We start from the raw sequence: 41,098 nt of genomic DNA, 5'->3' as shown, positions 1-41,098 counted from the left end.
CTGCGCCAAATCCTCGTCCAGCTCATCCGCCGACTTCAGCTCCTCCCAAGCTGAAATCCGGGTTCTTCACGGTCGACTGGTTACACTCAGCAATCTGGGCCAAGCACCGTGATGGAGCGCGCCTTCATCAGAGTCAAACTTTCGCCGCGAACAGGAGCGCCTGCCGAGATCATCGCTGCTGTTAGCAATGCCTGAGATATGGGCCGCCTCTAGGGTGGCCACGACCAGTTGAAACTGAGGTTAGTCGAGCAAGTGGCTTCGTCGTAAATCTCAAAGCGTTCGCGACCGTAGGTGATGGAGCCCCGCCGCAAGCCAGTGACGAATACCGGAAAAATATCAATAGGGGAGCCCGATCGCCAACGACTGGTTACGAGTTGCGATGCGAGGCCGAGGTCTTCATCGACGTTGCGGTGTTGCGAAGCGCGCGGTTCCGCCCACAGATCAGCACCGAACTGAGCAGACTGCGTGCTCATCGTCTCACGCGTTAGCTCCGCCGCGATGCTTATCCAGTGCGGTATGTAGGCACCTGATCAGGTGCTGTCCTGCGAATGGCTTGGCCAGCAAGCAAATCGCTCCCGCGCTCAGCGCCCGGGCGCGAACGCGATCATCGGGAAAGGCAGTGATGAAAATGAATGGAGCATCGCAACCTTCGGCCCGCATATGTGTCAGCAGGTCCAAGCCGCTCATAGCGGACATCTGCACGTCCGCAATCACACACGATGTTTCATTCAGGTGTGGCGAGCGCAAGAACTCCTCAGCGGATGCAAATGTATGGACTATGTAGCCGCGGGATTTCAAAAGATTATTTATGGCAGCACGGACGGAGCCGTCGTCATCGACCACGGAAATGAGCGAAGGCGTGAACAAAACGACCCCTCCTAACGCAGAAAAGGCGATTGCCGAAGCATAGTCGGCTGGGTCAAGGGTGGGCTTGAGAGATGAAATTGTATAGTCATACTTAGGCTTGTTCCGGCCGGTTGGGACGAATTCCCAGGGGCTCAGCCATTCTGATTAAATCGGCCAGCGACCGTGCGCCCATTTTCTTCATTACCTGTCCGCGGTAGATCTTGATGGTAATTTCGGCCAGCCCGAGCTCTGCGGCTATCTGTTTGTTCATCAGCCCAGCAGTGACCAGTTTCATCACGGCCTGTTCGCGTGTGCTTAAGGCCTCAAACGAGGACTGCAGGTTGGCAACCGTCTTCTCAACCTCCCGCCTTTTGCGATCCCGTTCGGTCGCGGCGACCACGGCGTCAAGCAGCTCCTGATCGCGAAACGGCTTGGTGAGAAAATCGACCGCTCCGCCCTTCATGGCCTTGACGGTCATGGGAATGTCGCCATGACCAGTGATGAAAATGATCGGAATGCGAAGGTTCAACTTGGCGAGCTCAGTCTGCAGCTCGAGGCCACTCAATCCCGGTAGCCTGACGTCAAGGACCAGGCAGCTGGCAACATCCGGAAGCTTGGCTTGCAGCATTTCTCGCGCCGATCCGAACGCAACAACGTCCAAGCCTACCGATCGAAAAAGATTCGCGAGCGAACGACGCATCGAGACGTCGTCGTCGATCACGAAGACGATCGCTCTTCCGCTCGGCTTCTCCGCTTGCGCGCCTCCGCGCGGCGAGTCACAGCGCCCGGTCACGACACGACCTCTTCATGCAACGGCAGGACCAATTGAAACGTCGCGCCCGACTCCTGCTTGCAGGCAATCGACAGGCTCCCTCCGTGAGCCTCCACGATCGAACGGCAGATCGAAAGGCCCATTCCAAGGCCGGTTGATTTGGTGGTGAAAAAGGGGTTGAACACCTGGTCAGCGTGTTCCTCGGTGATCCCAACGCCGCAATCTGTCACGGCGAGGTGCACGCCTCCCAGATCGTGTTGGGATGACCGGATCACCAGTTCGCGCGGTCGGTCTCTGACTGTTTGCATGGCCTCAATCCCGTTCATCACCAGATTCATGATCACCTGTTGCAGTTGAACCCGGTCACCCAGGATCATGGGGAGGGCCGCCGCCAACTCGGTCCGCAACGACACCTGGTGGCTGACCAGCTCGCGAGTCACCAGCGCGACAACCTCCTTGACGATCTCATTGATATTGAGCGGCACCATCTCGATCTCGCTTTTCTTGGCTAGCGTGCGAATGCGGCGAATCACCTCGCTCGCCCGGATGGCGTCCTCGATGATCCATTCCACTGAGCAGCGCGCGGCGGAAAGATCAGGAGTTTCGCGATCGAGCCAACCCAGACAAGCCTCGCCATTGGCGACAATGGCGGCCAGCGGCTGGTTTATCTCGTGCGCAATGGAGGTGGTCATCTCGCCCAGCGTCGTTACGCGTGTCACGTGCGCGAGCTCCGCCTGCGCCTTCCGCAGTTCTCGTTCAGCCTGATCTGCGCGGATGGTTGCGGTGATGTCAGTGCTGACGCCGCGATAGCCGAGGAAATTGCCGTCAGCATCAAAGAATGGCTTGCCGCTGGTCCGGACGTAAATTGGAGATCCGGTCCGGGTGACGGTGCGATAGATGAAATCGCGAAATGGAAGTCGCGCGTCGACTGTCGCCTGATGCTGCCGCCACTTCTCAGATTCCGCTTCGACATCGCCCGCAATTTCGCAGCGAAGCAGCCCGACGACTCCCGTGGCCAAAATGCTTGCTGCGCTGGTGTGCCCCGAAAAGCGGGTGACCCGGTGGTCCGGCCCGGTCTCCCAGAGCCAGTCGGAGGCCGTTTCGGCGTAGTCGCGAAAGCGCTGCTCACTTTCGCGCAAGTCAGCAAGAGCCTTTTCCAGCCGTTCCCTAGCTGCGTATTGCTCGGTGACATCCATATGCGTTCCGATGAGCTCGCTGACGTTGCCATCGCTACCGACCACAGCGTGCGCAACGGAATGTATGCGCCTTATCGCGCCTTTTGGAAGAAGGATTCGGAAATCATATTCGAAGTGCCCTCCCTTGTCTTCGATAGCCTGGCGCGGCACTTCCCGAAGCTGCGGCAAGTCGTCTGGATGGATACGCGACCGGATGGTTTCTATCGATACAGTCTCTTCCGGATCGAAGCCAAACAGACGATCGACTTCGGCGGAGCGATACACAAATTCGAGACGGTGGACGTCCCAGGACCAGCTGCCCGTGTGACTGAGACGCTGTGCTTCGGCCAGATAGGCCTCGCTACGGCGAAGCTGTTGTTCCGCCTGCTTTGCAGCCGTAATGTCCGTCACTGCCCCGACAAACTCGATATCGCCAGATGCGGTTCTAATGGCTCGTGCCAGCGCGTGGAGGTGCTTCACCGAGCCGTCCGGCAACAGCAGTCGGTATTCGTGCTCGAAATCCTCTAGGTTTCGGAGCGCTCGATCAATGGTCTGTCGCACGGCAGCCCGATCTTCTGGATGGGCTCGATCAATGACGAGTTGCGGGTTCAGTTTTGTCGCCGGATCGTGTTGGAAAATGCGAAAGGTCTCCTTTGACCAGATGACCTCGCCGGTGGCGACGTTCCAGCCGAAGCTGCCGGTGCGGCTCAATTCCTGCGCCTGGGCCAAATGGGCTTCACTCCGCCGCAGGGCAGTTTCCGTCCGCTTTCGCTCGGTGATATCTTCGCAGGCGATGAGGATGATGAGCTGGTCGTCTGCCCAATGCATGGCTTTGGCGTTTTCCCGCACCCACAGCACCGCGCCATCCTTCCTGACCTTCTGGATGTCCCAAGTGTGGGATTGGCCGACGGTTTCAACGCATAGCCCAAGGCATTTGCGAACAAGGGTAAGATCTTCTTCCAGAAAGACCTTCAGAACGGAATGCCCGACGAGCTCCGAGGGCGAATAGCCGAGCTGTGTTGCGCCCAACGTGTTCACGTTCAGGACCGTTCCGGCGGCATCGACCATGAAGTACATGACCGGGTTATGCTCGAAGACTTCGCGCCACCATTTCTCTCGATCTCGCAACTCAACCTCGCTGCGCCGGAGCTTGGCTGCGGCCTCAAGCGTGGCCGCCCTTTCCCGGCGGACTTTTCGGATGAGGTGGGTTCCGACAAGCAAGGCAACAAAGAGAATCACAACCACCGGAAGATCTTGCGGAGCATCGAACGCAAGATTGGAAGTAGGGGGCGTAAAGAAGTAGGCCAAAACAGCGATGGACAAGATGGAAAGCATGGCAGATACAATGAGGCTGCCCATAGCGAAAACCGCAAGACCACTACCAACAAGAGAACGCCATCGCGGCGAAATGGGTATGAAAGTACAAGGAAGTTGTCACCAGCGCCAGGACAATGCCACCAAAAACACGCTGCGCGACTAAGCGTCCGAGCTTCGTGAGGGTCCGAACTTGGTAAGGGGTCCAAACTTGGTAAGGCGCCCGAACTTGGTAAATCAGCCTGGCCTAAATAAATAACCTATCCCAAGGATCTGGAAAACTATACTAACGTTTTGACTCGGCTTTGCTTCCGCTCGTCCTGAGGTCCGCCGCTGCCGGTTGCGCGATGAGACCGCATTTTAAGCTAATTGAGCGATAGATTTCGATGGTACGCCTAGCCACTTCCGCGCTTCCAGACTTTCCAGACTTTTATGACGCCGAAGAACGGTGTCCCTGAGAAGCTAGCCGATCGAGGCGGCCCATCAAACCCTTTTTAGAACCCATACGGCCAGTGCGCATAGGACCCCAACAGAGCGCAACGGCCAGGCCGGCAGTTCGACTGAAAGGGGGCCGTTAGGGCCGTGCCGAATGTTAGCGAGCATCCTAAGCCTCTGCCGCCGCATGGGCGCGAGCGGGCCCTTTCGCGTTGCGGCGTGGGATCCGCACGGTAGGTTCCCCAGCGCGTGGACTCAATTGATAGCCAGATTCGCCCGGCGGCGAGGGTGATGAAAGCAATTTCGGTGTAGCTCGTACCGCAAGCGCCTCTTTGCGCTGCAAGAACGATCTCGGCCCTCAGCAACCAAGTTCTCGATCTTACCTTGATCCAGAGGTACGGACGTTGTGAGCGCGGCCACTTGGGGTGGGGCGGTGTCGCCCAGGTGCTCGGTAGTCGCCCCCAGGCAAGGAAAGCCGAGCTCGCATCGAGATGAAGTTGCCACGGGCAGTTTGGGGTTGAAGCCTTGAGGATGTGCGGTCCTGCCAAATGCGTCAGAGCGCGCCCAAGTCAACTACCAACTTCAGCAATTGATGGAATTGACTGACACATGGCAATCAGCCTCGACGGCCGCCACCGCAATGAACTGCGGATGCAATATGTGAAAAGCTTTGATGCGGTGCTGTGTCGGGAGTGCGCGTCAATGGCGATGGAGTGAAGCGTGGTGAAAGCAAACGCGACGACAAAGTACCTGCAAAGCCGACGCTTTCCGCTCCAGACGATGATCCCTATCTGTGGTTGGAACAGATCGAAGGCGCGCGGGCGCTGAAATTTGTTGAGCGGCAGAATGGCAAGACGCTGCAGGTGTTTGGCGAGCGGGATCGCGACGCGCTGACCTGGATTTACGATCGGATCGGCCGGACAATATTCCCTACGTCCGGCGGCGCGGCAGCTATCTCTACAATCTCTGGAAGGACGCCAACAATCCGCGCGGCCTCTTGCGACGAACCACTCTGGAAGAATTTCGCACGCCAAAGCCGTCATGGGAAGCTCTGCTCGAGATCGATCAGCTCGCGGTTAGCGAAGGCGAAGACCGGCTTCTGAGGGCGACGGTCTGGCCGCAGGGGAGTCATAGACGAACGATTTTGAGCCTATCGCGCGGCGGCAGTGATGCCGTCGCCCTGCGTGAGTTCGATACCGACACGTAGACGTTTGTCGGTGATAGCTTCATCTTGCCGGAAGCCAAGAGCGCGGTTGAATGGCTCGATCCCGATACGCTGGTGCTGTCGAGCTCTCATAGGCAGGGCATGGCGACGACCTCCGGCTATGCGCGTACAGTGAGGATATGGCGGCGCGGTACGCAGGCGGATCAAGCGCAAGTGATCTTTGAGGTCGTAGCTGATCATGTTGAAGCCGGCTGCAATGTCGAGCGCACCGTCGTGCCGCCACGGCTGTGGTTCGTCGATCAGGTGGACGCCTTCAATTCTGCCACCCATCGCGACTGGCTCGCCATCAGACCGCGCGAGCCCTGATCTGTGGCAGGGCAGACCTATGCCGCGGATACGGTGCTCGTCATCTCTTTGGCCGCTTTCCTTCAAGGCAACCGTCAGTTCGAGGTTCTTTTCGAACCAAGCCCACGCCGGGCGCTGCAGGGGCTCTTTTGGAGTGCCGGTAGGCTTGTGCTTTCCATCCTCAACGAACTGCGGCCGTTCTTCGAGATCTGCTCGCCATCCGATAAAGGGTGGAGCCGCGCGCGACTGCGCGGGATTCCCGACATAGGGATAGTCCAGGTCTGGCCTCTTGATAGCGACCCATCCGAACGCAATGGCGACCTGCTCGTCGATAGCCAGGATCCGCTCACGCCAGCTTCGCTTATGCTGATCGAGAATAATGTCGGCAGTCCGACCGTGCTCAAGCAGGCGCCGAAGACCTTCACCGCGGATGGGCTGGTGGTCACCCAACATGAGGCCATTTCGATTGATGGCGAGCACATCCCCTACGTACGGACCGGTCCGGCCGGCGAGACGGGCGATGCGCCCGTCCATATGAGCGGCTACGGCGGCTTTGGAATCTCGATGAGGCCGTCCTACAATTCAGCGCTTGGCAAGCTTTGGCTCGAGCGCGGCGGCACCACGGTCCAGGCGTATCTACGCGGCCGTGGCGAGTTCGGCACGCGCTGGCACGATGCCGGCCGTCTCAGTGGCAAGAAATTGTCGCACGACGACTTCGCTGCCGTTGCCGCCGATCTCGTGCGTCGTGGCGTCACGGAGCCGAAGCGGATCGCAGCCCAGGGCGGATCGAACAGCGGCATCCTCATCACCAATATGCTGACGCGCTATCCGGAACGCTTCGGCGCGCTGGTCTACACGATCCCGCTGATCGACATGCGCCGCTACACCAAGCTTCTGGCAGGGGCAAGCTGGATTGCGATATGGGGACCCCGATAAGCTCGACCACTGGGAGTGGCTCAAGACCTATTCCGCGTATCATGCCGCCAAACGCGGCCAAACATACCCGCCGATCCTGATCGCCACCGCGGGCGGGACGATCGTGTTCATCCCGGACACGCGCGCAAGATGGCCGCGAAGCTCCAGGCGATGGGCTACGAGGCCTATTTCTACGAGCCTGCGGCGGGCGGTCATGGTTACGGTCGGGACAATAGGGAGCGGGCCGGGTTCGAGATTGCTGGGCTTTCGATTCCTGAAGAGCAAGATCGGCTGGCTTGACGGCGAGGCTTAGGCGGACCGGCGCTTGTGATCACACAAGCTCCAGCGCGATGGTTGCATGACATTTCAGCGGTAGGGGATTGGAAAGAAGCTTGGTTTGACCAGCCCTTTATGAGCCCTACGCCATCCAGCGGCATGGGGGGCAGCTTTTCCATTTCTAGCGTTTCAACGTTCGCGTGCAGAATACGATTGCGCAGCCGCCAATTTCGGGGCCGCAACCTCAACAACGATCATGGCGAGCTGGCTTGCCTGAGCTAGGCGCCGGTTCGCCCCACACGAAGGAGAAACGAGATGAATCAGCGGGATGTGGCCGAAGTCAACCTTCACGACCTACAGGTCTCAGATCCGCTGATTGGGAAATGCCAGCACTTGGTGAGGGAAGTGGCGATTCCCTACCAATGGAACGCGCTCACGACCGCAATCCGCAAGCGACACCGAGCCACGCGGTAGAAAACTTCCGTATTGCCGCCGGACGCGCGAAGGGGGAGTTCTACGGCACGGTTTTTCAGGACAGTGATGTCGGAAAATGGCTAGAGGCGGCTGCTTGGTCGCTGTGCCAGACACCCAATCCGGACCTGGACAAAGCCGCCGATGAGCTGATTGAATTGATTGCGGCCGCCCAATGCGGCGACGACTATCTCAACACCTATTTCATGCTAAAGGCGCCTCAGGAGCGCTGGAGCAACCTAGCCGAATGCCATGAGCTTTACTGTGCCGGCCACTTGATTGAAGCGGGCATCGCTTTCTTTCTGGCTACTGGCAAACGACGCCTGCTGGACGTCGTTTGCAGACTTGCTGACCACCTCGCCACAGTTTTCGGCCCGGAGCGCGATCAGCTACACGGCTATGATGGCCATCCAGAAATTGAACTTGCATTGACGCGCCTCTACGAAGTGACGCAGGAGCAGCGATATCTGACGCTAGCCAATTATTTCGTGGAGCAACGGGGCACCGAGCCGCACTTCTATGACATTGAACACGAGAAACGCCGGCAATCCTGCGACGTCAAATCACATGGCATGCCCTGGACGGTGAAAAACAAGGCCTATAGCCAGGCGCACCTGCCAATTTCGGAACAGCGGACTGCAACCGGTCATGCGGTGCGTTTTGTATACCTCATGACTGCGGTCGCTCATCTCGCGCGTCTGCGTCAGAACGAGCAGCAACGCCAGGCTTGCCTGCGGCTATGGCAAAACATAGTGCAGCGCCAGATCTATATCACTGGGGGTATCGGCTCGCAAAGCTTCGGCGAAGCGTTCAGCAGCGATTACGATCTGCCGAACGTATCGCGTACGCGGAAAGTTGCGCGTCGATTGGGCTGATGATGTTGGCGCGCCGTATGCTGGAGATGGAAGTGGACAGTCGCTATGCCGACGTGATGGAGCGCGCGCTCTATAATACGGTTCTGGGCAGTATCGCTTTCGATGGGCGTCACTATTTCTATGTTAACCCGCTCGAAGTTCATCCCAAAACGCTGCGGTCCAATGGCATCTACAATCATGTCAGGCCGGTGCGGCAACGCTGGTTTGGCTGCGCGTGCTGTCCGCCGAACATCGCACGCCTTTTCACATCGATTGGTCATTTACATCTATACGCCATGCTCCGACGCGCTCTACATCAATCTCTACATTGGCAATAGCGTGGCATTATCGGTTGGCGGGCATACGCCTGCGGTTGCTCATGAGCGGCAACTATCCTTGGAGGGACGAGGTGGAAATCGCCGTGGAATCTGCACAGCCGATCGCCCACACGCTCGCCCTGCGCCTGCCGGAATGGTGCAGCGCGCCGGCGGTGAGCCTGAACGGCGAACCTGTCCATTGCGAGTCGCGTAAGGGCTATTTGCACATTCACCGCACGTGGCGGCAGGGAGATCGCGTCAAACTATCGCTGCCGATGCAAGTACGCCGCGTATACGGTCATCCGCAACTTCGCAATTTGGCCGGCAAGGTGGCTATCCAGCGCGGCCCTTTGATGTATTGTGTGGAAGAAGCCGACAACGGGCCCGAGTTACACAACCTTTGGCTTCCTGCAGAAAGCCGGTTTTCGCTTGTCGAAGGTACTGGTCTCTTCGACAAGATTTTGCTGCAGGCTGATGGGTCCCGGTTGCAACACACGCATTCTGAAGAAACGGCACTTTGTCAGTACGACAAAGTGCCTGGACAGCTACAACCGCAGCGGCTGACATTCATTCCATGGTTCAGCTGGGCTAACCGCGGCGAAGGCGAAATGCGGATTTGGATTAAGGAGCGCTGACGCCGATGGCTGAGTGGCGCGTCCGTGAAGTTAATGCGTCGCCCGTGAAGTGCCCTTTAGGCCTTGATCGCGGATTCAATTTCCTAGCAACAACGGTTTTGAGATTGCAAGCTTTTGCGGCTTGAGGCCTCGGAAGCTTGCAAATTTGATCTTGAAGATAGAACCAAGCCGCTGGCGCGCATTGAATTTTTGCTGGAGTGGGAGTGGTGCTAACAACCAACAATCTTCTTGCCATCGGCAGGCGGCGCTTGGAATGAATAGAACCGTGCAGTCGGATGAACAATGAGAACCACCAACGACATCGCTTCATCCAAGGGACGTGCCGCGGCGCCGCTCTGCAATTCCCTCGTTGAAGGCCGTTACCGGGCTTCTCGCGCCAGGGTTGTCACGGATGGCCTTTCCGCCACGCCTAACCCATTGACAGCACATACCCTCGACAACCTACCCCAACTAGCAACATCCCTGCCGCGTCGCGCCGTTGTGCATGCGTTTGAGCCTGGCGATCGTCTAAGATCATCGGTTTTCAATTTCGCCGGCTCGGGCGTGGCAGCGGCTCGTTCAATCCGGCTTCTATGAGCACGCGCCACCGCGCCCGGCTCCCGCCTGCCACGCGACCTCACAGAACCCTCAAGATCCCGAATCGATTTTTCGACGATTGAGAGGAAGTCGGCTTTTGGAGGGCCGACCATGGGGAACGCGACGCCGGATTGCGAAGACGAGCTCGAGCCTTGGCTGAAGCCATTCCTGGATCGCTTGGGTCATAAGGCGCGGCGACAGATGTGTCCGCGTTACATTGCCGGGTTGATCGGCCCTGGTGAGCGCAAAAACATTCAACCGATGGCGTAACGCTCTGCAGCGCGCGAATACGATCAGCTGCACCATTTCATCGCTGATGGCGTCTGGGATGCGAAGCCGTTAGAGACAGAGCTGCTCAATCAGGCCGACCGGCTCGTCGGCGGCGATGATGCGGTGCCGGTTATCGACGACACCGCGCTGACGAAGAGGGGCGAACACTCGGTCAGTGTCGCGGCTCAATATGCCTCGGGCGTTGGCAAAATGGCAATTGCCCAACGTTGGCCTCGCTGACGCTTGTGCGCGGTGAAGTACCAGCGATGATCGCATTGCGTCTCTTCCTACCCGAGAGTTGGACCAGCGATACCGCAAGTTTGAAGCGCGGCGGCGTACCAGTCGAATACCGAACCCCACGATCCAAGCTTTTGGCCGAGATTGATCGCGCGATGGTAGCCGGCGTGCGGTTCGGTTCCGCTGGCCGATACAGGATACAGCCTCAGTGCGCCGTTTCGGCAAGGGGGCACGACGCGGGCTGGCCTGGGCCGTTGGCATCCCTCGTCACCTGAAGGTGGACCCGGTCGGCGTCAAGCTGATCTGGCCGCTCGCAATGCGAGGGCGTCCCCGCAAGCGGTCCATTCCGGACATCCTGTCGCGCCCGCCGAAGACATGCTCGCGTGATCAAGCCCGAGCTCCTCTTTCAACTGCTGATGCGCCTGGATCGGACGCGCACGCGTTCGGCACGCTCGACTTCCAGATAACTGAAAGCAGGCGCGCCACCCCGGCCGATTCGACCACAGGCGATAGCTCGTCAGGACTGCGAAGATTGATGGCTGGAATCCGAGGGGCAAAGAGTTCGAGAGTCCGCCATCATCTCGGGCGTATCGGAGCTGACCCTTGCTTTCTTGATGCGCGGACCATCTTGCGGTGCGTCAGCCGTGTTCGGATTATCTACGATGGCTGTCCGATAGTCAGCTAGATTGCCGCCCAGAAACAAGACCTCGGTCTCCTCGGTCGGTATTCCCCTCACCCAATCTCGCAGCTCCTCATCTCCGGGAGCATGCCCACGCTCTAAAATATCGTTGATTTTTTTGATCGGCCAAGCGGTGACGCTTGGTACCGTGTAGGTGTGCAGCTTCTTAGCATTCTTTGCAATCGCCTTCGCGCCATTCTCACTGTCGTCCTTTGAAAGGAGCAGTCGTGAGGGGTCCTGGCACAATGACACAAAAGCACTCTCTCTAAGGCCTTTGGTATGCCATGCAGCGAGGCGCGCCATATCAATTTCGTCCTCTCTTTCGTCGTCCGAGCAGATAGCAGCCTTTGAAACATGCGGGGTCGCGTGAGCACGCAAATCCGCTAAGGAACGCACATGCGCGATGGCACTCACCTCCTCCTCTAGGAGGGGCTCGCAATCGATGTCCTCGTTCTGAAAACGGTGCAGCGGCAGATACGATGATGCCACCACGTCGTCGAAGATGCGGTCGCCGTCAACACTGCCGGCACAAGATCCGGTGGTTCGTGGCCACTGTACTGCTCGCTGCGCAGCGAGTTTGATCTCGTTCTTTAGCGCCTTAACGTTCGCTCCGGTTAGCGATCCGGCAAGTTCGGCGCGCCCCCTGACAAAGGAAGCGGCCGGGCACCGCTCGCTTTCCTGGATAGCGCACGCTCTCAGAGTGCCCTTCGTCATGGTCGAGGGTGATCCAATCCCGGAATCCATCAAAGCGACAGCTGAATCCGATGTTCGGTGGATTGGCCGCAACTCACTCAGCCGCTGCTCAAAGTTCGCTTGATCCGGGGACGGGTGTGCTGGTGAGCTGGTTTGTGCGCTCAGGTCGCCCGGCTGTTGCTGCGCCCGCTGCCGCTGCCGCAGGAGATCGTCAGCTTCAATGGAGTCTTTTGCGGTGTTTGGTGGATCGATATTCATCTGTTCCCCTCCAGCATGGGTCATTTCAGGCTTTATTTTCGTAGGGGCGGCTTTCGAGAAGCTGACGAGTCAGGAAGGAATGCGACCGACGCCCAACTTTTCGGGCGCTTCCCCGCTCGGCTGCCGTCGCTGCGGAGGAGATCCGTGCGTCGGATCCCTTGGTCGCTCTCCTCTGACGAAGCGTGCGGCAATTCCTCGAGCAGCTGCTCAAAGCTCGCTTGCGAGCTCGCGTCGTCCGACTCTTGACCCGGCGGAATCTCGGCATTCTGCGGAGCCGATCCTGATAGTGATGGGTTCACCTGCCGAGGATTGAAGTGCGAGCCGTCCATACCGTTCTCCATTCGAAATCAAGCTGCAGATCTATGCAGCCCAGCTCAGATCTGGCGCAAGCAGCACAGAGGCCCGCAAGTTTGAGACACGAATCATGTGAACCTCGGAAAGAGCAACTTGCGCCCTAGTAAACAGGCGACAATCGCGTCCCGATCTCCGGGCTCAATGTAGGAGATCTAGCTTTCGGCAAGCTGACGAAACCATGCACCCTAAAGGCCCGTTCTTGGGGGCCGTCGCTACGGTGACGCTCCTGCGGCTGCTTCTTTTTTCCAGGTGTCGCTTTCGCGAGAGATTCGGTCTGCGCGGCGGTTTCTGATCCAGCGGGTTTGCGCCGGGCCGCCATAATCCTATCGCTGCTCGAATCCAGCCAATGTAAGCCGCCTACAGTGAGGGGGTGGGCGGCTTCGTCGTGAGGTTGATAGCTTGCGACAGAGGCTCGCGGCGCCCGTCGCGGAGACCGTCGAAGTTACCTCCGTGGCGGCGACAAGCGAGACATACGTCCCGCCTAGAGCGGGGACGTCATGTTCTTTGCGGTTTGCTATCGAGCTCTGAACATGACCGAAATCGAGATTAGGAAGAATCGGCGGAACGCGGCCAGAGCTATTGACCTTCAGCAGCTTCGACTGGCCGTTGCTGCTTGCGACTACGGAAGCTTTCGACGCGCCGCCGAAGTGCTTTCGATCAAGCACACGGTGCTGAGCCGTTCCGTCGGTCAGCTTGAGCATCTGGTTGGGACTTCGCTGTTCGACCGCTCGAGCGGGGGGATCAAGCCCACTCTCGCTGGCCGAGCAGTTCTGCGAATTGCCCGTTTGATTTTGGAACAAGTCGATGCGCTCGTCGACACGGGAGTATCCAATGGACGCGGCGAATCCGGTCTCCTTACCATTGGCTTCTGCACATCCATTTCGACCGGGAATTTGCGGGCGACGATAGGTGAGCTCAAGAAGCTGCTACCACGGCTCGAATTGGCAACGATGGAACGCTCTCGCTTCGGTCTGATGACTGCCCTCCGTAACGGAACGGTCGACGTTGTCGTTAGCCCTGGACGTCTACCTTCAAAAGACACCAGATCACTACTGCTCTGGAGCGAACGCATTCTGATCTCGCTGCCGCAGGATCACTGCTTGGCGGCACGCGAGATCATCTATTGGACCGATTTGCGTAAACGAAAAGATCCTTCTAAGTGAGTATGATCCCGGACGAGAGCTCGAGGATCTCTTGATTTCGAAGCTCGTTCTACCTGACGATCGCCCCGCCGTAGAGCGCCATGACGTAAGCCTTGGCATCATCAAGAGTCTGACGAGTATGGGCATGGGGCTCAGTCTAGCGATGGAATCGGATATTGGTGCAAGTTTCGCTGGCCTTGTGTACCGGGAGTTGCAGGACGGAGCGGGGCCAAGCCGGGTGGACTTCTACGCGCATTGGCGCGACGACAATGAGAACCCGGCTCTGAAGCGTTTCCTCAATCTGTTGGCAGAACGCTAGGGCTGCGGGAAGCTGCCGCAGATAGGAGGTCGGCGCCCGGCGTTGTTCTCAAGCGTCCCGTTGGCTCAAGCGGTCCGTTCAAAGAGCACGCCGAACTGCCCACGGATATCACCGACGATGACGGTTCGAAGAAGGCGAGCCGCCCTAAGCTCGCCGGCCACGAGCCGCGGAAGCAGCATGCAAAGCGGAGCAATGATCCGGCAGCCGACCGGAAGGCCGCACTCGCTTTTGAGAAGGAACAGAAGCGACGCGAGCGCGAGGATGCAAAGGAAGAGGCGGCTCGGCAGAAGAAGCGCGAGCGACGGCAGCACGCCATCGACAAAGCGCAAGCCGCCTTGGACGCAGCTCGTCAGAAGCACGAAAAGAATGCTGCCGACATTCGAGCTGAGGTCGAGGTTCTCGAGGCGCGAGCGCAAGCCGAAGAGGCGCGTTGGGATAAGGAGAAGGCGCGGCTGGAAGCTTCGTTGCGACGCGCGCGAGGGTACCAGCATACGCGGTTTGCGAGCCAGCATCTGTTCGAGCCACGAACCCTTCGGCGCGCCCGGTTTGCTTGCCTGCTGACAACGGCGCTACTGCCGATGATGAGTAGGCGCCTGAGCGTGCGTTCGCCCATCTTGGATGTCACGCCGAGCTTCTGCTTGCCGTCCGTCGATCTTTGAAGGGGCGTGAGACCGAGCCAGGCCGCGAAGTCACGACCTTTGGCAAAAGTCTCGGCCGGCGGTGCTAGAGCGGCGATCGCGGTGGCGGAGATCGGGCCGATGCCAGGAACGGTCATCAGCCTGCGCGATACTTCGTCCTCGCGAGCGCGTCGCGCGATCTCCTTGTCGAGATCCGCGATCTTGCCGTTGAGGCCGGCGAACAGGTCCAACATCACTCGGAACATGGTGCGGGCCGCTTCGGGAAGCGAGCTGGCCATCGCTTCCTCCTCGATCAGATCGGCAAGCGTCGCCACATGCGACGGCCCCTTGGGTGCAATCCAACCATATTCAGTGAGGTGACCCCGGATCGCGTTGATGAGCTGGGTTCGCTGCCGCACTAACAGATCACGGGTCCGAAACACCAGACCCGCCGCCTGTTGCTGTTCGCTCTTCACGGCCACGAACCGTATGCTCGGCCGCTGCGCCGCTTCGCAGATCGCCTCGGCATCGATCGCGTCGTTCTTTTGCCGCTTCACGAACGGTTTTACATAGGCGGGCGGGATCAGCCGAACTTCATGGCCAAGCTGGGTGAGCTGACGCGCCCAGTGATGGGCTCCGCCACATGCCTCTAAAGCTACCGTGCAACGCGGCTGGGCTGCGAAGAAATCCAAGAGCTTTCCTCGGCTGATCCGTTTGCTGAATACAGCCCGTCCTTTCCCGTCCGCTCCATGAACGTGGAAAACATGCTTAGCGATATCCAGACCGATTGTGCTAACCTGCAACACGGACGCCTCCCTTAAGTGGTGCTAAACACCTCCACTTTGGCACATCGATGCCGTCGGCGGGGCGTCCACCCCATCATAAATCTTCGTCGATGTCCGCTTCGCCCGATACCGACCGCTTATCGGCCACACGGCTCCGAGGGCTTTAGCCACTTCAGCACGTCCTCAGTGTCGAACTCGAACTGCTTGCCCCGACCACCATGAGATTTGACCGGCATTCCGTTCTCGACCCATGCGGAAATCGTCGGCAGCGAATAGCCGAAGATGTCCGCAAGCTCTTGCCGGTTGACGACCTTGCCCATTATTCGTCGATCTCGACGCCCATAGCGGTCAGTTCGGTGTCGATGGCCGCGATGCGCCGATTAAGCTCGGCGACAACGGCGGCCTTGACCGCTGCGACCATCTCGGCGTCCTGATACGTGCCCCTGATCGTCACGCCGAGACCATCGCCGTGATCTGCAATGCGGCGCGCTCCGCACAGCTCGTCGCGTCGCTTCAGAAGGCGCTCGAAGTCGCATGCCTGGGACAGCTTCATGCGAGCCCCCGATCCGCCCGAGCAGCGAGATCAGCGACGACGATGTCCATCTGGCGGAAGGTGGACGCCATGTCGCCTTGGTAGTTGAGGACCGACCGATGCGCCTTGACTTCAAGCTCGGCCTTCTCGGTGAAATGATCCTGCGGGATAAGGCCGGGGCGGACGATCTCGATGACCCATCCACCCATGCGGTCGATGGCTTCGCCCTCATTGGCGTGCCTCACATCCTCGAAGACGACGCGCTTCGGGGTCTCGATGTAGAGTTTGTCGGTCTCGGTGCCGATCCAGAAGTCCGAACCCATATGGTCGCGGCCCCAAAGACCACCGAGCCCTTCCATCGCGTGTCGGGGCGACCGGCCACCCAGCCAGGGCGTCGGCTTCTCTTTCAGATCGCCCTCGATCATGCGCTCGATGGTGGCTTCGTCGCCGTGCCGATACTCGAGTGTTCGCGAACCTCCTGCTCGCCTCGGCCAATATTTCCTCATCATGATAGCGACCGGAAATGTGTGTCAGAATGAGCAGCCTGACGCCCGTCGTTGCCGCGAGCGTGGCGGCTTCGGCCGCGGTAAGATGCCCGTAATCGCGGGCGATGGACGCATCGCGTTGGAGAAAAGTCGCCTCGATCACCAGCACGTCGGCATCGCCAACGTGCTCAGCCAGGCCATCGACAGTCTCGGTATCGCCAACGATGACAAGCTTCTTGCGTCCCTCCGGCGGCCCGAGGACGTCTTCGGGATCGATCGTCTTGCCATCCGCGAGTGTAACGGGCCTTCCTTCCGCCAGCTCCTTGCGCACGGGACCGTCCGGCACCCCGAGGGCCGAAAGGCGGTCTGGCCGAAGATGGCGACGGACCTTACTTTCGAAGGAAAACCCGAAGCTGTCTGTGTCGCGGTGGGGGATCGGAAAGCACCCGATCGTGAAGGCGCCGGCGTCGAGGACCTGGCCGGTCGCCAGCGGAACGAGATCTAGCGGAACGGGCGCACGCCCTTCTCCCCACAAGCCCGCGAGCATCTGGACGACGACGTCGAGGGTAGCGAAGGTAGGCGCGCAGCATGTCCTTCAGCGCGCCAGCGAACCGGCCGCGCACAAACCCGTGGCGCTCGATGAGATGGCGGGCCACGGTGGTCTTGCCGGACCCGATAAAGCCCTTGAGGCCGATAACGATCATGAAAGGAAGGCTCCGATTGGATCTATACGGTCTCAATCGGTATTGTTTCTTTCGAGCGCGTTTCGGTATCCCCTCAGTCCGCCGGACGACGCCGGACCAAAATATCAATTTCGCCCGTCAAAAATCGCCAGTTCGATGTTTTCCGGGTCCGCCTGGGGCCTCGCAGGACCCAAAGTGTTACAACTCTGCGAGATGCTCGAAGCCGGCAAGAGGTGCGAAGAGCTAGATCATGGATGCTGATCCCGAGCGATGTCGGTTCCGAGGTTGGCGGGTGCGAACGCTGCGTGACCATGGCCACGTCAGGTTCTCGACAGCTTCCCACAGTAGGAGACCTGCTCAGGTAATCTTGAACGTGAGGCTAACGTGGACCCGCAAGACTTTGATCCATTTAATGTGGCAGCTTCGTCGCAGGTGCAGCACGCCGCTTCGGAAGAGCCGCAGACGGGCCAGGCCCGCCAATTTGAGCAGCACTTGGCCCAGGCAAGCCAGGCCGCTCCCGTTGCCAGCAGGCCCTCCAGCTATCCACATCTGTCTACAAAAGACCGGAACTTTATCGATAGCGTGATCACTCAATATGCGGCTCAGAAAAAGCCAAAACCTGAAACGGTTAGAGGCTATACTCAGGCACTTCGTCGACTTGGGAATGATCTCCGCGCTCGCGGCCAGACGACCGATCTAGCAAACCACAAGTCCCTGCTCGAGCACGCAACTACTTTCTTTCCGAAAGACAACAAAATGAAGAAAGCGGTGGCCGTCCTTCGTGCGTATCATGGCACCAGTCATTTAGTTTCTCGCGAGGAACCGCGCGCGCTCTCCTCAGGGAAAGACGCATCTAACGATGTCCAACAATCCCTTGGCGAAAGGACGGATGCACGCGCCAGGAGCAATCTCCTGCCAAGCGAAGGGGTCCTTATCAATCATGAGCATGACGCGGCTCAATCGAGAGCAGCGAAGAGACAGAGGGCGCTGCCCGATCTTGAAGAGGTTGTGATATACCGACAGTCAAGCGCGAACGCCGCTTCAGCAGAAAGTAGCGGTGCACCGCGGGTTGCAGCAACAGGCGTCATAGTCCGAGGGCATCCGGATAAGCGGCCTCTTTATTCCGAGGATGCTGCTGTCGTCCTGAAGCTTGAGCACGCCCTCATAGAGGGCGGCATGAGCAGCCAAGGGGCGCATGAGCATGGAAGCCGCCTCATTAACTATAGCCGTTGGCTGTTCAAAGATAACCGACCGGGCATTGTTGCTCGGCTGGACAGCAAGTCGCTGATCGACGATGGTGCCATACACAAATACCCCGGAGGGAATACTGCGAAACTCCTTAGATCCTTAGAGTATTTCCGCACCTTGCGGGCGACGGGAGTGGTCGTGCCCAAGAAACCCGGCGGCCCTCGCGCTGAGCTTAATCCTTCCCCCCAGAACGTCGCCCTCATCAATCCCGAAACCGCGGCGCTGACGGAACCGCGGCGCATCGACGACGCCGCTGTGCAGCACAGCGTGCCGCACCAAGCGGGTACTGGGCTAGAGGAGCTTCAGGAAGAACAGGACGGTCACCCCGCCGTATCGGCTTTCATGCAGGCGCAAGCCGCATTCCGTTTAGAGCAGCTCCCGCAGGGAGAGCTTCAGCGACTGGAAAAACAATTGCATGACGAGCGTCACGGACTAGGAGACAATCATTCTGCTCTGTCGTTTTCCATCGATTCGGAAGACCTTACTTTGGATCCCGAGCTGTTCTCTCTAGAGGACCTTCTGCGACCGCTTGATGACGAGCCAGCAGAGGAGCTTCAGGAAAGGCGAGATGAACACTCCGCCCCGTCGGCTTTCATTCAAGCGCAAGCCGCATTCCATTCAGAGCAGCTCCCTCAGGGAGAGCTTCGGCGAGTGCTGGATCATCTGGATGATGAAGCCATGCCGTCAGCAGTCTCCGACCCTTCAGAGGAGCTTCAGCGACTGGAAAAAGAGTTGCATGACGAGCTTCACGGACTAGGAGACAATCATCCTGCTCTGTCGTTCTCCATCGATCCGGAAGAGTTTACTTTTGATCCCGAGCAGTTCTCTTCAGGGGAGCTTCGGCGACTGCTTGATGCCGAATCCGCAGAGGAGCTTCACGAAAGGCGAGATGATCACCCCGCCCCGTCGGCTTTCATTCAGGCGCAAGCCGCATTCCATTCAGAGCAGCTCCCTCAGGGAGAGCTTCGGCGAGTGCTGGATCATCTGGATGATGAAGCCATGCCGTCAGCAGTCTCCGACCCTTCAGAGGAGCTTCAGCGACTGGAAAAACAGTTGCATGACGAGCTTCACGGGCGACGGGACAATCATGCACTCGATGCGCCATCCACGCATGTAGCGAATGATCGGCGCGACACTGCCTGACACGATCCCGTCGATGACGTCCGCCCCAGCACAGTAATGCGGCGCGCTGATCCTTAGCAGGCCCGAGGTCTTGGTCGAAGGGGCTGACATCGCTGGTATGGCCGTAGTCCGAGTTGTTTGCATTTTCTGCAAAGAGATATCTTGGTCGCTGTGCAGTTCATCGGCCAGAGCCATGGGGACCGTCGGGCTCAAGATGCCGAGATCGCGAGCGCGAGTAGAACCGTGCGTCGTCTATTACGAGGGGGAGTCATTTCGCTCATGAACCTTCCCGACCAAAGGGGCGGTGGAGTCGATTCGCTCATGGACCCTCTATCGCGTCGCTGCAGACCACCGCGCGATAGAAGTGCTGCGGGAAGCGCGCCTGGACGACGCCCGACACGGTCCCGAGAAAATCCCAATGCTCATTGATCGTCGCACTGCCCTGAAGCACCCGCGAGCGTTTGCAGCGGCAGCCGCTTCTTCGTGCGACGACGCACGATCAGCACCTTGCCGTTGCTCACGATCTGGAACGGCTTCCGCTTCTGACCGTCCATGCGCTTCAACTGGCGGCGCACAACGGTATGCACCGGCGCACTGCCAATCGATCCGTAGGGCTTGATCAGGATGCCGCCAGAAGCGAGACGGCCACGGCTATCTCGCTTCGCGCGGACCGACAGAGCGTTGTCGGGATACTTCTCCTTGCCCGCACCGATGACGTGGCGCTCCATGTACTTGTCGATGCTGCCCACCGTCGCCATGAGCGTGCTGCCGTTGGCAGGGCGGATGCGGATGCCGCCGACAACCCATGGCCGCCCGGCATCGTGCATCGAATGACTCGCCTTGCGCTCGTGCGCATCCGTTTCAAGTTGACTGTCCATGCCCGCAAAGAACGCGTGCTATTGGCGGAGGAAGAGGAATAGCGCGGCGTTGCCTATCTGGTAGTCCGCAATGCGCTTGTCCCTAATCCTATCCACCAGCTCATTGGCCGCCGCGAAATATTCTTCGGCAAGGGAAGCAGTGTTGGCCTGCATCATGCCGCCGATGGCAAATCCGTGCGGCCCAGACCATTCATCCTCACGCGCGTGATCCCCGGTTAGCTCCTCGAAGTGTCATTCGGCGCGCTGTTTGACCCCTTATCGGCGCCGAAGGTTGACCCCCGGCCAGTAATGACGAAACCCTTGGACCGTCGGCAAAAAATCCATCACGTATGGGGTCAACGTTGGAAGCCGATGGGGGTCAGAGTTCGGCGCTTATTCACACGGTCGCCATAGCGGGTCGATGGAGATCAGCCGGTGGAAATGCAGGCTGCCGATGGTCGCAGGCGCATGTCCTACACCCACAAATCGCCTGGTCGCGAAGGTCCGGAGGCAGCGCGCCGATGGGCAGTTGGTCGCGCAGATAGGTCTCCATGCGCCCCAGATCGAGCAGGCGGGCGCTCGCATAAAGCGGATCATCGAATCGAATGTCTGCGGCCCATACGCGCGCCAGGACTGCAAGCACGGCCCGCGCCATGCCGGGCCTGGTCTTGACTGCCTCAAGCTCTTCGAACGCGAGCTCCGCGAGCGCTCGACCGACGATGGGGACAAGGGTGGCGTGATCGGCGGGTCGGCTGAAGCCACCCGCGAGGCGGGCCGCGAGCAGCGGTAGTGTGGCGACATCGCGGCCGTGGTCTCCCGCACGCGCCGCTGCGACACGTTGCATGCGAAAGGAGAGAGTGCCCTCGACGATGACGGTGTTACGCTTCATGTTGCCGAGGACCCTGGTTGCCCGTTCTCGCTAGCGCGGCAGCGCGGTCTGCGCCGCTCGCCGGTGCGACCAGTTGTCGAGCATGACGAATTCGTGGAAGTCGCAGCCGGGATGCCTGCAAATCACGCTCGGCTGAATCTGGCCCCTGGCGCTGATGGAATGCCCCTTGAGTGTAAGTCGGTGACCATGCGAACACGTGACCTCGGCCTTGAAGATGTGCTCGGTGGAGGGGTGACAGGCGGTCCAATGGCCTGCTGGTGCTGAACCGGTCCCCCGCCAATGCGCAAGGCGGGTCCGCGGTTCCGGCGTGTGTCGTTGCGTGGGCGAGCGACGCGGCGTGAATGGTCGGCGTGACCAGATCGCGCGCCAAACGGCCTTTGCCCAGGACAGCGCCATTTCGATTCTACGCTGCAAGAACCTCCTCCTTTCCCGCGAGAATCTCGGGTTGCAGGACAGTACCTTCCTCGTCGAAGGCGTAGAGCCTGTCGATGCGAACGCCGTTCCATTCAAAGCGATAGTGCGTTGTCTGAATCGATCGGCCGAGCGCCTGTCCCTTGAGGACGGCAATCGCCGTGGCCGTGGGGCGCTCGGCCGGCCGAAACAGGACACCGTCGATGTCGGCTGGGACCGCGTTGCCCAATGACCAGCGTTGCTATCGCGGAAGTTCGGCCGACACGGTGCGCAGGTCGATGAACTTCCCCTCGACGGGGGTCTTCAACATCCGCATGTCGAGGCCGGCTGCCGCTTCCTTTGTGCGCGACAGGAATCGCGAACGGCGCGCGATCGAGACCGCCAGGGCCGTTTGGGGCGTGTCGGCGAGCTCCAGGCAGGATCGCTCGGGGGCAAAGAATGTTGTGCCCTCGGGATTCTCATAGGTGAATGGGGCCAGATTCCAGTTCTGGAGCATCGCTGAATCGAGCTTTGGCCCCATGATCAATCTCGCTGGTCCAGCGTGGCGATGGGCAGAGATGCCCCTCGGCTTCGATTAACTGGTGGCACATCGATCTTTGGCATCACGCATGCTCCAACCTGCGCAGACGAGCCTTGACCCCATTATTGATGCTATCAGCGACTTCGGCAGGAAATGCCTTCGGGAGCGCCGCGGTGACCTGTTCGACCGCCGCCGGCGCCTGTGCGCGCAGCTCATCGAAGATCGCGGTCACGAGTCCCGCGCCAATCCCTGCCTTGGCAGCGGTCTGGACAAAATGGCGCGGCATGACGCTGTCGACGACGTAGTGACGGCTATCACCGACGGCCATGGCCAGCTTTATCTTGTTACGCTTGATCTGGCCTGCGTCGAGGCTGGGCTGCGCTGAGATCACATCGTAGAGCGGGGTCATGCGGAAGCGACCGCCGGGAGAGAGAAAGACGCTGAAATTTTTGGCGTGCCCATCCGTGGCACCGAGAAGCCAGAAGGCAATCACGGCTTTCAGAAACGTCGTTTGATCTGCCTCTGGCTGATCGCTCCCTTTCAGCAGATTGAGGATAGCTGGAATACCGGGCCCGCCCTCGGATTCGTATTTCAAGGATGGCGGCACGGACAAAGCCTGGCAGCAATCCTCTTGGGGCAAACGCAGGAGACGGTTGTCGCTGGTCCAGCGGCGATCGAACCGCTCGACCACGAGCACGCGGTTACCCTCAAACTCCTCAATGGCGACCGGGGCGCTCGGAAACCCAAGGGCGGCTGTCAGCTTGAGACAGAAGAACTCATTCTCGACGCTGTAGGAAAGATCGATGCCGTTCGGCAGTCGGCCAATCTGCGGTTTGAGGATGTGCGTCGTAGCTGTAGTCGCCAGCGGCTTGTACCAACGCCCTTTCCAGAACAAGAGCGCGGTCTTTTCCTGGGCGCCGGCGATCGAGATCCGAAAGTCCTCGTCCTCGCCAAGCCCAAGGGGAGCCGATGCAAGGTCGCCGAGAAGCTGCGCGATTTCCTTGTCGTTAACAGGTCTGCCGTCGACAGCACCGGCGGCGCCGGGTTCGATACCGTCCGGCAGGAATTGCAGTGCGCCGACGCAATCCCGTCCGACAGGGGCAAGTAGGTCGTAAGCGTCGATGCCCTGAGCGTGGACTCGCTCCGCCATGCGACGACGGATGGGCGTGCTGTCGGGCAGGAGATTGTCGAAGACGGCGATGACAGGCGCACCGATATAGCGGTCCTCACGCAGAGGCAGAGATAGCGACACGGGCAGCGCATGCTCCCAGGCAAGCCAGGACGGATCGTACTGAAAGTCGATTGCGCCGCTGGATTGCCTGTTCAGGCGCCCGACGAGACGGCCGTTCAAGAAGACATTGAGCGGGATATGCCGCCGCGGGCGAGCCATCAAAAGATGTCCTCGATCTCGGCCGGCTTTGCCTTCGTCCTGGGACGGATAACGAACTCGAGGTCGAGCGCTGCGAGAATATCACAAAGCGTTCCGAGCTGAGTCCCGGGCGCGCCACTCTCGACGGCCGAGATAGTTGCTTGCCGTAGCTTTGTCTTGTCCCTGACGCGGGTCTGGTTCAGGCCAAGGTTGCGGCGTTGCCGGCGGATGGCATCTCCGATTTGCTTGGGCGTTCGGGCGATCTGGTCCACGGCGTACCTCTCTAGGCACGCCGTATACGCTCTAGAGGTTAAATGTCAATATACGCTTCAGAGGTTAAAAATGGATATACCTTTCAGCGTATACACCATATAAATACGCTTTAGCGTATAGCCGCCCTCCTACCCTGCGGGCGGCTTTCAGGCTCTCGCTCCTCATTCCCCATGAGCTTGCGGTAACGACGAATGGTGTCCTGCAAGTGCGCGTTCACCGGCTTCGGATCGAGAAGCGCACCCACAAACGTGGTTCGATGCTTATTGGTATTCGCATCACAATGAGCGCCCTCTGCCGGTGCTGCGCGTGGGCTTCGAGGACGCGGCTCAGAGCTGGTTCTACATTGATCCGCGCAATGGCGACATTCTCGGCCGCGTCGACAATAGCCGCCGGACGTATCGCTGGCTATTCAATGCCATGCACAGTCTAGATTTTCCGCTGCTGCTGCGCCATCGCCCGGCATGGGACACCGTGATGGTGCTCCTGTCGCTCATTGGAATCGTCGTGTCGACGAGCGGTATCGTGATAGGTTGGCGGCGACTGCGATCCTAGCGGACAGTTTTAGAGCAACCGCGACGGCCGCCTCGCGATGGACGGCAGAGATTCCGGGGCACTTCTGATAGACCCATTGAGGGAGCATGTTGCCGTACCTCTGTTCCGTTCGCGCGACGAATGGCCGCTTCACGATCTACGTTTGAGAATGTAGCTGTCCATGATCCACCCGTGCCGTGCGCGCGCCTCCTGCCGCGCGGCAGTGATGCGCGGACCCATCTCGGATAGCTCGCCCGACATAATGATCTGATCCGGCGTACCGAGATAGGCGCCCCACCAGATGTGCAGGCCGTGCGCGTCGAGCGACTGAAACGCCGTGCCACCGTCGAGCATCACGACCACGGTATCGGTGCCGGGCGGCCAGCCGCCTTCGCGCAACCGCCGTCCCGTCGTGACCAGAAAAGGCTCGCCGACATCGTTCAACGGCAGCGCGTGGGCCGCGCACAATGCCTGGATCGACGTTATGCCGGGGATCACTTCGATCATAGGTGTGGGATCGAGCCGTCGCGCGATGCGCAGGGACGAGTCATAGAGCGAAGGATCGCCCCAGATCAGCAGCGCAATCCGCCCCTCGCGTCCCAAATGGCCGGTGATCGTCTGCGACCAGGTTGCGGCGACCGCGTCGTGCCATTCGTCCACGCGCTTGCGGTAATCCGTTTCGTCTGCGTCACGAACCGGCAGGTCGAATTCCGCGATGCGTGCCGCTGCATTGGTAAGTACGTCTTTGCAAATGGCCCGCCGCAATTCGGCGAGCTCGGACTTCGCCATTCCCTTGCGCGGAATGAGAATGAGATCGGCTGCGTTGATGGCACGGATTGCCGCGAGCGTGAGTTGCTCGGGATCGCCGCAACCGATGCCTATCAAGGAGATCGTGAGCATTGCTTGAGCGAAGAGCGGCCATGGCGGCCGCCGTTCGCATTGTCTCTAGGCAGCGTTGTGCAGGCGGCGGGTGACGAACCCCTCCGCGGTCACGGCACGCAGCGATTTGGCGAGCGCCAACACGGCGAGATCGGCCAACGGCTCGATCAATACGACTAGCGCATAGGACGCCGCGAAGGTCGCGATGTTGGCGAGATTGGCGGCGCCAAAGCCCGCACCATAGAGCGCCCAGAAGGCGACCCACGCCACGATGCCCGACTGGTATGCAGTCGAGAGCGCGAGGGCCTGGCGATATTGCAAGTCCACATAGGCCGTGTTGCGTGGAACGATGCGCTGGCCGAGCGCCTGGATCGCAAATAGTGGCACCAACAGCGTCGTGACGTTCATGCCGTATTGCGGCAGATCGGTCGGCACGAAGAATAGTCCCTGCAACAGTAGACCGAGCGCAAGTCCCAAGGCAGCTGGCGCCGCGCCGAACAATAAGAACAACGTCGAGCCGAGGATGAAGTGCACCTCGGAGACCCCGACCGAGAAATGCGGCAGGATCTCGAAGAACGTGAGCACAAGCGCTGTCGTGGCCATTATCCGCACAGCCAACGATCCGATGCCCTGCTCGCGCACGGTCTCGACCGCGAGCTTGAGCGCGACAGCGCCCGCGGCGATGCCCGTCGCATAACTCAACACGAGCTTGGCGCCCGTTACGATTCCCGGTTCGATATGCATGATCTCAAGTCCTTCCTGCCGTCACACCCGACGGCCCTGGGTCCACGGGCGGCCGGGGCTTCCGGGCGCGCGCAATGGGTCCGCCCTACCCCATTCCCGATTATGTTCCGGCGCTTTGCGCCGCTTCGAGCACCATGCCCTCTTGTGTGCTCTTTTCGAACAGCAGGCGTCAAGGGGCGAGCGAGGGCGGACGCCGACATCATCAGGCAGAATCTCCTGCAAGCGCGCCGAACAGAATGACGGCGGCTTTGGTCACGGCTTCGGCTTGCGCAAGACGTTCGGCGAGCTCTGCGATGGTGGTGCGGACAAGCCGCTCATCGGAGTGGCCTAAGGATTCCGCAAGCAGCGCCGGGGTATCAGGCGCAAGACCATGCGCGATCAGCTTTGCCGCCAGAGCGGGGAATGTCCGCCGGCCCATATAGACCACGGTGGTTGCTTCCGAATCGGCGAGGGCCGCCCAATTGAGATTTTGCGGCAATTCGCCGGTGACATCGGCTGCGGTCACGAACTGGACCCGGCGCGACGTGTGGCGTCGCGTCAACGGAACGCCGGCCTGCGCGGCGGCAGCGCAGGCCGCGGTCACGCCGGGAATGATCTCATAGCCGATATCAGCCGCGCGCAGCGTCTCGATCTCCTCTTCGAGACGGCCGAAGACGCCGGCATCGCCGGATTTCAGGCGCACCACGCGCGCGCCGGTCGAGGCATAGTCGACCAGGAGCCGGTTGACATGCTGCTGCTTGGTCGAGGGACGGCCGGCGCGTTTTCCAACCGCGACGAGATTGGCGCCGGGACGGACACGGTCGAGGATCGCGCCTGACGCGAGATCGTCATAGAGTACGACGTCGGCCTGGCGAAGCCGCGCGGCCCCTTTCAACGTCAGGAGCTCGGGATCGCCGGGACCGGCGGAGATGAAAGAGACGAAGCCCCTCACCGGTCCTCCGCAATCAGGTGAAAGAATGTGCCGGTCGCGTGACCGCGCCGCGAGCCGGTCTCGGCGACGATCGCCCCGGTCGCGTCGCGGACGACTGCGAGCGGCGTATCTGGCTGTGCGACGATCGTGGAATAGTGAAACTCATGGCCACGCAAGCGCGCGCCGGCTTGATGTCCAGGGATCGGCGCCGCGAGCTCGGCGAGACGATAGCCGAGGTGCATGCGACGTTTGGCAAAGCTCGTCTCCAGACCGAGCAAGCCGACCATCTCGTGGCGCGCGCCTTGGGCATCCGCCAAAGCCGCACCCAGCACCATATAGCCCCCACATTCGCCGTGCACGGGGCGCGTCGCCGCAAAGGCGCGGAGAGCGGTGCGAAATCGTGCGTTGGCCGTGAGGCGGCCGGCGTGCAGTTCGGGATAGCCGCCGGGCAGCCAGCACACATCGGCGCTTTCATCGGGGCCTTCATCGGCGAGCGGCGAGAAGGTCGTGATCTCGGCGCCCGCGGAGCGCCAGGCCTCCAACATATGCGGATAGACAAAGGAGAACGCCGCATCGCGAGCGAGCGTGATGCGTTGACCGGGCGGATCGACGCCGAGCCCGCGCGCGGACGGTTGCGGCGACCAGCTGGACGCCGCTTGCAGCACGGCGTCGAGATCGACATGCGCGCTGACGAAGCGCGCGGCCTCACCGATCAGGCCACTGATCTGAGCCTGCTCCTCCGCCTGCACCAGGCCGAGATGCCGTTTCGGCAAGCTGATTTCGGCGTGGCGAGGCAAGGCCCCGAGCACGGGTATGCCGGCATTGGCGAAGGCACTGCGCACGAGCTCCTCGTGGCGCGGACTCGCGACGCGATTCAACACGACACAGGCAAGGCGCACACCCGCGCGAAAATCGCGCAGACCCGCGGCCACGGCCGCGGCCGTCTGGGCCTGTCCGCACGGATCGATCACGAGCAGCACTGGCCAACCGATCATCTCGGCAATGTCGGCGGTGGCGCCGGTGCCGGAGACGCCGCGTGCGGCCGCGCCGTCAAACAAGCCCATCGAACCCTCGGTTAGAACGAGGTCGGCATCCGCACCACGGCCAACGAGGTGCTCGATCGCCGCGCGATCCATCGCCCAACTGTCCACGTTGACGGACGGGCATCCGGCGGCGGCGGCATGAAACGCCGGGTCGATATAATCGGGCCCGCTCTTGAAGCACTGCACCTTCAATCCGCGGTCGCGATAGGCGCGCGCGAGCGCCAGCGTCAGCGTCGTCTTGCCGACGCCGGAGGCCGGCGCCGAGATGACGAGGCCCGCCCCCATCACGACGCCTCCGGAAAGCGCGGTACCGGCCCGATCGGCCGGTAGCGGCGATCATAGTCGGCGGCGTAGAGACGACTCTCGGCAAACTCCTCCGAACCCAAGGTCTTGCCCACCAGGATGAGTGCGGTCCGCTCGAGCTCAGCACCAAGAGCGGCTTCAACTGTGGCGAGCGTGGCGCGGACGATGCGCTGGTCTGGCCAGCTCGCGCGCCAGACGATCGCCACCGGGCAGTCCGCGCCGTAATGCGGCGCGAGTTCGGCGACGAACTTATCGAGTAAATGGATCGACAGATGAATGGCGAGCACCGCGCCGGTTGCGGCGAACGCGGCGAGGTTCTCGCCCTCCGGCATCGCGCTGGCCCGGCCCGGCGTACGCGTCAGCACCACCGATTGGGCCAACCCCGGCAATGTCAGCTCAGCTTGCAGCGCTGCCGCGGCCGCGGAAAAGGCGGGAACACCCGGCGTCACGGAATAGGAAATACCGAGCGCGCGCAGGCGGCGCAATTGTTCGCCCATCGCCGACCAGATCGAGAGATCACCCGAGTGCAGCCGTGCCACATCCTTGCCGTCGGCATGCGCACCTGCGATTTCTGCGATGATCTCGTCGAGCGACAGTGGCGCGGTGTTAACGATTCGCGCGCCTTGCGGGCAATGCGCCAGCACGCCCGCCGGCACCAGCGAGCCGGCATAGAGACAGATCGGACAAGAGGCGATGAGATCGCGGCCACGCAAGGTCAAGAGATCCGCGGCGCCCGGCCCTGCACCGATGAAATGCACCGTCATTCGCCGTCTCCCTCCGCAATGGCAGCGGTTGCCGTCCGGTCCTGCGAGATCGACCGCCTCGAAATTAGCCGCGCGCGACGGCCGGCCGCGGCGAGCGCGGCAGCCTCGGCGACCGATCCCGTGCCAAACTTGTCCCTGATGAGTTTTGACTGAGTCGGCGTTGCGATGCCTGTCAGAACTTCAGCTGGAATCGCCTTGATCGGCACGCCGCATTCTCGCGCGAGCAACTTCAGGGCACACGCTTCCGCCTTGTCGCTAACGGTTGCCACCGCCGCGATTCCGGCGGGTCCGCCGGCCGCCACGAGCGCTTCGCGGAGCGCGTCGAGCGTGGCGTCGCGCTGGAATCCCAAGCCCGCGACCTTCATCTGACCACGCTCCATTGCACGACCGGCCGTGTCGCCTCCCAGGAGCGGTAATGGCCGAGTCGTCCTGCATGCGCGAGCTCGATCCGCATCAACCCGCCGCCGTGGCGATGGTGCAGTTCCACGAGAAACGCTTCCGTCTCGAGCGTTATGGCGTGCGCGACCAGCCGCGTACCCGGGACAACGCGCGACCAGACGGCATCGAACATCGCGCTGTCGAGACCTCCGCCGAGGAACACAGCATCCGGCGTTTCAAGTGCAGCGAGAGCGTCGGGAGCAGTCCCGCCAATGACGGTGACCCGGTGCGACAGCCCGAAACTCGCTGCATTGCGGCGGATGTTCGCGGCGCGGTCATCGCGCGCCTCGACGGCCACCGCGATCCCGCCGCACAGCGCCCATTCGATCGAGATCGAGCCAGAGCCTGCGCCGATATCCCACAACCGTTCGCCCAGTCGCGGCGCCAGCGCCGAAAGAGCGAGCGCACGCACCGGCCGCTTCGTCATCTGGCCATCATGCGCGAAGAGATCGTCCGGCAGCCCCGAACTGCGGGTGATGCCTTGTGCTCCGCTGGCCTTCAGCGCAACCGCGACCGGGCCATCGGCCAAATCACCGGCATAGCTGTCTGCGCGATGCTGCATGATCTTCTCACGTGGGCCGCCCAGCGCGGCGAGGGTCCAGAACGACGATGCGTCCCACCCCTGCTCTGTCAACCATCTCGCAAGGTCACCAGCCGCCCTGGCATCGCGCACCAGGCAAATGATCTGTGCGCCGCGCGCGAGATGCGGCACGAGCCGTTCGAACGGCGCGGCGTGCAGTCCGAGACAGATGACGGACTCAAGACGCCAGCCGAGCCGCGCTGCGGCGAGCGAGAATGTCGAAGGCGCGGAATGCGCGATCCACTCGCCTGCCTCGAGCTTCTCCGCAAGACTGCCGCCGACGCCATGCCAGAACGGGTCGCCCGAGGCGAGCACCGCCGTCGGGCGGCCGCGGCAGCTCAGCACAGCGTCGGCATCGAACGGCACTGGCCAGGGCTGGGTGCGTTCGGTTATGCCTGCGAGCGCAAGATGGCGCTCGCCACCAAAGACGGTTTCGGCTTCAAAAAGCGCCTTTCGGCTTGCCTCGGAGAGGCCGGCAAGGCCATCCTCGCCGATACCGATGATGGTCAGCCAGGGATCAGCCATGACGCGCGCCCTCATTCTGGGCGGAACGACTGAGGCCAATTTGCTCGCTGCAGCAATTGCGCGGGCGGGCCTCGAAGCGATCTATTCCTATGGCGGACGCACCCGCAACCCCGCCGACCAGCCACTGCCCACCCGCGTCGGTGGATTCGGCGGCGCGAACGGACTTGCCGACTATATTCGCCGCGAAGCCATTACGCATGTCGTTGATGCAACCCATCCGTTTGCGGCCGAAATGAGCCGCAACGCGGCTGCCGCGTGCGCGGCAAGCGGAACGCCTCTGATCGCGATCGAGCGTGTGCCTTGGGCCAAGGCGACTGACGATAACTGGATCGAGGTTGCGGATGTCGCGTCCGCCGTCGCCGCCTTGCCGGAAAATCGGGCGCGCGTCTTTCTTGCCATCGGCCGGCAACACATCGCGCCGTTCGGCGCGAAGCCGCAGCATGCCTACACCTTGCGATTCGTCGACCCGCCCGAGGGCGCACTGCCATTCGATGCCGACGTCATCGTGTCGCGCGGGCCATTCACTCTTCAAAGTGAGCTGGAGATGATGCGCACGCGCGGCATCGAATGGATTGTCGCCCGCAATTCCGGGGGCGAAGGCGCGCGCGCAAAAATCGACGCTGCGCGTGCGCTCGGCCTTCCCGTGATCATGATCTCGCGGCCGCCTCTGCCTGAGCGGACGCGGATGGAAAGCGTGGCCGAGGTGATGCAATGGCTCGGTCATCGGGCGTGCCTCGGCGCATAGACCCAGCGGCCAACGCGTCGCGTCGCCGAATTGCCGATGATCACGAGCGTACGCATGTCGGCCATCTCGGGCAACGCCTCGCTCAATTTGATCATTTCAATCCGCTCATCGGGTGTGCTGACCGCGCGCGCGAATATCACGAGACGGTCGCCGCACCCGGCCTCCTTCAACACTGAGAGCGCGCGTCCAAATCCCTCCAGCCGGCTCGCCGAGCGCGGATTGTACATCGCGATGGCAAAATCAGCTTCGGCCGCAAGCCGCAGCCGTTTCTCGATCACCGCCCACGATTTCAGATTGTCGGAGAGATTAATGGCACAGAAATCGTGTCCGAGCGGCGCGCCGGCGCGCGCGGCCGCCGCCAGCATTGCGGTCACGCCAGGGAGCACCCGGATCGGAAGCCCCTGGTATTGCGGCGTCTCTTCGAGTGCTTCGAACACGGCAGAAGCCATCGCAAAGATGCCGGAATCGCCAGAGGATACCAGCACCACGTTGCGTCCCTCTGATGCCAGCCGCAATGCGTGGGCTGCGCGTTGCAACTCCATGCGATTGTCCGACGGATGGAACGTGAGCCCTTCGCGCGGCGCTACGCGCGCGACATAGGGCGCATAGCCCAGAATGTCGGTCGCGGTAGCTAGCGCGGCCGTCACCTCCGGCGTGACCAGCGCCTCATCGCCCGGCCCAAGTCCCGCGATCGTCAGCGATCCCGTCATGCGATGTTGTCCGCGCGCCATCCCGTTCCATGCACGAGCACGATTGCAAAATAGGGGCAATCGGTTTCCTCGACATCGACCAGCCGCGCGACACGCTCGCCCGGCATGGTGCCGCGCTCGACCAGCCAGGCATCATTGAGACGACCGGCGGAGGCGAGCGCACGGCGCACCTTTTGGAGGTTGCGCCCGGTCTTCATGACGACGAGCGCGTCCGAATTGCGCATCCGCCGTTCGAGTTCATCCTCCGCCATTGTGCCCATCAAGACGGTCGTCACGTCATCGCCCAACGCAATCGGCTGACCGACCACATTCCAGCAGCCGGCCATGCCCGGAATGCCCGCGATCACCTCGATCTCGACGCGGCCTCGCAGGCCCGCGTGCAAATGCATGAAGGAGCCATAGAAGTAGGGATCGCCTTCGCAGAGCACGACGACATCGACCGCGAGCGCAAGCCGCGCCAGACGCTCCGCCCATTCTTCATAGAAGCCGGCGAGCACGCGAAGGTAATCCGGACTGTCGAAGGAGAGCTCGGTGGTGACCGGATATTCCATCGGATATTCGGAGACATTGGCGGCCAGCATGCCTTCGACAATGCGGCGGGCCTGACCGGGACGCCCTTTCTTGCGGAAATAGGCGACGTGCCTGGCTGCGCGCACCTCGCGGTCCGCGCGCACGCTCATCAAGTCCGGATTGCCTGGCCCGAGGCCGCAGCAAATGATGCGCCCCATCGCTATTCGCTCCGGCTCGCGAGCGCGTTCACGGCGGCGACGGTGATCGCCGAGCCGCCGAGGCGTCCTTCAATTGTCAGGGCGGGCGCCGGCGGATCGGCCATCAGCGCGGCCTTGGATTCAGCCGCGCCGACGAAGCCGACCGGACAGCCAATGATTGCAGCCGGCCTCGGGCAATCGCGATCCTCCAGCATGTTGAGGAGGTGAAACAGCGCGGTGGGCGCGTTGCCGATCGCGACAAGGGCGCCATCGAGGTGCGGTCGCCACAGTTCCAGTGCCGCGGCCGAACGGGTATCGCGCATGGATTGTGCCAGTACGTGAACGGCGGGGTCGCCGAGCGTGCAGACGATGGCATTGACCGCCGGCAACCGCGCGCGTGTAATCCCCTCGGACACCATACGCGTGTCGCAAAGTACGGGCGCGCCGGCCTGCAGCGCATCCCGCGCCGCCGCCACCATGCCGGGCGTGAAACGGATATGGGCCTCGAGCCCTACCATGCCGGCGGCATGGATCATGCGCACGACCACCTGTTCTTCATCGGGCGTGAAGCGCGTCAAGTCCGCCTCGGCGCGGATGGTGGCAAAGGACTGTCGATAGATCGCTGCACCGTCGGCTTCATAAATGTGCGGCATCAGCGTCCTCCCGCCAGCATGGAGGGATTTTCGATGATGACGCCGTGGCTCAAGCCACGCATAACTGGCGCGGCGCGCGGCGAGCCGTCGCGGATGAGATCGAATCCGGCGCTGGTCGCAACCAGCGTGATCGCGGTCGCCCCGGAATGCGCGCAGCCCTTGGCGCAGCCCGAAACGTGGAGGCGCGCGTCCGCGGCGATGTGCGGCGCAAGCGCGGCAGCCAGCGTGCGGGTATCGGCAAGAGCCTCGCGGCAGCGCGGCGCGCCGCTGCAAGCGATGACGCGAAGCGCTGGCTCATCGGCCTCGGTGATGAGGTCCGCACCGCGCGGCATCGTGCGTGCTCCCTCAGCAAGAATCATCCGCCACGGTGTCATACGCAACCCTTGCGCATCTGCGGCAATAAGCCGAAGTGCCGAATGGGGCAGTTGCCCGAATGCGACGCCGACCATCGCACCCAGCGGACAAAGACCGGGACGAGGCACAGCGATCGTCGGTGTGGGCTCGGTCCTACCGAGCAGTGCATCCGGCAATCTCGCGCCGGCCATGATGTGGGCGGCCATGCGCCCTCGCCTGCCGCTGGTGCCGCCTGAGGTAATGAACCATTCGGCAAGCGCGACTGCAACGCTCACAGCGTCGCCGCGCGTAACGGAGCGACCAAACTCAGCGCCATCGGCGCGCACCAAAAGGCCGCCCGCGCGGCCACGCTCGATCCGAATGTCCGCGGATGCGCCAGCAAGCACCCGTTCCTTGCCGTCATCGACAGCGAAGCCAAATTTGGTCGGAAGAGCTAGCCAACTGCCGGCAAGGGCCTGCTCCAGTTCGGCTGCGAGCGAACGCGTGTCATCGCCTATGCCCCAGAACGGTGTCACCAGGATGTTGCGATGCGACTCGGCCTCCGGATCATGGTCAAGCAGCTTCAATTGGGCGAGACCGTCGAGCAGAGACAAGTGTCCCTGATCACTCACGCCTCTGATCTGGAAGTTGGCCCGGCTGGTCAAGTCGATCAAGCCGTTGCCGTAACACTCTGCCAGATCAGCCAGCCCTGCCGCCTGTGCCGCATCGAGCCTTCCGCCATAGGGGCGCACGCGGACCACGAGCCCGTCGCCTGACTGCATCGGCCGCAACGCGCCAGGGCACCAGCCCTTGATAGCGACCGTACTCATGACGCCTCGCGCGGCGCAGCCGCGATCGAATTTCGGCGCGTCTTCCAGAGTGATGCCAAGCCAGTGACGACCGTGACAGGGACTTTTGCGAGCGTGTTCATTCCGCGGCTTCTGGCAGGGCGGCGATAGGTGGAATGCGAGCGAGCGATTGTTTGCGGAAGATCTCCGGCCGGCTGCGCCATGGCACGATGCCATCGGGTGCCGCCGCGTAAGCTGACGCGCCGGCAATCACGTCGTGCGCGTTGCCATCGGACAAGCGACCGTAGACATAGGACCACCGTCCCGGCGCGCTGAGCGCGACCGAGCAGCCCTGGTTACAGGCGGACAGGCATTCGACGGGAACGACGACGCCGTCAGGCACGCCCGCGTCGAGAATAGCGGCATGCAGGCGCGCACCGGGCGTAATCTCGCCTTCCCCGAGCGTCTGGCCCGGGCGGCATGTGATGCAAACGTGAAGAGTGACGATCATCGCCCCTTCCTGAATTGACGGCGGGAAGCGATGAGGTGCACGAACCGTCCTTGAGGAGGCTTCGCTTTCCCCGTCGCGGAACACCCCGTCCGCCGGTCTCAACGTTGCGCTGGCAGGTCTCCCGGCTTGCGGAGCAGGGTCTTTCCCTTCGATCCCCGCCTTCCCGATCCCCAGCTGATCAGTGGCTTCGGGCATCTCTCCGGTCACGGTCGCGGGGGCGGCTGCTTTTCAGGCCAAGCCGTTTGGCTCGAGCCCTATCGCATTCCCTCTTCGCCTGTCGCAGAACAGGCACCAACGCGGGCCGACCATTTGCTCTGGGCCGCAACTTGTCAAGCCAAAGGGACCACGCCGGATGATGTCCGAACCAGATGCCGCCGAGGACGGGGACATCGTCGCGCCCGAGGGCTCCACCGACGCCCGCCACGCCATCAAAATGGCGAAAAAGGAGATGGTCCGCGAAAGATCAGGGCGACCAAGGGCGGCGAAGAGGGACTGATCGGGCGCAGGTGATAAGCCAGGGCTAGCTCGGTAAAGCTTTCGTCGATCACTAGACGGCCGACACGCGGCAGGATCGAAAGAAGTTCACTCTGATCATGATGCTTTCCGTCGGGATCGTTCGGGTTGACCACGATCGCGAGCTCAGCCCTCGCGAGCGCCTCGAGTTCCCGCCGCGATGGTCTCGTGATACGCTCGCGGACCGCTGAGCCGCTCGCCGAGCGCTCCAGCTATGGCGGCTTCGAGCCAGCCGGCATTAATCGAGCGGCGCCGGTTCGCATCGCGCATCATGCATGACCACCCTGCGAAGACCGGGGCGCGCAGCACGAAGAGAACAGCGGTCAGGCGAGCTGGAATGAAGTTTGCCACATCATCGATGCGCGCGCCGCAGCCCAACCAAGAGCTTCGTGTCGCGGCGTATGATGGCCGATCATAGAGTCCAGTGCGTTGATCGCCTTGTAGCCGGCAATGCCAGGTACCCCACCCCGACCAAGCCGGGATTTCTACTTCAGCAAATATGCGCCTGCGAATTGTTCGGCCATCACCGCACGTTCTTCTTCAGTTTGACCCAAATGCGACATCGACCCGTGATGGTCCTTCGCATCCAGCGTATGATGGTCATTTCGATTTAGCACCTCCTCCATCCCTGCCGGATCAGGCTGCGTTGTCTCGTCGAGGATCGGCATGGGCATTTCGGTGGCAGGGCCTGGCGCGGCGAACGCTAAACTAGTCACAACCGATAGCGGAATGCCGAGTTGCACTCGGGGGAAGCTCCCTTCGAGGGCGTGATCGCGGCCTCGTGGGAGGGCCGCTACAGGTCACCTCCGCGGCCGAAGTCTCTCCGCGAAATCATGAAGCAAAAGGAAAGCAATGAGCGCGATTGACCACTGGTGAGTCGTGCGACATACGGATCTTTCTTTACAGGCGTCTCTGGTTGCTCAAATATCTTCTGCGGTGGGTCAGATATCCCCCTCCACATCTGTCACAGATAGGGAGGCTCTTCTATGATCCTATTCAGGATAGTCTTCGCAGTAAGCGCTATCTTGCTAACCAGGGATGCATTTGCGGAGCCGGGGAATCTGGATCGGGACAGCCCCATTTCGCTTTGGGTCGCCAGCAGACTGCACCGATCTGGGAATGACATACGTGAGGAGTGATTCAAAAGGGGACGGTGACAAATGCTGGACTGGAACGAAAGTGTATTGTTCAGGTTATCCCGCCCCTGAAGTTGCATTCATCGGTTATGATGCTTGTGACGGTTTTCAATGTCATCGAACGATGTGCGGTAGCAATCCCAGTCCGGGTCCGAGGGTAATCGCAAGTGAGTCTTGGTACTTCTGTCCTGCCTGCGGCAGTGCAAATATTAGAAGGATCTTGAGATTGAACAAAGTTCCTAACGCACAGATTGCGGGTGCTTGTCCGTGGCGATATTTCTAGGTTCGTGATCATTGGGCAGTGCGTAGGCGCAGTCAGCGCACATGATCGCCCGCTTGTCGCCGATGCAGGTCCGATCCTTGCCGCCGTTGTGCTTGCAATCGCGGCATTTGAATAGGTAGTCACCTGGCGCGCGGAAGATTGACGGAGCGGATCGCTCGAATTTTCGCCGACGTTCAGCGCCCGCATCGACCGGGTGATCGATTAGGCTGGCTACTTCCGGTATTGGCCCTTCGGCGACCTCGTCATAGGGAGCTATGCGGGAAACTGGGTGATGACGGACTGAGATAGGCGGCGTATCGAGGCGGGTGTCGAAGCCTGCCAGAACCTCTCAAGGAGAGCGATACGCCATGAACGAGACTAGCAACATTGTCCCGCTCCGTCAGCCCGACGAGATCGACGATCCACTGACCAATATCCTGCGTGCTGGTGCGCGGCAGCTTCTGGCGCAGGCCGTCGAGGTCGAAGTCGAGACCTTTCTTGCCACGATGAAGGATTTGAAGCTTGCCGACGGACGCGCCCGTGTCGTGCGGCATGGTTACGGCCCGGTGCGAACGATTGCGACGGGCATCGGTCCGGTCGAGGTCGCGCGGGCGAAGATTCGCGACCGTGGGGCGGCCGGCGATAGTGAGCGGATCCGGTTCGGCTCGGCGATCCTGCCGCTGTGGGCACGGCGGACCAGAAGCCTGGATGCGCTGTTGCCGATTCTGTACCTGCGCGGCATCTCGACCGGCGATTTCCAGGAGGCGCTGACGGCCTTGCTGGGCAAGGACGCACCGAACCTGTCGCCCGCGGTGATTTCCCGGCTGACCGCGGAGTGGCAAGGCGAGTACGAGCGCTGGCAGAGGCGCGATTTGTCGGCGCGACGATACGTGTATGTGTGGGCCGATGGCGTCTTCCTGCAGGCCCGCATGGAAGACCACGGCGAGTGCATGCTGGTGCTGATCGGCGCGACGCCGGAAGGCAAGAAGGAACTGATCGGCTTCCAGGTCGGCGTGCGGGAGAGCGCGCAGAGCTGGCGTGAGCTCCTGATCGACGTCAAGCGGCGCGGGTTGCAGATCGCCCCGGAAATTGCCGTCGGCGACGGCGCGCTCGGCTTCTGAAAGGCGCTCGACGAGGTCTGTCCCGGCACACGGCACCAGCGATGCTGGGTGCACAAGACCGTGAACGTCCTGGACAAGGTCCCGCTCTCGGTGCAGGCCACCATGAAGAAGGATCTGCGCGAGGTCTACTGGGCGCCGAACCGGGCGTCCGCCGAAGCGGCGATCGACGTTTTCGCCGAGAAATACCGCGCCAAATACGGCCGGGCGGTCGAATGTCTGGTCAAGGATCGCGACGCCCTGCTGGCCTTCTACGACTTTCCTGCCGAGCATTGGGATCACTTGCGGACGACCAACCCCATCGAAAGCGTGTTCGCCACCGTGCGGCACCGGACGGTGCACACCAAGGGCTCGTTGTCGCCAACCACCGCCAGGCTGATGGTGTTCAAACTGGTGATCGCCGCATCAAAGACCTGGCGGCGGCTCAAAGGCACAAATCAGTTGCCGAAGGTCATCGCAGGTGTCAGATTCAACGACGGCATCGAGGTCATCCAAATGCCGGCAAACCACGCCGCCTGATCACCTCATCACCCAAAATTCCGCATAGCTCCGTCATAGGCTCCAATGTCCGGTTTGCGCCATAACCTGCCGATCCTCCGATTTCGCTCGTGCGGTCGAAGCCGAAGTACGCCATTGGCGCGAGGGATCAGTTCTCAGAGACAACCCGACTGCTACCGGCTACGCGATGTCGCAATTCGCGTTCACGGGTACGATAGCCAGCACCATATCGTATGAAATCCTAGTTTGGGATGAGAAATCGTGGGCTAAAAATGGCCGGAAGCGACTGGAACCGCCGGCCACGCCCTGACAATCCGCGCAGATTCTTGGAATGCCAACGTTGGTATTCGTGTTGGTACCGAGATTTCGCCGTCATAAAATGCCAAATGAAATCAATAACTTGTCTGTCCAATTCGGCGCCGGCCAGGGACAGATTGCGGCGCCGGAAGTGCAGGACAATTCCAGCATCTGGTTGGCGGCAAATGCGATCGGAATCAAACCGCGGGACCGCAGGAATCGAACTGCAACGCAACAGGCCGACACCTTCTAGGTGCGCGATGCAGCCGCCTGCAATGGGTAAACTTCTTAAGCGATTTTGTAGGTGACCAGCTAGTCACGTGAATCTAAAGTTCGCCACATAAGGTCTGCTGGGCTTTATGGCAGAAGCGTTTGACCGAGGCCAGAATCTGGTCTGCGGACTTGGTCCATTTGAAGGGCTTCGGGTTTCTGTTGTGCAGGTCGATGAAGGTACGGATGTCGGTCTCGAGCTGCCTGACGGAGGTGTGGACACCTCGCTGGATCTGCTTTCTGGTGAGTTCAGCGAACCAGCGCTCGACCAGATTGATCCATGACGCGGACGTCGGCGTAAAATGAACATGATAGTGAGGTCGACGTGCGAGCCACGCTTTGATCTTGGGTGTCTTGTGGGTGGCGTAATTATCCATGACGATATGGACATCGAGCCCTTCAGGAACTTGGGCATCGACTTCTTTTAAAAACTTCAAGAACTTGACTGCGCGGTGGCGCTTGTAGCATTTGCCGATGACGAACCCCGAGGCGACATCGAGCGCGGCAAACAGCGAGGTCGTACCATGCCGCACATAGCTGTGCGTGCGACGTTCCGGTACGCCAGGCATCATCGGCAAGACCGGTTGCTCGCGATCGAGTGCCTGAATCTGGCTTTTCTCATCGATGCTGAGGACAAGGGCTCGGTTCGGCGGGGATAGGTAAAGGCCGACGATATCGCGCACCTTGTCGACGAACAGTGGATCGCTCGACAGCTTGAACGTCTGGCTGCGGTGCGGCTGCAAGCCGAACGCTGCCCACATTCGGCGGATCGTGGTGTGGGAAAAGCCGGTTTCCGCAGCCATCGAGCGGATCGACCAGTGCGTCGCATCGGCCGGCGTCGTACGCAACGTCCGCTCGATCACGGCAGCGACCTGATCGTCGTTGATGGTGCGAGGGCGGCCAGGGCGGGCCTCGTCAAGCAGGCCATCACAGCGGTCCTTCAAGAATCGGCGGCGCCACTTGCCAACGGTATGTTCGTGGAGGCCGAGTTCCGCAGCTACAGACTTGCTTGGCAAGCCATCCGCACATCGCAGGATCGCGCGGCATCGCTCAGACAGCGACCGGGCAACACGATGACGACGAACTTGCCTCTCCAAGTACGCCCGCTCCTGCGGATTCAGCATTAACGGCGCAATCGGCCGGCCTCGCTCACCTGCATTAGCCACTCGCACTCTCCTCTGTAGAGATTCGAACTATCAACTAATGTGACGAACTTGCGTTCCAGATGACTAGGGACCCCGATGCGATGGTCCGTCCTCCGAAAGGAGAGTTGTGCAATCGGACCAGTTTCGCACTAGAAACGGCATCAACGAAGCGCAACGAACGCGATCGAAATCGAACGAAAACGTAGGAAATTCAACGAAGCTGATCGCTATTCTGCCGCTCATAACAGTCTGCGCGCGGCTTCGAGTGCCGGCCGATGATAACGAAATCAATGGCGAGACAGGGACTCGTTTGGGCCGAGATGGACTTTCGCCCCAAATACGCGGGTTGAAGACCCGACCGGCAGGCTGCCCTCCTTTTCCTTTCCTGTCGCATCCGATCGTACGATGAGCTCATAGCGTTCATTCCGTTTTGGCCTCGCCTGAGCATGATGTTCGGATGATCAACGCTTCCGGCATTCGCCCGATAGGTAACAGAACAAAGGCGTGTGCCGCGGCTATGGCGACGTCGCAGAGCTCGCCGGCGAAGCACTGATCGATGGGCGACGTATGCTGGTGGCCGCAAACAGGGAGACGATGAGGTGACGGTGTTCGCCATCATAGCCGCCATCCTTGACCTCGAGCTGCAGGAATGTGCTGTCTTCTCGATCGCCCGCGTCGTCGGCGACACCGCGGCGCTCGCCAACGAAAGCCTCACGGCACCGCTCAATGTCGAAATGATCGAGCAGGAGCCCGGCTCCCGATGACTAACTCGCCGCGCAAGTTATCCGCGGAAAGGCCTGGCGCGGCCGCTTTGGCCGTTGCGCACGCCCTTGCATTACTGCACGCAAGGCAGGAT

The 41,098-nt window shown here is 61.1% G+C and carries 33 protein-coding genes, 10 pseudogenes and 1 riboswitch; of the genes and pseudogenes, 10 read left to right on the top strand and 33 right to left on the bottom strand.

Annotated features, from left to right (window positions below):
- Positions 1-477: 477 nt before the first annotated feature.
- From ACZXDY_RS32705 to ACZXDY_RS32695, 3 genes and pseudogenes are all read right to left on the bottom strand, one after another.
- Complete coding sequence (locus ACZXDY_RS32705; RefSeq protein WP_028168832.1) at positions 478-867, bottom strand: response regulator transcription factor; 390 nt, start codon at positions 865-867, stop codon at positions 478-480.
- 91 nt (positions 868-958) lie between these two features.
- Positions 959-1,639: a response regulator transcription factor gene (locus ACZXDY_RS32700; RefSeq protein WP_463718276.1), complete on the bottom strand. Its 681-nt coding sequence runs from the start codon at positions 1,637-1,639 to the stop codon at positions 959-961.
- Positions 1,636-4,246, bottom strand: a pseudogene (locus tag ACZXDY_RS32695) (PAS domain S-box protein). Before ACZXDY_RS32695 ends, ACZXDY_RS32700 begins: the two are co-directional and overlap by 4 nt.
- A gap of 1,009 nt (positions 4,247-5,255) precedes the next feature.
- Between ACZXDY_RS32695 and ACZXDY_RS32690 the strand changes: the two are divergent.
- From ACZXDY_RS32690 to ACZXDY_RS32675, 4 genes and pseudogenes are all read left to right on the top strand, one after another.
- A pseudogene (locus ACZXDY_RS32690) lies at positions 5,256-7,280 on the top strand (prolyl oligopeptidase family serine peptidase).
- A 346-nt stretch (positions 7,281-7,626) separates the two neighbouring features.
- Positions 7,627-8,906: pseudogene (locus ACZXDY_RS32685) on the top strand (glycoside hydrolase family 127 protein).
- Complete coding sequence (locus tag ACZXDY_RS32680) at positions 8,804-9,520, top strand: hypothetical protein (protein ID WP_464348354.1); 717 nt, start codon at positions 8,804-8,806, stop codon at positions 9,518-9,520. The pseudogene ACZXDY_RS32685 and the gene ACZXDY_RS32680 overlap by 103 nt, the downstream one beginning before the upstream one ends.
- A gap of 687 nt (positions 9,521-10,207) precedes the next feature.
- Positions 10,208-10,987 (top strand): annotated as a pseudogene (locus ACZXDY_RS32675) (IS701 family transposase); the annotation flags it as partial.
- A gap of 133 nt (positions 10,988-11,120) precedes the next feature.
- Here the strand turns inward: ACZXDY_RS32675 and ACZXDY_RS32670 are convergent.
- Positions 11,121-12,233: a hypothetical protein gene (locus ACZXDY_RS32670; RefSeq protein WP_464348353.1), complete on the bottom strand. Its 1,113-nt coding sequence runs from the start codon at positions 12,231-12,233 to the stop codon at positions 11,121-11,123.
- An 884-nt stretch (positions 12,234-13,117) separates the two neighbouring features.
- On the opposite strand from ACZXDY_RS32670, the pseudogene ACZXDY_RS32665 reads away from it, so the two are divergent.
- Positions 13,118-14,048 (top strand): annotated as a pseudogene (locus tag ACZXDY_RS32665) (LysR family transcriptional regulator).
- 65 nt (positions 14,049-14,113) lie between these two features.
- Here ACZXDY_RS32665 and ACZXDY_RS32660 read toward each other — a convergent pair.
- The 6 genes and pseudogenes from ACZXDY_RS32660 to ACZXDY_RS32635 form a co-directional block, all read right to left on the bottom strand.
- Positions 14,114-14,377, bottom strand: coding sequence for a hypothetical protein (locus ACZXDY_RS32660; RefSeq protein WP_394570349.1), 264 nt, complete (start codon positions 14,375-14,377; stop codon positions 14,114-14,116).
- Between the two features lie 153 nt (positions 14,378-14,530).
- Positions 14,531-15,471, bottom strand: a pseudogene (locus ACZXDY_RS32655) (IS110 family RNA-guided transposase); the annotation flags it as partial.
- A 116-nt stretch (positions 15,472-15,587) separates the two neighbouring features.
- The gene (locus tag ACZXDY_RS32650; RefSeq protein ID WP_028168835.1) at positions 15,588-15,770 is read right to left on the bottom strand and encodes a terminase small subunit; all 183 of its coding nucleotides are present in this window, start codon (positions 15,768-15,770) and stop codon (positions 15,588-15,590) included.
- Positions 15,770-16,003: a hypothetical protein gene (locus ACZXDY_RS32645; protein WP_035692697.1), complete on the bottom strand. Its 234-nt coding sequence runs from the start codon at positions 16,001-16,003 to the stop codon at positions 15,770-15,772. Before ACZXDY_RS32645 ends, ACZXDY_RS32650 begins: the two co-directional genes overlap by 1 nt.
- A complete protein-coding gene (locus ACZXDY_RS32640; RefSeq protein WP_464348352.1) occupies positions 16,000-16,491 on the bottom strand; it encodes a deoxynucleotide monophosphate kinase in 492 nt (163 codons plus the stop codon). Before ACZXDY_RS32640 ends, ACZXDY_RS32645 begins: the two co-directional genes overlap by 4 nt.
- Positions 16,433-17,035: pseudogene (locus ACZXDY_RS32635) on the bottom strand (MBL fold metallo-hydrolase); the annotation flags it as partial. The pseudogene ACZXDY_RS32635 and the gene ACZXDY_RS32640, both read right to left, overlap by 59 nt.
- Before the next feature lie 499 nt (positions 17,036-17,534).
- On the opposite strand from ACZXDY_RS32635, the gene ACZXDY_RS32630 reads away from it, so the two are divergent.
- A complete protein-coding gene (locus ACZXDY_RS32630) occupies positions 17,535-19,541 on the top strand; it encodes a hypothetical protein (RefSeq protein ID WP_464348351.1) in 2,007 nt (668 codons plus the stop codon).
- 401 nt (positions 19,542-19,942) lie between these two features.
- On the opposite strand, the gene ACZXDY_RS32625 is transcribed toward ACZXDY_RS32630, so the two are convergent.
- The 7 genes from ACZXDY_RS32625 to ACZXDY_RS32595 form a co-directional block, all read right to left on the bottom strand.
- Entirely contained in the window at positions 19,943-20,347 is a 405-nt protein-coding gene (locus ACZXDY_RS32625) for a hypothetical protein (protein ID WP_464348350.1), read from the bottom strand.
- A 69-nt stretch (positions 20,348-20,416) separates the two neighbouring features.
- Positions 20,417-20,554 carry a hypothetical protein gene (locus ACZXDY_RS32620; protein WP_464348349.1) on the bottom strand — a complete coding sequence of 46 codons (138 nt, stop codon included), beginning with the start codon at positions 20,552-20,554 and terminating at the stop codon, positions 20,417-20,419.
- Between the two features lie 220 nt (positions 20,555-20,774).
- Positions 20,775-21,266, bottom strand: a complete 492-nt coding sequence (locus tag ACZXDY_RS32615) for a hypothetical protein (RefSeq protein ID WP_464348348.1) — start codon at positions 21,264-21,266, stop codon at positions 20,775-20,777.
- A 403-nt stretch (positions 21,267-21,669) separates the two neighbouring features.
- The gene (locus ACZXDY_RS32610) at positions 21,670-21,906 is read right to left on the bottom strand and encodes a hypothetical protein (RefSeq protein WP_464348347.1); all 237 of its coding nucleotides are present in this window, start codon (positions 21,904-21,906) and stop codon (positions 21,670-21,672) included.
- Positions 21,907-21,918: 12 nt separating this feature from the next.
- On the bottom strand, positions 21,919-22,197 hold the full coding sequence (locus ACZXDY_RS32605) for an RES family NAD+ phosphorylase (protein ID WP_463719447.1): 279 nt from the start codon (positions 22,195-22,197) through the stop codon (positions 21,919-21,921).
- Positions 22,198-22,279: 82 nt separating this feature from the next.
- The gene (locus ACZXDY_RS32600) at positions 22,280-23,587 is read right to left on the bottom strand and encodes a type II toxin-antitoxin system HipA family toxin (RefSeq protein WP_464348346.1); all 1,308 of its coding nucleotides are present in this window, start codon (positions 23,585-23,587) and stop codon (positions 22,280-22,282) included.
- Complete coding sequence (locus tag ACZXDY_RS32595; RefSeq protein WP_028162324.1) at positions 23,587-23,838, bottom strand: helix-turn-helix domain-containing protein; 252 nt, start codon at positions 23,836-23,838, stop codon at positions 23,587-23,589. Before ACZXDY_RS32595 ends, ACZXDY_RS32600 begins: the two co-directional genes overlap by 1 nt.
- A 220-nt stretch (positions 23,839-24,058) precedes the next feature.
- Here ACZXDY_RS32595 and ACZXDY_RS32590 point away from each other — a divergent pair.
- Positions 24,059-24,391, top strand: a pseudogene (locus ACZXDY_RS32590) (PepSY domain-containing protein); the annotation flags it as partial.
- 129 nt (positions 24,392-24,520) lie between these two features.
- On the opposite strand, the gene cobF reads toward ACZXDY_RS32590, so the two are convergent.
- The 7 genes from cobF to cbiE all read right to left on the bottom strand — a co-directional run bounded on the left by cobF (position 24,521) and on the right by cbiE (position 30,556).
- A complete protein-coding gene (gene cobF / locus ACZXDY_RS32585) occupies positions 24,521-25,270 on the bottom strand; it encodes a precorrin-6A synthase (deacetylating) (protein ID WP_028162322.1) in 750 nt (249 codons plus the stop codon).
- Between the two features lie 45 nt (positions 25,271-25,315).
- Entirely contained in the window at positions 25,316-25,993 is a 678-nt protein-coding gene (locus ACZXDY_RS32580) for an energy-coupling factor ABC transporter permease (protein ID WP_028162321.1), read from the bottom strand.
- 202 nt (positions 25,994-26,195) lie between these two features.
- Positions 26,196-26,924 (bottom strand): uroporphyrinogen-III C-methyltransferase, encoded by a 729-nt coding sequence (cobA, locus tag ACZXDY_RS32575; protein ID WP_464348345.1) that lies wholly within the window; start codon positions 26,922-26,924, stop codon positions 26,196-26,198.
- Positions 26,921-28,231: a cobyrinate a,c-diamide synthase gene (locus ACZXDY_RS32570; RefSeq protein WP_464348344.1), complete on the bottom strand. Its 1,311-nt coding sequence runs from the start codon at positions 28,229-28,231 to the stop codon at positions 26,921-26,923. The genes cobA and ACZXDY_RS32570 overlap by 4 nt, the downstream gene beginning before the upstream one ends.
- Entirely contained in the window at positions 28,231-29,013 is a 783-nt protein-coding gene (gene cobM, locus ACZXDY_RS32565; RefSeq protein ID WP_464348343.1) for a precorrin-4 C(11)-methyltransferase, read from the bottom strand. The genes ACZXDY_RS32570 and cobM overlap by 1 nt, the downstream gene beginning before the upstream one ends.
- On the bottom strand, positions 29,010-29,378 hold the full coding sequence (locus tag ACZXDY_RS32560; RefSeq protein ID WP_464348342.1) for a cobalamin biosynthesis protein: 369 nt from the start codon (positions 29,376-29,378) through the stop codon (positions 29,010-29,012). Before ACZXDY_RS32560 ends, cobM begins: the two co-directional genes overlap by 4 nt.
- Entirely contained in the window at positions 29,375-30,556 is a 1,182-nt protein-coding gene (gene cbiE, locus ACZXDY_RS32555; protein ID WP_463718970.1) for a precorrin-6y C5,15-methyltransferase (decarboxylating) subunit CbiE, read from the bottom strand. Before cbiE ends, ACZXDY_RS32560 begins: the two co-directional genes overlap by 4 nt.
- Here cbiE and ACZXDY_RS32550 point away from each other — a divergent pair.
- A complete protein-coding gene (locus ACZXDY_RS32550; protein ID WP_028162315.1) occupies positions 30,555-31,301 on the top strand; it encodes a cobalt-precorrin-6A reductase in 747 nt (248 codons plus the stop codon). The genes cbiE and ACZXDY_RS32550 overlap by 2 nt on opposite strands.
- Here the strand turns inward: ACZXDY_RS32550 and cobJ are convergent.
- The 8 genes and pseudogenes from cobJ to ACZXDY_RS32510 all read right to left on the bottom strand — a co-directional run bounded on the left by cobJ (position 31,277) and on the right by ACZXDY_RS32510 (position 36,184).
- Positions 31,277-32,011, bottom strand: a complete 735-nt coding sequence (gene cobJ, locus ACZXDY_RS32545; protein WP_028162314.1) for a precorrin-3B C(17)-methyltransferase — start codon at positions 32,009-32,011, stop codon at positions 31,277-31,279. The genes ACZXDY_RS32550 and cobJ overlap by 25 nt on opposite strands.
- Positions 32,008-32,739, bottom strand: a complete 732-nt coding sequence (locus ACZXDY_RS32540; protein WP_028162313.1) for a precorrin-2 C(20)-methyltransferase — start codon at positions 32,737-32,739, stop codon at positions 32,008-32,010. The genes cobJ and ACZXDY_RS32540 overlap by 4 nt, the downstream gene beginning before the upstream one ends.
- 2 nt (positions 32,740-32,741) lie before the next feature.
- On the bottom strand, positions 32,742-33,371 hold the full coding sequence (locus ACZXDY_RS32535) for a precorrin-8X methylmutase (protein ID WP_463718971.1): 630 nt from the start codon (positions 33,369-33,371) through the stop codon (positions 32,742-32,744).
- The gene (gene cobG, locus ACZXDY_RS32530) at positions 33,371-34,534 is read right to left on the bottom strand and encodes a precorrin-3B synthase (RefSeq protein ID WP_464348341.1); all 1,164 of its coding nucleotides are present in this window, start codon (positions 34,532-34,534) and stop codon (positions 33,371-33,373) included. Before cobG ends, ACZXDY_RS32535 begins: the two co-directional genes overlap by 1 nt.
- A gap of 97 nt (positions 34,535-34,631) precedes the next feature.
- Positions 34,632-35,003, bottom strand: coding sequence for a DUF1636 family protein (locus ACZXDY_RS32525; RefSeq protein WP_130229647.1), 372 nt, complete (start codon positions 35,001-35,003; stop codon positions 34,632-34,634).
- A 94-nt stretch (positions 35,004-35,097) separates the two neighbouring features.
- Positions 35,098-35,314, bottom strand: a riboswitch (cobalamin riboswitch).
- 117 nt (positions 35,315-35,431) lie between these two features.
- Positions 35,432-35,632, bottom strand: coding sequence for a hypothetical protein (locus ACZXDY_RS32520; protein ID WP_080663589.1), 201 nt, complete (start codon positions 35,630-35,632; stop codon positions 35,432-35,434).
- Between the two features lie 52 nt (positions 35,633-35,684).
- Positions 35,685-35,980: pseudogene (locus ACZXDY_RS32515) on the bottom strand (CobD/CbiB family cobalamin biosynthesis protein); the annotation flags it as partial.
- A gap of 21 nt (positions 35,981-36,001) precedes the next feature.
- Positions 36,002-36,184 (bottom strand): hypothetical protein, encoded by a 183-nt coding sequence (locus ACZXDY_RS32510; RefSeq protein ID WP_028162308.1) that lies wholly within the window; start codon positions 36,182-36,184, stop codon positions 36,002-36,004.
- A 1,098-nt stretch (positions 36,185-37,282) separates the two neighbouring features.
- Here ACZXDY_RS32510 and ACZXDY_RS32505 point away from each other — a divergent pair.
- Positions 37,283-38,551 (top strand): annotated as a pseudogene (locus ACZXDY_RS32505) (IS256 family transposase).
- A gap of 602 nt (positions 38,552-39,153) precedes the next feature.
- Here ACZXDY_RS32505 and ACZXDY_RS32500 read toward each other — a convergent pair.
- On the bottom strand, positions 39,154-40,263 hold the full coding sequence (locus ACZXDY_RS32500) for an IS630 family transposase (RefSeq protein WP_130578126.1): 1,110 nt from the start codon (positions 40,261-40,263) through the stop codon (positions 39,154-39,156).
- Positions 40,264-40,841: 578 nt separating this feature from the next.
- On the opposite strand from ACZXDY_RS32500, the gene ACZXDY_RS32495 reads away from it, so the two are divergent.
- On the top strand, positions 40,842-41,006 hold the full coding sequence (locus ACZXDY_RS32495) for a hypothetical protein (protein ID WP_155255047.1): 165 nt from the start codon (positions 40,842-40,844) through the stop codon (positions 41,004-41,006).
- Positions 41,007-41,098 lie beyond the last annotated feature (92 nt).

This window comes from Bradyrhizobium sp. LeoB3 (assembly GCF_055456055.1).
This window is presented reverse-complemented; position numbering and strand designations above follow the sequence as displayed.

Excerpts from the sequence above, each read along its gene's own strand:
- ACZXDY_RS32670 (WP_464348353.1), bottom strand. The coding sequence starts at position 12,233 with ATGAATATCGATCCACCAAACACCGCAAAAGACTCCATTGAAGCTGAC.
- ACZXDY_RS32650 (WP_028168835.1), bottom strand. The coding sequence starts at position 15,770 with ATGGGCAAGGTCGTCAACCGGCAAGAGCTTGCGGACATCTTCGGCTAT.
- ACZXDY_RS32645 (WP_035692697.1), bottom strand. The coding sequence starts at position 16,003 with ATGAAGCTGTCCCAGGCATGCGACTTCGAGCGCCTTCTGAAGCGACGC.
- ACZXDY_RS32640 (WP_464348352.1), bottom strand. The coding sequence starts at position 16,491 with ATGATGAGGAAATATTGGCCGAGGCGAGCAGGAGGTTCGCGAACACTC.
- ACZXDY_RS32625 (WP_464348350.1), bottom strand. The coding sequence starts at position 20,347 with ATGCACGATGCCGGGCGGCCATGGGTTGTCGGCGGCATCCGCATCCGC.
- ACZXDY_RS32620 (WP_464348349.1), bottom strand. The coding sequence starts at position 20,554 with ATGATGCAGGCCAACACTGCTTCCCTTGCCGAAGAATATTTCGCGGCG.
- ACZXDY_RS32615 (WP_464348348.1), bottom strand. The coding sequence starts at position 21,266 with ATGAAGCGTAACACCGTCATCGTCGAGGGCACTCTCTCCTTTCGCATG.
- ACZXDY_RS32605 (WP_463719447.1), bottom strand. The coding sequence starts at position 22,197 with ATGGGGCCAAAGCTCGATTCAGCGATGCTCCAGAACTGGAATCTGGCC.
- ACZXDY_RS32600 (WP_464348346.1), bottom strand. The coding sequence starts at position 23,587 with ATGGCTCGCCCGCGGCGGCATATCCCGCTCAATGTCTTCTTGAACGGC.
- cobF (WP_028162322.1), bottom strand. The coding sequence starts at position 25,270 with ATGCTCACGATCTCCTTGATAGGCATCGGTTGCGGCGATCCCGAGCAA.
- ACZXDY_RS32580 (WP_028162321.1), bottom strand. The coding sequence starts at position 25,993 with ATGCATATCGAACCGGGAATCGTAACGGGCGCCAAGCTCGTGTTGAGT.
- ACZXDY_RS32570 (WP_464348344.1), bottom strand. The coding sequence starts at position 28,231 with ATGGGGGCGGGCCTCGTCATCTCGGCGCCGGCCTCCGGCGTCGGCAAG.
- cobM (WP_464348343.1), bottom strand. The coding sequence starts at position 29,013 with ATGACGGTGCATTTCATCGGTGCAGGGCCGGGCGCCGCGGATCTCTTG.
- ACZXDY_RS32560 (WP_464348342.1), bottom strand. The coding sequence starts at position 29,378 with ATGAAGGTCGCGGGCTTGGGATTCCAGCGCGACGCCACGCTCGACGCG.
- ACZXDY_RS32550 (WP_028162315.1), top strand. The coding sequence starts at position 30,555 with ATGACGCGCGCCCTCATTCTGGGCGGAACGACTGAGGCCAATTTGCTC.
- cbiE (WP_463718970.1), bottom strand. The coding sequence starts at position 30,556 with ATGGCTGATCCCTGGCTGACCATCATCGGTATCGGCGAGGATGGCCTT.
- cobJ (WP_028162314.1), bottom strand. The coding sequence starts at position 32,011 with ATGACGGGATCGCTGACGATCGCGGGACTTGGGCCGGGCGATGAGGCG.
- ACZXDY_RS32540 (WP_028162313.1), bottom strand. The coding sequence starts at position 32,739 with ATGGGGCGCATCATTTGCTGCGGCCTCGGGCCAGGCAATCCGGACTTG.
- ACZXDY_RS32535 (WP_463718971.1), bottom strand. The coding sequence starts at position 33,371 with ATGCCGCACATTTATGAAGCCGACGGTGCAGCGATCTATCGACAGTCC.
- cobG (WP_464348341.1), bottom strand. The coding sequence starts at position 34,534 with ATGAGTACGGTCGCTATCAAGGGCTGGTGCCCTGGCGCGTTGCGGCCG.
- ACZXDY_RS32525 (WP_130229647.1), bottom strand. The coding sequence starts at position 35,003 with ATGATCGTCACTCTTCACGTTTGCATCACATGCCGCCCGGGCCAGACG.
- ACZXDY_RS32510 (WP_028162308.1), bottom strand. The coding sequence starts at position 36,184 with ATGCCGATCCTCGACGAGACAACGCAGCCTGATCCGGCAGGGATGGAG.